This is a genomic window from Mycobacterium sp. NPDC048908, from assembly GCF_043197955.1.
Lineage (GTDB): Bacteria > Actinomycetota > Actinomycetes > Mycobacteriales > Mycobacteriaceae > Mycobacterium.
The window spans coordinates 308,469-365,152 of the sequence record NZ_JBICUE010000001.1 but is presented as its reverse complement, the minus strand read 5'-3'; the positions used below and the strand labels follow the sequence as shown (position 1 = coordinate 365,152).

General features: G+C 65.4%; 53 protein-coding genes and 2 pseudogenes (2 of these 55 cut by a window edge). 15 read left to right on the top strand and 40 right to left on the bottom strand.

The genetic code is table 11. From position 1 onward, the window contains the following. Positions 1-585 carry the 3' portion of a FadR/GntR family transcriptional regulator gene (locus tag ACGFK1_RS01775; RefSeq protein ID WP_393424688.1) on the top strand. It extends 156 nt beyond the left edge of the window, so the window shows 585 of its 741 coding nt (coding positions 157-741); its start codon lies beyond the left edge, outside the window; the stop codon is at positions 583-585. On the opposite strand, the gene ACGFK1_RS01770 is transcribed toward ACGFK1_RS01775, so the two are convergent. Genes ACGFK1_RS01770 through ACGFK1_RS01755 form a run of 4 tightly spaced genes read right to left on the bottom strand, consistent with a single transcriptional unit; the run spans position 571 to position 4,055 of the window. Then, positions 571-1,431: an alpha/beta fold hydrolase gene (locus tag ACGFK1_RS01770; RefSeq protein ID WP_393424685.1), complete on the bottom strand. Its 861-nt coding sequence runs from the start codon at positions 1,429-1,431 to the stop codon at positions 571-573. The genes ACGFK1_RS01775 and ACGFK1_RS01770 overlap by 15 nt on opposite strands. Beyond that, a complete protein-coding gene (locus ACGFK1_RS01765) occupies positions 1,428-2,249 on the bottom strand; it encodes a 3-methyl-2-oxobutanoate hydroxymethyltransferase (protein WP_393424682.1) in 822 nt (273 codons plus the stop codon). The genes ACGFK1_RS01770 and ACGFK1_RS01765 overlap by 4 nt, the downstream gene beginning before the upstream one ends. A gap of 10 nt (positions 2,250-2,259) precedes the next feature. Continuing rightward, the gene (locus ACGFK1_RS01760) at positions 2,260-2,772 is read right to left on the bottom strand and encodes a 3-methyl-2-oxobutanoate hydroxymethyltransferase (protein ID WP_393424679.1); all 513 of its coding nucleotides are present in this window, start codon (positions 2,770-2,772) and stop codon (positions 2,260-2,262) included. After that, positions 2,769-4,055, bottom strand: a complete 1,287-nt coding sequence (locus ACGFK1_RS01755) for a Rieske 2Fe-2S domain-containing protein (RefSeq protein ID WP_393424676.1) — start codon at positions 4,053-4,055, stop codon at positions 2,769-2,771. Before ACGFK1_RS01755 ends, ACGFK1_RS01760 begins: the two co-directional genes overlap by 4 nt. Between ACGFK1_RS01755 and ACGFK1_RS01750 the strand changes: the two genes are divergently transcribed. After that, the gene (locus ACGFK1_RS01750; RefSeq protein WP_393424673.1) at positions 4,006-5,001 is read left to right on the top strand and encodes an NAD(P)-dependent oxidoreductase; all 996 of its coding nucleotides are present in this window, start codon (positions 4,006-4,008) and stop codon (positions 4,999-5,001) included. The two genes, ACGFK1_RS01755 and ACGFK1_RS01750, sit on opposite strands and share 50 nt — an antisense overlap. Here the strand turns inward: ACGFK1_RS01750 and ACGFK1_RS01745 are convergent. The 18 genes from ACGFK1_RS01745 to ACGFK1_RS01660 all read right to left on the bottom strand — a co-directional run bounded on the left by ACGFK1_RS01745 (position 4,996) and on the right by ACGFK1_RS01660 (position 24,924). Beyond that, a complete protein-coding gene (locus ACGFK1_RS01745; RefSeq protein ID WP_393424670.1) occupies positions 4,996-5,712 on the bottom strand; it encodes a class II aldolase/adducin family protein in 717 nt (238 codons plus the stop codon). The genes ACGFK1_RS01750 and ACGFK1_RS01745 overlap by 6 nt on opposite strands. Continuing rightward, positions 5,709-7,229 (bottom strand): ethanolamine ammonia-lyase reactivating factor EutA, encoded by a 1,521-nt coding sequence (locus ACGFK1_RS01740; RefSeq protein WP_393424667.1) that lies wholly within the window; start codon positions 7,227-7,229, stop codon positions 5,709-5,711. The genes ACGFK1_RS01745 and ACGFK1_RS01740 overlap by 4 nt, the downstream gene beginning before the upstream one ends. Further along, positions 7,226-8,377 (bottom strand): ethanolamine ammonia lyase-activating protein, encoded by a 1,152-nt coding sequence (locus ACGFK1_RS01735; protein WP_393424664.1) that lies wholly within the window; start codon positions 8,375-8,377, stop codon positions 7,226-7,228. The genes ACGFK1_RS01740 and ACGFK1_RS01735 overlap by 4 nt, the downstream gene beginning before the upstream one ends. 52 nt (positions 8,378-8,429) lie before the next feature. After that, on the bottom strand, positions 8,430-9,671 hold the full coding sequence (locus tag ACGFK1_RS01730; RefSeq protein ID WP_393424661.1) for an MFS transporter: 1,242 nt from the start codon (positions 9,669-9,671) through the stop codon (positions 8,430-8,432). Positions 9,672-9,679: 8 nt separating this feature from the next. Beyond that, positions 9,680-10,837, bottom strand: coding sequence for an ABC transporter ATP-binding protein (locus ACGFK1_RS01725; protein WP_393424658.1), 1,158 nt, complete (start codon positions 10,835-10,837; stop codon positions 9,680-9,682). A gap of 24 nt (positions 10,838-10,861) precedes the next feature. Further along, complete coding sequence (locus tag ACGFK1_RS01720; RefSeq protein ID WP_393424655.1) at positions 10,862-12,613, bottom strand: ABC transporter permease; 1,752 nt, start codon at positions 12,611-12,613, stop codon at positions 10,862-10,864. A gap of 43 nt (positions 12,614-12,656) precedes the next feature. Continuing rightward, positions 12,657-13,763: an ABC transporter substrate-binding protein gene (locus ACGFK1_RS01715; protein WP_393424652.1), complete on the bottom strand. Its 1,107-nt coding sequence runs from the start codon at positions 13,761-13,763 to the stop codon at positions 12,657-12,659. A gap of 321 nt (positions 13,764-14,084) precedes the next feature. Continuing rightward, positions 14,085-15,113, bottom strand: coding sequence for a cupin domain-containing protein (locus ACGFK1_RS01710; protein ID WP_393424649.1), 1,029 nt, complete (start codon positions 15,111-15,113; stop codon positions 14,085-14,087). A gap of 63 nt (positions 15,114-15,176) precedes the next feature. Further along, entirely contained in the window at positions 15,177-15,806 is a 630-nt protein-coding gene (locus ACGFK1_RS01705; protein ID WP_393424646.1) for a cysteine hydrolase family protein, read from the bottom strand. Between the two features lie 34 nt (positions 15,807-15,840). Then, positions 15,841-16,701: a dienelactone hydrolase family protein gene (locus ACGFK1_RS01700; protein WP_393424643.1), complete on the bottom strand. Its 861-nt coding sequence runs from the start codon at positions 16,699-16,701 to the stop codon at positions 15,841-15,843. A gap of 37 nt (positions 16,702-16,738) precedes the next feature. After that, on the bottom strand, positions 16,739-17,845 hold the full coding sequence (locus tag ACGFK1_RS01695; protein ID WP_393424640.1) for an extracellular solute-binding protein: 1,107 nt from the start codon (positions 17,843-17,845) through the stop codon (positions 16,739-16,741). A 17-nt stretch (positions 17,846-17,862) separates the two neighbouring features. Further along, entirely contained in the window at positions 17,863-18,765 is a 903-nt protein-coding gene (locus ACGFK1_RS01690; protein WP_393424637.1) for an AAA family ATPase, read from the bottom strand. Further along, complete coding sequence (locus ACGFK1_RS01685) at positions 18,756-19,823, bottom strand: cupin domain-containing protein (protein ID WP_393424634.1); 1,068 nt, start codon at positions 19,821-19,823, stop codon at positions 18,756-18,758. The genes ACGFK1_RS01690 and ACGFK1_RS01685 overlap by 10 nt, the downstream gene beginning before the upstream one ends. Positions 19,824-19,871: 48 nt before the next feature. Continuing rightward, positions 19,872-20,978: an extracellular solute-binding protein gene (locus tag ACGFK1_RS01680; protein WP_393424631.1), complete on the bottom strand. Its 1,107-nt coding sequence runs from the start codon at positions 20,976-20,978 to the stop codon at positions 19,872-19,874. Positions 20,979-21,096: 118 nt separating this feature from the next. After that, the gene (locus tag ACGFK1_RS01675) at positions 21,097-22,083 is read right to left on the bottom strand and encodes an ABC transporter substrate-binding protein (RefSeq protein ID WP_393424628.1); all 987 of its coding nucleotides are present in this window, start codon (positions 22,081-22,083) and stop codon (positions 21,097-21,099) included. 5 nt (positions 22,084-22,088) lie between these two features. Continuing rightward, on the bottom strand, positions 22,089-23,108 hold the full coding sequence (locus ACGFK1_RS01670; protein ID WP_393424625.1) for an amidohydrolase family protein: 1,020 nt from the start codon (positions 23,106-23,108) through the stop codon (positions 22,089-22,091). Further along, complete coding sequence (locus tag ACGFK1_RS01665) at positions 23,105-23,803, bottom strand: 4-carboxy-4-hydroxy-2-oxoadipate aldolase/oxaloacetate decarboxylase (protein WP_393424622.1); 699 nt, start codon at positions 23,801-23,803, stop codon at positions 23,105-23,107. The genes ACGFK1_RS01670 and ACGFK1_RS01665 overlap by 4 nt, the downstream gene beginning before the upstream one ends. Next, complete coding sequence (locus ACGFK1_RS01660; RefSeq protein ID WP_393424619.1) at positions 23,800-24,924, bottom strand: zinc-binding dehydrogenase; 1,125 nt, start codon at positions 24,922-24,924, stop codon at positions 23,800-23,802. Before ACGFK1_RS01660 ends, ACGFK1_RS01665 begins: the two co-directional genes overlap by 4 nt. Positions 24,925-25,010: 86 nt before the next feature. Between ACGFK1_RS01660 and ACGFK1_RS01655 the strand changes: the two genes are divergently transcribed. Continuing rightward, positions 25,011-25,916, top strand: coding sequence for an ABC transporter substrate-binding protein (locus ACGFK1_RS01655; RefSeq protein WP_393424617.1), 906 nt, complete (start codon positions 25,011-25,013; stop codon positions 25,914-25,916). Between the two features lie 47 nt (positions 25,917-25,963). Here ACGFK1_RS01655 and ACGFK1_RS01650 read toward each other — a convergent pair whose 3' ends face one another. Next, the gene (locus tag ACGFK1_RS01650) at positions 25,964-27,217 is read right to left on the bottom strand and encodes an NAD(P)/FAD-dependent oxidoreductase (protein WP_393424614.1); all 1,254 of its coding nucleotides are present in this window, start codon (positions 27,215-27,217) and stop codon (positions 25,964-25,966) included. A gap of 2 nt (positions 27,218-27,219) precedes the next feature. Further along, on the bottom strand, positions 27,220-27,540 hold the full coding sequence (locus ACGFK1_RS01645; protein WP_393424611.1) for a 2Fe-2S iron-sulfur cluster-binding protein: 321 nt from the start codon (positions 27,538-27,540) through the stop codon (positions 27,220-27,222). Positions 27,541-27,666: 126 nt separating this feature from the next. On the opposite strand from ACGFK1_RS01645, the gene ACGFK1_RS01640 reads away from it, so the two are divergent. Beyond that, positions 27,667-28,122: an RpiB/LacA/LacB family sugar-phosphate isomerase gene (locus tag ACGFK1_RS01640; protein ID WP_393424608.1), complete on the top strand. Its 456-nt coding sequence runs from the start codon at positions 27,667-27,669 to the stop codon at positions 28,120-28,122. After that, a complete protein-coding gene (locus tag ACGFK1_RS01635; RefSeq protein ID WP_393424605.1) occupies positions 28,119-28,865 on the top strand; it encodes a 2,3-diphosphoglycerate-dependent phosphoglycerate mutase in 747 nt (248 codons plus the stop codon). The genes ACGFK1_RS01640 and ACGFK1_RS01635 overlap by 4 nt, the downstream gene beginning before the upstream one ends. Here ACGFK1_RS01635 and ACGFK1_RS01630 read toward each other — a convergent pair. Next, positions 28,776-30,281 (bottom strand): MFS transporter, encoded by a 1,506-nt coding sequence (locus ACGFK1_RS01630; RefSeq protein WP_393424602.1) that lies wholly within the window; start codon positions 30,279-30,281, stop codon positions 28,776-28,778. The two genes, ACGFK1_RS01635 and ACGFK1_RS01630, sit on opposite strands and share 90 nt — an antisense overlap. A gap of 101 nt (positions 30,282-30,382) precedes the next feature. Here ACGFK1_RS01630 and ACGFK1_RS01625 point away from each other — a divergent pair, with 101 nt between their 5' ends. Then, positions 30,383-31,135 (top strand): sulfite exporter TauE/SafE family protein, encoded by a 753-nt coding sequence (locus tag ACGFK1_RS01625; protein ID WP_393424599.1) that lies wholly within the window; start codon positions 30,383-30,385, stop codon positions 31,133-31,135. Positions 31,136-31,141: 6 nt separating this feature from the next. Here the strand turns inward: ACGFK1_RS01625 and ACGFK1_RS01620 are convergent, their stop codons facing one another. From ACGFK1_RS01620 to pcaH, 6 genes are read right to left on the bottom strand one after another with little or no spacing between them, the layout of a single operon-like run. After that, on the bottom strand, positions 31,142-31,783 hold the full coding sequence (locus tag ACGFK1_RS01620; RefSeq protein WP_393424596.1) for a 3-oxoacid CoA-transferase subunit B: 642 nt from the start codon (positions 31,781-31,783) through the stop codon (positions 31,142-31,144). Then, positions 31,780-32,448, bottom strand: a complete 669-nt coding sequence (locus ACGFK1_RS01615; protein WP_393424593.1) for a 3-oxoacid CoA-transferase subunit A — start codon at positions 32,446-32,448, stop codon at positions 31,780-31,782. Before ACGFK1_RS01615 ends, ACGFK1_RS01620 begins: the two co-directional genes overlap by 4 nt. Further along, the gene (gene pcaC, locus ACGFK1_RS01610; RefSeq protein WP_393424590.1) at positions 32,445-33,599 is read right to left on the bottom strand and encodes a 4-carboxymuconolactone decarboxylase; all 1,155 of its coding nucleotides are present in this window, start codon (positions 33,597-33,599) and stop codon (positions 32,445-32,447) included. The genes ACGFK1_RS01615 and pcaC overlap by 4 nt, the downstream gene beginning before the upstream one ends. Next, positions 33,596-34,798: a 3-carboxy-cis,cis-muconate cycloisomerase gene (gene pcaB, locus ACGFK1_RS01605; RefSeq protein ID WP_393424587.1), complete on the bottom strand. Its 1,203-nt coding sequence runs from the start codon at positions 34,796-34,798 to the stop codon at positions 33,596-33,598. The genes pcaC and pcaB overlap by 4 nt, the downstream gene beginning before the upstream one ends. Further along, positions 34,795-35,349, bottom strand: a complete 555-nt coding sequence (gene pcaG, locus ACGFK1_RS01600) for a protocatechuate 3,4-dioxygenase subunit alpha (RefSeq protein ID WP_393424584.1) — start codon at positions 35,347-35,349, stop codon at positions 34,795-34,797. Before pcaG ends, pcaB begins: the two co-directional genes overlap by 4 nt. After that, positions 35,349-36,092, bottom strand: coding sequence for a protocatechuate 3,4-dioxygenase subunit beta (pcaH, locus tag ACGFK1_RS01595; protein WP_393424581.1), 744 nt, complete (start codon positions 36,090-36,092; stop codon positions 35,349-35,351). The genes pcaG and pcaH overlap by 1 nt, the downstream gene beginning before the upstream one ends. A 70-nt stretch (positions 36,093-36,162) precedes the next feature. Here pcaH and ACGFK1_RS01590 point away from each other — a divergent pair, with 70 nt between their 5' ends. Then, the gene (locus ACGFK1_RS01590) at positions 36,163-36,912 is read left to right on the top strand and encodes an IclR family transcriptional regulator (protein WP_393424579.1); all 750 of its coding nucleotides are present in this window, start codon (positions 36,163-36,165) and stop codon (positions 36,910-36,912) included. On the opposite strand, the gene ACGFK1_RS01585 is transcribed toward ACGFK1_RS01590, so the two are convergent. Together ACGFK1_RS01585 and ACGFK1_RS01580 are read right to left on the bottom strand one after the other, a co-directional pair. After that, a complete protein-coding gene (locus ACGFK1_RS01585; protein ID WP_393424576.1) occupies positions 36,909-37,964 on the bottom strand; it encodes a phosphotransferase family protein in 1,056 nt (351 codons plus the stop codon). The genes ACGFK1_RS01590 and ACGFK1_RS01585 overlap by 4 nt on opposite strands. A gap of 12 nt (positions 37,965-37,976) precedes the next feature. After that, complete coding sequence (locus tag ACGFK1_RS01580; RefSeq protein ID WP_393424573.1) at positions 37,977-38,804, bottom strand: class I SAM-dependent methyltransferase; 828 nt, start codon at positions 38,802-38,804, stop codon at positions 37,977-37,979. 100 nt (positions 38,805-38,904) lie between these two features. Here ACGFK1_RS01580 and ACGFK1_RS01575 point away from each other — a divergent pair, with 100 nt between their 5' ends. Beyond that, positions 38,905-39,579, top strand: coding sequence for a winged helix-turn-helix transcriptional regulator (locus ACGFK1_RS01575; protein ID WP_393424570.1), 675 nt, complete (start codon positions 38,905-38,907; stop codon positions 39,577-39,579). Positions 39,580-39,675: 96 nt separating this feature from the next. Here ACGFK1_RS01575 and ACGFK1_RS01570 read toward each other — a convergent pair whose 3' ends face one another. The 3 genes from ACGFK1_RS01570 to ACGFK1_RS01560 form a co-directional block, all read right to left on the bottom strand. Continuing rightward, positions 39,676-41,034, bottom strand: a complete 1,359-nt coding sequence (locus ACGFK1_RS01570; RefSeq protein ID WP_393424567.1) for a neutral zinc metallopeptidase — start codon at positions 41,032-41,034, stop codon at positions 39,676-39,678. Positions 41,035-41,091: 57 nt separating this feature from the next. After that, the gene (poxB, locus tag ACGFK1_RS01565; RefSeq protein ID WP_393424564.1) at positions 41,092-42,828 is read right to left on the bottom strand and encodes a ubiquinone-dependent pyruvate dehydrogenase; all 1,737 of its coding nucleotides are present in this window, start codon (positions 42,826-42,828) and stop codon (positions 41,092-41,094) included. 67 nt (positions 42,829-42,895) lie between these two features. Beyond that, a complete protein-coding gene (locus ACGFK1_RS01560) occupies positions 42,896-43,663 on the bottom strand; it encodes an SDR family NAD(P)-dependent oxidoreductase (RefSeq protein WP_393424562.1) in 768 nt (255 codons plus the stop codon). A gap of 135 nt (positions 43,664-43,798) precedes the next feature. Here ACGFK1_RS01560 and ACGFK1_RS01555 point away from each other — a divergent pair, with 135 nt between their 5' ends. The 4 genes from ACGFK1_RS01555 to ACGFK1_RS01540 all read left to right on the top strand — a co-directional run bounded on the left by ACGFK1_RS01555 (position 43,799) and on the right by ACGFK1_RS01540 (position 49,513). After that, positions 43,799-45,355, top strand: a complete 1,557-nt coding sequence (locus tag ACGFK1_RS01555; RefSeq protein WP_393424559.1) for a molybdopterin-dependent oxidoreductase — start codon at positions 43,799-43,801, stop codon at positions 45,353-45,355. A gap of 91 nt (positions 45,356-45,446) precedes the next feature. Continuing rightward, positions 45,447-46,994 (top strand): ATP-dependent DNA ligase, encoded by a 1,548-nt coding sequence (locus ACGFK1_RS01550; RefSeq protein ID WP_393424556.1) that lies wholly within the window; start codon positions 45,447-45,449, stop codon positions 46,992-46,994. Between the two features lie 90 nt (positions 46,995-47,084). After that, positions 47,085-49,376, top strand: a complete 2,292-nt coding sequence (locus tag ACGFK1_RS01545) for a carbon starvation CstA family protein (RefSeq protein ID WP_393424553.1) — start codon at positions 47,085-47,087, stop codon at positions 49,374-49,376. After that, entirely contained in the window at positions 49,322-49,513 is a 192-nt protein-coding gene (locus ACGFK1_RS01540; protein ID WP_393424550.1) for a YbdD/YjiX family protein, read from the top strand. The genes ACGFK1_RS01545 and ACGFK1_RS01540 overlap by 55 nt, the downstream gene beginning before the upstream one ends. 25 nt (positions 49,514-49,538) lie before the next feature. Here the strand turns inward: ACGFK1_RS01540 and ACGFK1_RS01535 are convergent, their stop codons facing one another. Together ACGFK1_RS01535 and ACGFK1_RS01530 are read right to left on the bottom strand one after the other, a co-directional pair. Further along, on the bottom strand, positions 49,539-49,790 hold the full coding sequence (locus tag ACGFK1_RS01535) for an adenylate/guanylate cyclase domain-containing protein (RefSeq protein ID WP_393424548.1): 252 nt from the start codon (positions 49,788-49,790) through the stop codon (positions 49,539-49,541). Between the two features lie 109 nt (positions 49,791-49,899). Beyond that, positions 49,900-50,451, bottom strand: a pseudogene (locus tag ACGFK1_RS01530) (adenylate/guanylate cyclase domain-containing protein); the annotation flags it as partial. A gap of 861 nt (positions 50,452-51,312) precedes the next feature. Here ACGFK1_RS01530 and ACGFK1_RS01525 point away from each other — a divergent pair. Both ACGFK1_RS01525 and ACGFK1_RS01520 read left to right on the top strand, forming a co-directional pair. Beyond that, entirely contained in the window at positions 51,313-51,972 is a 660-nt protein-coding gene (locus ACGFK1_RS01525) for a chitin-binding protein (RefSeq protein ID WP_393424545.1), read from the top strand. A 320-nt stretch (positions 51,973-52,292) separates the two neighbouring features. After that, positions 52,293-53,162 carry a hypothetical protein gene (locus ACGFK1_RS01520; protein WP_393424542.1) on the top strand — a complete coding sequence of 290 codons (870 nt, stop codon included), beginning with the start codon at positions 52,293-52,295 and terminating at the stop codon, positions 53,160-53,162. Between the two features lie 14 nt (positions 53,163-53,176). Here ACGFK1_RS01520 and ACGFK1_RS01515 read toward each other — a convergent pair. Then, positions 53,177-54,396 (bottom strand): annotated as a pseudogene (locus ACGFK1_RS01515) (cytochrome P450). A gap of 11 nt (positions 54,397-54,407) precedes the next feature. Then, positions 54,408-55,454, bottom strand: coding sequence for an LLM class F420-dependent oxidoreductase (locus ACGFK1_RS01510; protein ID WP_393424539.1), 1,047 nt, complete (start codon positions 55,452-55,454; stop codon positions 54,408-54,410). Between the two features lie 86 nt (positions 55,455-55,540). Here ACGFK1_RS01510 and ACGFK1_RS01505 point away from each other — a divergent pair, with 86 nt between their 5' ends. Beyond that, positions 55,541-56,684 carry the 5' portion of an acyl-CoA carboxylase subunit beta gene (locus tag ACGFK1_RS01505; RefSeq protein ID WP_393424536.1) on the top strand. Its footprint extends 365 nt past the window's final position, so only the first 1,144 of its 1,509 coding nucleotides appear in the window; its start codon is at positions 55,541-55,543; its stop codon lies beyond the right edge, outside the window.

Genomic DNA, 56,684 nt, shown 5'->3' with positions numbered 1-56,684 from the left:
CTGGGCGAGAAGTTCGGCGTCAGCCGGGTGACGGTTCGCGAGGCGCTGCGCGGACTCGAGGCCAACGGGATGGTCACCATCAAGGTCGGCGCCCGTGGCGGCGCATTCGTCACCGCGCCCACCAGTGCCCGCCTCAGCGAAGGCATCATCGACCTGCTCGCTCTCTCGGAACTGACCGATAAGGAGGTCACCGAGGCACGCCAGATCCTCGAACTCGGGATCATCCCGTTGGTGTGCGAGCGGGCCACCGACGAGGACATTGCCGATCTGCTCGAGATCTGCGACCGCGGCGACGCCGCCCTGGAGCACGGCTCGTACCCGATGTCGCTGTCGGCGGAGTTTCACACCCGTGTCGCCCGCGCCAGTCACAACGCCGCGATCGTCATGCTGGCTGAGTCGTTCCACGGCCCGACGCTGCGATCTCTGCAGAATGTCAAGGACGATCACCCCGAGATGGGTATTCGCGGCAATCGGGAGCATCGTCAGTTCGTCGCTGCGATCAAGAAACGCGACGTCGACAAGGCCATCGCCGTGATGCGGACCCATATCGGGCGGACCGCGCGGCACGTCTCAAAAGGCAAGTGAGGCAAGGAAGTCGATGACGCGCTTCGGCGCGGTCTCCACGGTCTGCTCGGCTACCGGCACGTCCCAGTACTGCGCGGCGGGCAGGCACTCCTTTAGGTAGTGCGCGGCCGACGGTGCGTGCGAGCTGTCCTCCCCCGGCACGATCAGTGCCGGAACATCCAGCGCCAGAAGGTCTTCCGGCTCGGCACCCGGCACGGTGTCGCGGTCGAACAGCAGCCTGCTCATTCCCGCGACGATCGTCTGGTAGCGGACCGCGTCGAATTCCACATAGCGTGCTGCGAAGTCCGGATCGCTGCGCAACACCGACACCCACGGACCCACCCGGCCGTCGTCGGAGAAGCCTGCCTCGGTCGCCGCCGCCAACGCGGCCACGCCTGCCAACCCGTGCTCAGCGACGTAGGCCAAATGAGCGGTGAATCGGGCGTGCTGTTTGCGTCGGTATTGCGGACCACCGGCGGGCGAGTACAACACCATGCCTGCCACCCGATCGGGGTGGGTGGCCGCGAAAAGCGTTGCGATGGAACAACCGACACACGCACCCATGATGTGGACGCGGCGGTGTCCAAGGTGGTCGAGCAGGCCGATCCCCTGACTCACGTAGTGAGCCCAACGCACCCGTTCCAGCCGGCCACCGGAGCCGCCGGCCTCCCGCTTGTCAAATGTGATGCAGGTGAACCGTTCACGCAACTGCGCCAGCATGCGTGTGCGTTGATACAGGCCGTGGGCCTCCCAGCTGTCCAGGCTGGCGTTGAATCCGCCAGGCGAGAACATCAGCAGCGGCGGGCCGGTACCCGACACCTGGTAGCGGGTCAGGATCCCGTCGGCGACCGTCGTTGCCACGGTCACCGCTTGAGTCCACCCGCGACCTGGCGTGAGGACCGCACGTCGTCGGAGTACGCGACGATCGCGTCGTGCACGACCTGCGCGACATTGGCATATGTGTCCGGCGGCGCATCCAGCGCATCGGCGCTGTAGCCGATCGCCGCGGTCGCCATCCGCATCCGGCCGTCCAGCCACGGCCCACCGCCGAACCCGCCGAGGACGGGTATCGACACCGCCTCCGCGACGGCCGCGCCGACGGTCGGCCCCGAGTTGGTGAAGTTCAGCAGCGCGGCGCCCGCGTCCTCCAGACGCTTTGCTTCGCCGACGATTTCGTCGAGCATCTCATCGGGCACCACATCTGCAGGCTTCGGTATTGCGCTGTAGGTGACGCCATACTTCAGCGACGTCTGCGGGGTGATGCCGAATTGCGCGAACACCGGGATACCCGCGCGTGTCACCGCGGTCACGGCTTCCAGATGTTCGGACGCACCGTCGATCTTGACCATGTCGACACCGGCTTCTTTGACGAACCGGATCGCGGCTCGCACAGCGCTTTTGATGCCTTCCTGCACGGGTCCGAACGGGAAATCACAGCTGACCAACGCACGGGTGACGCCGCGGCGTACCGCCTGACAGACCACCATCATCTGCTCCATGGTGATCTCGAGCGGATTGGCCTGACCCCACAGGTTCACACCGACCGTATCGCCCACCGACACCAGATCGACGCCCGCACGGTCCACGATGCGCGCCATCTGGTAATCCCACGCGACCACGCCGACGATCTTGCGGCCGTCGTGTTTCATCGCCTGCAGGTCGCTCAGTTGAACCTTGTCTCCCATGCCGCCTCCTTCAAGCCCGCAGCGCGGTCAGCACATCGATCACGTCGCGCTCGTCGGTGCTGACCATCAGCACACGGGCATGCGGACGGATCGCGGCCACCGTCGCACCGACGAGCGCCTGCTCGCCAATCACCAAACCGGCCGTCATGATTCCGCGCACGGTACACGCGGCGCCGATGATGGTGGCCGCGGCTGCGTCACTTTCGGTGGTGGCCACCATGATCACCACATCGGCGTCCTCGAGTTCGGCGAGCAGGCTCGACGCGGCGCCGTCGGCATTCCGCAACACCACCGATTCCGAGCCGCCGTCGCCGACCACCCGCACCGGTTCGGCCAGCGAGAAGAACCGCGCATGACCCCACTGCTCGTGTGAGATGCGCGCGACGATCGCGTCCGCGCCCGCATCAAGACCGACGATGCGGGCACCGCGGCGCCCACGAATCGGCCGATCGATGCGATAGCGCATCTCGGTGGCCGTCGTGGCCCGCGCGCAACTGCTGCCGAGGATCGGCCGCGCGGTCATACCGAGGACTGCCGAACGCCCTCGCGTACCGACAATTCGTCGCGACAGGCCTCGATGAACGACGCGTCCCGCGGCAGCACCACCGCGGCGGAACGCACCCTGTGATGCGCAGGGTCGACGCCGGGAGGAGTGATTCCGTTGTCGCGCAACGCCTCGACGGCCTTCTTCAGCTTTTGCCTGGCCTTGATGATGCCGGTGTCGGCGGACACCAGCATCTCCTTGGTGCGGTCGACGATCGGTCCCATGCTCTCCTGCAGCGACGCGTCCTGCATCGCGATGCCCTTCACGCCCGAATACGTGTCGCCCCGCTTCTGCGCTTCGCGGTCGATCAAGTAGTCGTTGTCCTTGTTGGCTTTCGGGCGGTATGTGCCCGGGATGTTCTCGCTGTGCACGCCGTGGCCGTCGCGCATCGCTTGCACCTCTGACGCGGTCAGGGCGCGCACCGGGTGGTAGTCGAATGAGTACGCCCAGCAGTTCTCGTCGTCGATGGGAATCCAGAAGTGGCCGTGCACCGGGTGATCCCCGCGGGGCGGCACCATCGTGAAGCACGGCATCACCCACGGAGTGATTCGCCAGTAGTAGGTGTCGTCTTCGGCGTTGCGCCTCGCGCCGACGAACAGCCCGCCGTCGAAGTCGGCCACCTCGAAGTACGGCTTGAGGTCGGCCATGTTGTAGTCATTGCCCTTGGTGCCCTTGAACAATGGGTCGCTTTTCAGCCCGCCGGCGTGCAGGAACGACACGTGGCTGGAGTCGATGCCGCCCTCGAACGCCTGCAGCCAGTTGCATTCCTGCCAGCGCTTGGAGGTGTACGTCTGCTCGGGCGGGACGAGTGCGAACTCGAATTCCGGTAGCGGGGGCTGCTTTTCCGGATCACCCATGTACGTCCACAACACGTCGCCGATCTTGACCAGCGGATAGGAAGTCAGCTTCACATGCGCACAGAAATTGCTGTTCTCGGGTTCCGAGGGCACTTCGATTGCCTGGCCGGTGACGTCGTATTTCCAGCCGTGGTACGGGCAGCGCAGCCCCGATCCCTCGTTGCGTCCGAACCACAGCGACGCGCCGCGGTGCGCGCAGAATTCGTCGATCAAGCCGTAGCGGCCGTCGCTGTCGCGGAACGCGACCATCCGCTCGCTGAGCAACTTGACCCGAACCGGCGGGCAGTCGTTTTCGGGGAGCTCCTCGGCGAGCATCGCCGGGATCCAGTACTGCCGGAACATTTCGCCCATCGGCGTGCCCGGACCAGTACGGGTCAAAAGCTCATTGATCTCTGCCCTAAGCACCGTCCACCCTCTCAGCAGTCCTCACCACAATGCACCAATTGTAATACCATTAGTACTATCGGCCAACCCCGGATCCAAAGAGAGGCAGCACATGATCGGAATCATCGGCGTCGGCGATATGGGGCAGCCGATGGCCGGCCACATGGTCGCCAACGGCTTCGACGTGCTCGCCTACGACATCGACGCCGACCGACTCGCGGCGGCTGCCGCCGCGGGGGCTACCGCGGCATCGGATCTCGCGGAACTGGCGACGAGCACCGACATGGTCGTCGTCTGTCTGCGCACTGACGACCAGATGGAAGCCGTCGCCGACGAACTGGTGCTCCGTGGCAGGGCCGGTCAACTCATTGTCGTCGCGGGCACGCACAGTCTGCACTTCATGCAGCGGCTGGCGTCGATCTTCGAACCGAAGGAGATGCGGTTGATCGACGCACCTGTGGTGTTCGGTGCGCAGGGCGCCAAGGACGGAAATCTGCTGTCGCTGTGCGGCGGTGACGCCGTGGATGTCGAACGAGCGCGACCGGTGATGATGAGCTACAGCCGCGGGGTGGAACATGTCGGACCGCTCGGTGCCGGCCAGCTGGCCAAGGCCTGCAACAATCTGCTGCACTGGGTGCATTGCGTCGCGAACTTCGAAACACTCGCTATCGCAAAGCGTTACGGGGTCGATGCCCAGCGCATGCGCGAGGTCCTGTTCAAGTGCCCTGGCGACAACGGCACACTGCGCCGCTGGGACAGCACGCGGTTCACCTGGCAGGAGAAGGACATGGACTTCGTCCTCGAACTCGCTCAGAACGGTGGCATGGTGTTGCCGTTGACCGGGCAGATCGACCAACTCATCAAGACGCTGACCGCCGCAGACGTTGCCGACTTGCTGTACGGCACGGAGTGCACCTACCTGGGCCGCCGCGTCGCGCCGTTGGCCAAGGCCGACGGAGGGTTATAACGACAGCCCTGCGACTTCGAGCCGACCGACGTAGTGCCGCCACCGCGACAAGTCGTTGAACGACGAACCCAGATCCGGCAGTTCGCGTCGGTCGTCTTCGGGCAGCACCTGCGGGCGACCACCCAGCAGCGCCACCTCGGTCGCGATACTGGCAAGTTCGACAAGATCGAGGGCGCGCAACGTCGCCTGCTCCACCGACTCTCCTGCCGTCACGATGCCATGTCCGCGCAGTATGCACACCCCGGAGTCGCCGACGGCGTGTGCCACGGCCCGACCCAGTTCTGGCGTCCGAACCAGTACCGAGCGCGGATACACCGGCACGCCGTCGTGCGCCAGCCGGGACGCGGGAATGTTGTAGGCCCCGAACACCTGTCGCAGCCCGACCCCCGCCAGATCGGCGATCATCACCTGCCGGGGATGCGCATGCACCACGGCCTGCACGTCGGGGCGCGCACGGAAAAGTTCGGTGTGAATGTGGAATTCGTTGGGCACCGCGTAGCCGCCGTCGAGTTCGCCTCGACCGTTCAGGTCGACGATGCGAATGTCATCGGTGTCGGTGAACAACAGTCCGCGATCTTCAGGCCCACGGCAGCGCAACAGGATTCGGTCGGCATCCAACCGGACGCTGACGTGTCCGAGGACGTCGGCCGCCAGACCCTGCTGGGCCAGGATGCGGCAGGCTGTGGCGACAGTGGTGGACAGATCGCTCATGCCAGCGCCACCGCCGGGTCGACTGTATCCTCACTGGCCGAGAACACCAGCGACTTTATGGTCACCGGCACGGTATTCGACGGATACCGGACTCGTCCCAAGTCGACGAAGTCGAAATCTCGCAGATCGATTCCATCGAGGATGAGCAGGTCGTTGGTCACCGCGAGTTCGTTACGCAGGATGGTGCCGAGCGTCAGTGCGATGTCACCGTCGACCATCAGATAGACGGGGCACCCGTCGGCCATGCGGCGCCGCAGTCCCGCCACCACGCCCTCGGCGAACGCGCGCACCCGCCGGTAACTCGGCGTTCCGGTCCAACGCAGCGCCAGCGCGACGTCGCTGGCCGTATCGTGCAGCCCGAACAGCGAAAGGTGGTGTTCGATCGTCGCCGCGATCGCATCACTGGCCACCACCTCGCCGAGCGTGTAATCGGGCCGCGCAACTTGCAGATTGCGGCGCGGCAACGTGCGGTCCGGCGTCGGAATGAAGCTGGTGATCCCGCTCAGTTGCACACTGTATCCGGATGCGCCGAGCACCGTCGCGCGAATCCGCTGCGCCGCAACCAGCACGGGGGCAGGCAATTCCTCGGTACGCTCGGCGAGCGCCAGTCCCAGTCGGCGGCCCAGATCACCGAAATCCCTTGTCTCGGTGCGATACACGTATTCTGCGACTCCTCCGGAGAAGATGATGCCGTCCACTCCCTGCGGGGCGACCAGTTCGGTCAGGAACAGGGGGGCTGCCTCGGGCTCGCCGCGCACCGCGGCGATGACCAGATCGGCCATCTCAGACGCGATGGCATCGAGGTCGGCCGACGACACCCGGCTACCCAGTTCGAGGTCCAGGCCGACCGCGGCGGCGTGCCTGCGGCCGCCGGGTTCGATGCGCGTGACGGTGTCACCGTCTACCGCGATCAACCGTCCACCGACGTGGAATGCTGCGGTCGCCAACACCCGGCCACGATCGACGATTGCCAGCTTTGTTGTGCCACCACCGATGTCGATGTTCAGGATGCGCTCACAGGCGTCGTGCGAGGCTTGCACGGCGCCCGATCCGTAGGCTGCGAGCATGGCCTCCATATGGTGGCCCGCCGTCGCGCACACCAGATCACCCGCCCGCTCGGCGACCACTGCGGCGATCCGTTCGGCATTGCGACGGCGCAGCGCCTCCCCGGTCAGGATCACCACGCCGGTGTCCACGTCCGCTGGTTGCCGCCGCGCACTGTCGTAGGCCGCGTCGAGCATGCGTCCCAGCGCCGCCGCGTCGATCTGCAGATCGTCGGTGTACGGCGTCAGCTCCAAGTCCGACGCGAAAAGGGTGTCCCGCGACACCACGACGTACCGGCTGGTGAGGTCCTCACCGCGCCTGCGCAGCGCCAGCCTCGAGAACACCACTTGAGTGCCCGAACTTCCGATGTCGATACCGACACTGTGCAGTGTGACATTGTCCTGCTGCCAGATCGGGTTTTCCGCGAGGGGCAGATCGGGTTCGTCGTGTTCGTGGTCGGGATCGCCGGTCATGCCGGTGACGCCACCGGCACCTGCTCGCCGGGTTTCGGCGGCAGGTCGGCCAGTTCAGCGGCGTAGGCCTCATCCATCTGTGGGACCAACCCGTTCTCCGCGAGCGCCTTGGCGAACGTGTCACGCACGACGGGGGACTCGTCGGCGTAGTCGATCTGATCGCCGCCGATGCGCTGGCTGATCCACGCCTTCGGCACCCCCTGCGCGTTGCGTACCGACACCACCTCGTGCTTGAAAGCAAGGTAGCGCGCAGCCGTCGCGCCCGTGTTGAAGTGCTGATGGAACCACATGTTCGGGGGCACGATCAGCGTGCCTGGTTGCCAGTCGTACCGACGGGGCTCTTCGCCCTCCGGCCACATCAATGAGAAGCCCTGCCCGGTCAGGATGATGACGTGCGCGCCAGGCCCGTGCCGGTGACCCTTTTTGTACGTGGCGGTGCCGAACTGCGAGATGTGGCTGTTCATGGAACCCTTCGCCATCGAGAAGCGGATGTGTCCGCCGCCCGCGCCGCGTTCCTTGGCCGAAATCAGAGGCAGGTCAATGGTGTTGGCCACGAAGTTGGTCTTCAGCAGCAGGCCGTCCTGCTCGTCCTTCGGGGCGAAGTAGTCGGGCTCGCCCGCGAACCGCCCCACGAAATCGTGCGCGGTGTTGAACACGAAGTCGGCCTCGTCGTAGAGATTGATCACCGGAGGCAGGTTGGTCGACGACACGAAGCGCGCTGCGGCCGTGCCGGACCCGTTGAAGTGCTGGTGCCACGTGTTCAGCGGGATGGCGAACATTGCGCCTGGGCCCCACTCGAAGGTGACCTTCGCACCGGCGTCGTTCCACACCGAGGTGGACCCGTGCCCGGACAGCACGAGGATCATCTCCTCGAACAGTTGACGCTGCGGCGCCAACTCGCCGCCCGCAGGTATCTCGCACACGTAGCAGTCGTTGGAGGTGCGGGAGGCTTCATGGTTGATGAAGACGCCACGGCCGCCGCGACGAGCCCACGGCTTCAGCTCGACGGTGTTGAGGTCGGGCACGTAGTGGGCGCTGATGATGTCGAGGCCCTCACCGCGCACCCACCGCACATACGGCGAATCCTTTTCGGTGGCGAACTTCTTCGCCAGAGCATCGGAAACGATTGCGTCTTTGGCCACGTGCATCCTCCATCAGCAGTTTGACCTAATGGTATTACCAATAATGTGCATGTCAAGGTCAGGTCGGCACGGCCGTGTCCTCCTGTTCCCCCACTCCCTGATACGCGCGGACCGGGTTCGGCCGCGCCACGAAGAACCCTGCGTAACCGGCCGCGAGCACGCCACCGAGGGTCAGCGCCAGCACGGGCCCAAGCGCACCCGCCACCGCACCGACCAATGTGTCGCCCAATGCTGGACCACCGCGCGAGGACATCTGGTAAATCGCAGACACCCTGCCGCGCAACTCATCCGGCGTCTCCAGCTGAACGGCGGCGTGCCGAATCGTCGTGGCCATCGCGTCGAACGCTCCGATCAGCAATCCCGCCGCCACGGCGAGTACGAAGATGTGCGCCTGCGCCAGCGCGACGTTCGAGATGCCGTAGAGCACCGTCGACACCAGGAGCACCCTGCCCAGACGCCTCGTCCTGTCGACCACGCGGAACACCGTGTATGTGGCCAGCAGGGCGCCGGCCGACGGCGCAGCCGACAGCAACCCATAGCCCTGCGGCCCCACATGGAACACCGTCGCGCACAGCGCGGGCAGCACCACGCGATAGGCGCCGAACAACGTCGCCGACAGGTCCAGCGACATCAGCATCCAGATGATCTGGCGACCCTTGACAAATCGCGCACCCTCCGCGAGCTGCTCCCACACCGATGTATGCGATCCGGCCCCTTCGAGTTTCGCAACCCGCAGCACCTGCAGGATCACGACCAGCACCGCATAGGTGCCCGCATCGACCGCGTACATCAGACCCGGCCCCGCCATGCCGATGAAGACCCCGGCCAGCGCCGGACCCAGCAGCACCGCGATCTCGCGCGACGGATTGAGCAAGGCGAAGGCCTGCGGCAACTGCGTTCGGGGCACCAGTGCCGGAATCAGCGCTTGCCTGGCCGGCTGGTCGAAAGTCGCTGCGGCAGTGGTCAACACGACCGAGACCAACACCTGCCAGGCCACGATGTGACCGGTGAGCGTCAGCGCAGCAAGGCCGCCCGCTACCACCATCGCCACCGCCTGCGACCATTGCAACAGCCTGCGCCGGTCCCACCGGTCGGCGAACACACCGCCCAACGGACTCAACACCAGAAGGGCAACGGCCTGACCCGCGCCGACCAAACCGGTCTGCGTGACTGAGCCGGTCAATTGGTAGACGTGGTAGAGATTCGCCGCGACGGTCCCGCGGGTGCCGATCTGCGAGAAGACGACGCCCGCCCAATACAGGTTGAAATCGCGGTTTCTCAGTACTTCCGCAACACGCATGCTCGCGGTCAGTCGACGGGGACGAGCGACAGCTTGCCAGGCTGCATGTCCAGATACACCGTGGTGCCCGGCGCATGGGAGATGTGCGGAAGACAGCGGGCCCGGATCTCATGTTTACCGACAGCCACCACGTGGTCGACCGCATCGCCGAGGAACGCGCGGGTGGTGACATTGCCTTCCCACACGTTCTCCGCACCGGCGGGATGGTCGGTGGTCAGCATGACCGCCTCGGGTCGAATGGACACCACGACTTCGGTACCGGGTTCGACGTGCGCACCCGATTCGAGTGTCAGGCGGCCGTCGCGCGTCTCGACGACATGCCGGTCGCCGCTACGCGATGCGACGGTGCCGTCGATGAAGTTCGACGTTCCGATGAACTCGGCGACGAATTTGCTCTGCGGATTCTCGTATATCGCCCGCGGCTTGCCCAGCTGAACCACTTCGCCGGCCTTCATCACCGCGATGCTCGACGACAGCGACAACGCCTCGATCTGGTCGTGCGTCACGTAGATCGACGTGATGCCGAGGTCCCGCTGCAGCCGTTTGAGCTCGAAACGAAGCGACTCACGGAGTTTCGCGTCCAGATTGGACAACGGCTCGTCCAGGAGCAGCAGGGACGGCTCGATGACAATCGCGCGCGCCAACGCCAACCGCTGCTGTTGGCCGCCGGATAACTTGGTGGCATGGCGGTCGGCGTACTGCAGCAGTTCCATGGTCTCGAGGACCCGTTCGACGCGTTCGGTGATCTCGCGCTTGCTGGGCCGCTGGCGACGCGGGCGCACCCGTAGGGGGAACGCGACATTCTCGAACACGCTCATATGCGGCCAGATCGCGTACGACTGGAAGACCATTCCGAGTCCGCGCTTGTTCGCAGGCACGTTGACCCGCTTCTGGGCCTCTGCGCCTGCCGCGAACAGCACGTTGCCGCCCACCGAGACGACGCCCGCGTCTGGCTGCTCCAGGCCCGCTATGGAGCGCAGCGTTGTCGACTTGCCACACCCCGAGGGTCCCAGCAGGGTGAACAACTCCCCCGGCTCGACCTTGAAGCTGACGTCGTTGACGGCGAAAACGCGTGGCGGCTCACCGTTTTTGACGGCCTGCCCGCGTGATCGGCGCTTCTGCCGTTCACCGTCGAACGTCTTGACCAAGTTCTTGACTTCAAGCACGGGAGCAGTTCCTTTCCAACCAGATCAATCCTGCTTGAGGCCGACCTTGGCCCCGAGTTTGTATGCGACGGTGACCAGCACGACGAGCGTCAGCACCATGACGACACCGAGCGCCGACAAGACGGTGAACTGACCATTCTCGAACTGCTCGAAGATCAGGATGGACAGCACTTCGTTTCCCGGGCTGTACAACAGGATCGAACTCGACAGTTCGCGGAACGACACGACGAGGATGTAGATCCAGCCGGCGATCAGCCCCGGCATCAGCAGCGGCAGCAGCACGCGACGGAACGTCTGCCACCAACTGGCGCCGTTCACCATCGCCGACTCCTCCAGTTCATTGGAGATCTGCTGCATCGAGGTGACGGAATACCGCATGCCGTACGGCAGGTACCGGGTGCAGTAGGAGATGAGCAGGATGAACAGCGTGCCGTAAATCGGGATGGGGCTACGAAGGTAGACAAAGCTGAGTGCAAGACCCATCACCAATCCCGGGACCACAAGCGGGAGGAAGGCCAACCCGTCCAGGATCTTTCGGCCGCGGATCTTGGAGCGCACGACGATCCAGGCGGCGACCGCCATCACCCCCATCACCAGCGTCGCCGAGGACAACCCGAGGATGAGCGAGTTCCTCAACGCCGTGATGGCATCCTCGGTGTGCGCGAGAGCCCGGTAGTTCTCCAGCGTCATGGACTTGAAGGTGTCCTTCGAGGGTGGCGCGTAGAACTTGAGCAATGAGGTGTACAAGAGCACCAGCAGCGGGGCGATGACCGTCAAAAGGAAGTACCCGACGATCAGCACGCCTGCCACCGGTCGCCACTTGCCCAGTTCCATTGGCCGAGGCCGGAATCCTTTGCCCGTTACCGTCTGATAGTTCTTGCTGGCGCGACCGGCGAAGTTGGAGATCGCAACGCCGAGCACGGCGATGATGAGCAAGCCGATCGCCAACGCGCCCGCCGCCGACAGGTCGGGCGGATAGTCGCGCAACACGAAGTAGATCCGGCTGGTGAACACGTAGGTGCCGTTCTGCAATCCCAGCAGTGCCGGCACCTCGAAGCTCTCCAGGCTGCGCACCACCATGATCAGGATCGCGGCCACGATCGCGGGACGAGCCAACGGCACGGTGACCTTGCGGAAGACGGTCCACCGGCCTGCCCCGGACATCAGCGCCGACTCTTCCAGTGACGGGTCCATCGACCGAAACGACGCAACCATGAGCAGAAAGACGATCGGCGACAGTTGCAGCCCCTCGACCCAGATCATTCCCCAGATGCTGAACACGTCGATCACCGCGCGCCCGAACACTGGCTCGAGGTAGTGGTTGATCAATCCAATGTCAGGGCTTCCCAACAAGATCCACGCGATCGTATAGAGAATGCCGGGTATCACGAGAGGAATGATCGATGCGGCGAAGAACAAAGCCTTGAACGGTACGTCGGTGCGCACGTTCAGGTACGCCAGGCCGGTGCCGAGCACCAGCGACACGGCGGCCGCACCCACCGCGAACAACAACGAGTTGCCGACCAGGCTGAAGATCTGGTGGTTGCCATATGCCCGCTCGAAACCCGAGAAGGTGAACCCCGTTGCGTCGAAAAAGGTTCCCCAGAACAGGTAGTACAACGGCACCAACGCCAAGTAGGCGATGACAAGGGTCACCACGGATAGCGTCAGGAACTTCGTGTTGGGCAGATAGCGTCGCCAACGACTGGGCTCGGTCGGCGTGGACCTGACCGGTGGTGGCGGAGCGGTCGGCCGAGTCGGTGTGGCGGTCGTCATGTATTCACCTCAATGGTTCTGGCTGGCCTGGGCAGTCGGCGGTTCAGCCGCCGATCTTGTCGCTTCGCGAGAGCAGGGCCTCGTATCGGTCGCTCCACTCCTTTTGCTTGTCCAGGAGTTGCTTGACGTCGACCGGGATGACCTCGATGCCTTCCAGCGGATCCTTCAAATTCGCGGGCTCGATCGACGGCGTCAGACCTTGATCCACGAACACCTGCTGCCCTTCGGTGAACAACCAGTCCTGGAACAGCAACGCCGCGGCGGGGTGCGGGGCGGATTTCAACGGGGCGGCGCCTTGCGGACGCGCGATCACGGGCTGCACGAACGGCTGGTAGGCCACCGGGGCGCCCTTGTTCACCGCCTTCTGGACGATGTAGCTGTAGTTCGACGCGGCCACCGAATACTGGCCGGCGGAGAGCATTTCGCCCATCACGGTGTGGCCCTTGACGACCTTGGCGCCGTTTGCCATGTCGGCGAAGATCTTGTCGATGTCTGCGTCGCTCTTACCGTGCTGCTGCCAGTATTCGTAAAGCGTCAGATACCAGTCGTAGTCGTTGAGTTCCATCGCGAGCGCACCGTCCCATTTCGGGCTGGCAAGGTCTTCCCACGACTTCGGCTGATCTCCCGCCGGCACCTTTGTGGTGTTCCAGCTGGGCGCGAACAGGTTGTAGCGGTCCGCTGTCCAGGTGTCGAACTTGCCTTCGGCGCCCACCAAGTCGCGACGTTCGCCGGTGTACGGCTCGACCAGTTGCTCCTTGCCGAGCGAGGCCATCTCCAGCGCGTCGGTCTCGACCACGTCGGCACCGGCGTGGTTGGCCCTGGCCTCTTGGAGAATGCGTTGCAGCACGGTCTCGGAGTCGGCCCGATACAGGTTGACTTTGATGCCGGTCTGTTGGGTGAACGCTTTGGTCACCGCGTTTGCAACGTCACTCGTCATCGACGTGTATACGGACACTTCGCCTTCGGCCTTCGCGTCCTTGAGCAGCGTGTCACGCCGCTGCTGTCCCTTGAGGCTCTCGTACTGCTGGAATTTCGAGGCACCGTTGCTCTGCCCCGACCCGGTCGGCGGCGCGGTCGGCGGCGCCCCGCATGAGACGAGGGCCAGCGTCAGGCCGACGGCCGCGACCAGATGGCCGTGTCGAAATGTCATGTGCCTCGAGTCCTCACTGTTTCAGTTTCCGCCGACGCGGACTGCGCCGGACTCTGCCTTCAGATCGCCGACCACGGGCCGAGAGTCCTGTGGCGACCTCTGGACTTATTGTATGACCATTGGTGTGATTCCTATCATGTTTGAGGCGCGATGTGAAGCCCCTCCACGACATATTGTCTGCTCTAAGAACACTAAATGCCACAGAATTCTGGAAAGCAGAAAACGCACTGTGCCGCCCATTGGGCGACCAGCGCGTTGGAGTTCGGTCCGGCGGCCGGTGAGGGCAAGCCGCCGGACCGAAGGCTCGGATCTGGCCTCGAATCAGGCGGTGGCGTCGGCCAATTCGCCTGCCGCCGTGTCCGCGGCCGAAGCGGGCACGAAGAAGTGCGTGTTGTCGTAGCCGAGATGCTTGAACACCCGGTTCTGTGCGTTGAACAGCCGTAGCGGCGTACCGTCAGCCGCGAAGAGCTGGCATACGTGGTTCTGCGGCACATACAACGTGTCGCCCTGCTTGATGTCGTATCGCTTCGGCTCCAATGCGATACGCGCGTAGTACTTCTCGGCGATCTCGGCCTCAACCTCCCACTGCAGCGCGTAGCCGCCGCCGGACAGCACGTAGTACACCTCGTCGGCCATCTTCCAGTACTTGCCCGAGTGCCCGCCCGCCTCGATGTCGAGTTCGAACGCGTCGACGCTGAAGATCCTGCCGTCGGTGCGCTCGGCAGAGGCGATGGTCCGTACGCGCCCCAGCGGCGTCTGCTCCCACACGGTGTCGGCCGGGCTGATCACCTTCTTGCGCTCCAGCACGCCCGGGGTCCAGATTTTCGACCAGTCCTCGCGCGGTCCGAACGCGGCCTCGTTCTCGACCGGCCCGCTGCGACCCTGCTGAATCAGGCCCATGAACATCCAGGTGCACTTCGCCTTGACGACCAGAGCCAGCGCCTTCTCGTCGTATGGGTTGAAATGCCGGTGCACCGAATCGGTGTGCACGTACACCAGATCGTCCTTGGCCCAGTCATAGCGTTGGTCGTCGTGGATCTCGTAGCCGTGGCCTTCGAGGATGTAGAACGCCGCTTCGTTCTGGTGGCCATGACCGTGGTTGGACGACCGAGGCGGAAGCTCGACGAAGTGAACCTGGATTGTCTGGGTGAGGAAGTCCTCGTCGCCGGGGCCGATCCGCCACCAGGTCCGCGATTGTTCGCTGTCGCCGGAGTGGGCAACCTTGGCGTCGTCCACGACGAACGCATCGTCACGAACCCGTTCGACCTCCAACTGCTGGCGACGAAACTCGCCGAGCCCATAAGTCTCCGAGGTCAGCCCGCGGACGAATACGCGGCCCTTTTTCCCCATGCTGTTCTCCTTCAACGGACCTTCAACTGTAGAATGGTTTGACCATTAGCATGGTAAGCCGGGTCACACGTGATGTCCAGCCACGGTGGGCACCGCCGGCGTGAGCCCAGCGAGCACGTTGTCGAGCGGGCGCACGTTGCACATTCTGGGAAAGACCTTCTCCATGAAGAACGCCCGCTGTTCCGCGAACCCGTGGCAGCACTCCGGCACGATGGTGATCTGGAAATCCATATCGCGGGCGTCATAGGCGGTGGATGCGATGCCGACGTGAACGGAGCCGCCGACGAGCAATATCGTGTCGATGTCGCGACTACGCAGCGAGAGTTCCAGATGCGTCCCGTGGAAGGCCGACCATCGGTGCTTGGGCACGTCGTAGTCGCCGGGCTGCGGAGCAATCTCGGCCAGTACCGACAGCGCCGGTGAACCCGACGCGTGTGGCGGCAGTGTTCGGTACGGATTGTCCGGCCCCCATGGCCGGAACTGGCTGTCGGTGTCGGCGATGGTTCTCGCGAAATCGGCACCGTCGGCGCGATGGTCGGCGCGGGCGTAGAAAATCGGCACGCCCACCCTGCGGCACGCCTCGATCAACCGTTTCGTCGGTTCGATCGATCCGGCGGCCTCAATCGGCTCTCGATAGGCCTCCAACATGTCGAACACGACAAGGCCGGTGGCGCGGTAATCGTAGTGAATCACTGGTTTTCGACTCCAAAGGTGATCGGCAATTGCTTCAGTGCTGACGTTTGTTGCTGGCGAAGTCGTAATCGCCTGCGATGGTCGAGGTGAAGCGCCAAGAAACCTGCGGCGCCTGGGGCTTCGAGGTGACCGTTCGCAGCCATGACACGATCAGCTCGAAGGTCTCGCGAGCCTGCTCGGCGCGGAACCGGCCGGGCATCGTGTCGTTGAGCCAGCCGTGCGGCAGGTCAGGGTACAGCACGAAATCATAACTGCGCCGGGCATCTTCGAGATGATCGCGGAGCCCTCTGACGTGCTCCACCGACATCGTGTGGTCCTTCTCCCCCCAGATTCCCAGCACCGGCGCTGCGCCGGCCTTGATCAAGTCCACATAGGGCGTCGAGCGAAGTTCGCCGACGACGTACTCGCGTGGTTGCGCGCCGCCGTAGAGCAGGACCGCGGCGGCGACGTCATCGCGTTCCGCGTCGGCGAGAATTCCGTAGCTTCCGGTCCGGCAGATTCCGATGACGGCGATCGACGTTCCGGTCAGCCGGGCATCCATAGCTCTTACATACGACGCGGCCGCGTCGAGGTGTCGCAGCGCGCTGGCGTCACCGATGTCGGGCAATCGCTCGTGCTCACCGGACAGGTCCATGTCGGCGTAGAAGTCCGGGGCGACTGCGACAAACCCTGCGCCTGCGAATTTCTCGGTCAATTCGACAGTGTGCCGCACGACGCCGTAACGCTCGTGACAGACGATCACGATCGGCGCGGCGCCATCGATGGCGTCCGGCTTGGCCACCCAACCGAAGGAGTCGGGACCCAACCGGGTCAGTTCGCCAGGCGGGATCCGATCACCGGGTCCACGCGCCTCCCGGCTGCGCAGGGGCGGAACACCGTGCGGCTCTACACACATCTACTGCGTTCCTCTTTCACCGTTAGCCCTGTGATGCTCATGATCCCGTAATCAGTTGGTTGTATTCGTCGGCAATCTTCGCGCGGTTGGCCACCAAGTCATCGACGTCCAGATCGATCACCTGCGCATTCGCCAACGGGTCGTGTTGGGTGGGTAGTGGCGGCAGCGCGCGCAACTGCTCATCGACCGCGGCACCGTCGGGGCCGAGTTCGAAATCCAGGTACAGCGCGGAACCTGCCGGGTTGTCGGTTCCGCGCATCACGCCGCCTGCGTCATATCTGACGACCACCGGGCTGACGATGTGACCAGTGCCTTCTCCGAACGAGACCTGCGCGCCCTTGTCAATGAGCCTGTTGACCGACTGCGTATAGACCGACAGTGCCACGTCGAACTGTCCGGCCGCGAGCAGTTCCGCTTGCACCGTATGTCCCTTGACCGTCTTCGAGTTCGCCGCGATCTTCCGGAACATCGCCGAGACGTCCTCGGCCGGCATTCCTTTCTCCCGGTAATAGCGCCGCAGGGTGGCGTACCAGTCGATGTCGCTGTACTCCATGCTGATTCGGCCGCCCCACTTCGGGTCTGCGAATCCGGCGTAATCGGCAGGCAGGTCGGCCGGCGCCAGTTTCCCGGTGTTAAAGCCTGCCACGAAGGCAAGCCTGCGCACCCCGGTCCAGCCCGTTGACTTGCCGGCCTCGGGCATCACATCGCGGTACGAAGAACGGTAATCGCCAAGCAGTCCTTTGGATTCCATCGCGGTCATATCGGTGGCGGGAGCCACCAGCACGTCGTTGGCGAGCTTGTGTGCGGTGGCTTCCTGTACGACGCGCTGAAGCACGGTCTCGGAGTTGGCGTTGTAGACGTTGACCTTGATGCCGTACTTCTTGCTGAACGCGTCGGCCATCGCTTGCTCGTCGTTGAACGCCGAGTACACCGTCAGTTCGCCCTCGGCCTTCGCGGCCGCAACGAGCGCGGCTTCGCGCTGCGCTCCGGTCAGCCCGTTCCATGATTGTGCCTGCGAGGACCCAACCGCCTGCCCACCGTCGGGTCCGGAGTGGGGTGGCGCGCCACATCCGGCGACCAGTGCCGCCGCAAGACCGATGGCGACCATCACCACTGCCCGTGCCGGTCGATGTTGTAGGCGCATCGGTCGTTCCTTCCTGGTCAGGCGTCGACAGGCTCCGGCGTGATGTGCTCGACCGCGGCGACCAGGTCGTCTGCGGTGAGTTCGTTCGGGTCGCGAGTGACCTCTTGGCGCATCGCCAGCGCCGACAACACGAGCTTGCGTACCCGACGCCCGTCGAGGCCTGCACAGGCATCGGCGAGTTTCGCGTGCAGTCCGTCATCGTGGGCCAGCGACCTGGCTCCCGGCCACAGCGCCGCCAACTCCTGCAAGCTGTGCCGGATGATCTGCGCGATCGTCGTGGTGTCCGGCAGCGACAGTTGCACCACCAAATCCGCCCGCGACAGAAACGCTTCGTCTACGGCCTCGGTGAAGTTGGTCGTCGCGACGAACAAGACGCGCGGTAGATCCTTGGCAACCGCGTCGATCCCGGCCAGTAGTGCGTCGGTGGCACGGTGCACGTCGACGGGGTTGGCGCCGAACGACGCGGCCGACCGTCGCACTGCGAAGCTCTCCACCTCGTCGACGAGCACGATCGTGTGGGGCCGCCGCGCTGCCAGTTCCGGAATCGTGTCTGTCATCAATTGGGTGATGTTGCGCTGACTTTCGCCCAACAGCTCGCTGGGAAAGGCATGCGGGTCGATCTCGACGTACGTCGTCGCGCCGCGTGAAGCCACCGTGCGTGCGGCCATCTGCGCGAGGCCCCGCGCCAACGTCGTCTTGCCGGTGCCAGGGGGACCCGACAGGATGATCAGTCCGTGCGGCAGACCGGCCATGGTGGCCAGCGCGGGACCGTGCAACAGCGTCAGCAGTGCGTGGTTGAGCAGACGCTCCTTCACACCGGGCGGCGTGAGGATGTGATCCCACGGCCCGTCGTGGTGGTCGGCCGGCAGCACGTGGACGGACAGCACCCCTGGCGGCAGGGCCGTCGGCGTCACGGCCATGTCGGCCTTGTCACCTCCGGCCAGTCGATGGTGCTGATGTCGCCCGCCTGCGCATCCCTGATGCGCACTGGGGGCTCCTCGAAGAGCACCATCGGGTCCATCAGCACCCGCATCGTGTCGAGCAGGCTGTCGAACATGTGGATCCGCACGACTTTTGCCGTTTTCTCGGGATCGTCGTTGAAGTGCTGATGCCACAAGAAGTGGTCGACCACGATCAGGTCGCCCTTTTTCCACGGGTAGTCCGTGCCGCCCTCGGGTTCAGTGCCGAGATAGCTGTGGCCACTGCCTTCGAGGACGTACAGCCACGCCTCGCCGGCGTGCCGGTGCATCGATTGACCACGTCCGGGTCCGATCTCGAACATCGCCATCGAGATGCCGGACGCCTGATAGCCGTTCGCGCGGTCCAGCAGGAAGGTGGTGCGGGTGCCGCGCGGGGTCGGCAGCAGTTCGAGTTCATCCCAGTCGGTGTGCAGCCGTCCCGAGCGCCGCGCCCGCTGATCACGGGCCAGTCTGCGGATCCGCCGCGCATACGGGTCGTCGCCCGTGACCTCACCGGTATAGGCGGGCCGTCCGGGCAACTCGCTGACAGGGGTGTGCCCGGCGTCCTCGATGATCGACATTCCCATGGTCTCCAGCAGCGGCTCGCTGGAGAACGTCAGGTACCGAGCGGTGATGTCGCCGTCATTTCCGGACCTATGCCATGACCAGGCCGGCAGGTGCAGCGAATCTCCTGGGCCCCAGTCGATTCGCTGCCCATCGATCTCGGTCCACCCGTGACCCGCCACCACTAGGACCATGGCGTCCCACGAATGCCGGTGGATGGTGGACACCACGCCAGGATCGATCTCGTGGGCGAGGGCGTCCATCGACCGGGTCGGGCGATCGCCGTCGGCGCCGACGTACACACCGACGCGTGTCCCGCGCTCGGTCTCGACCATGTTCACGTCCTCGAGGGCGACGACGGTCTTCTGGTAGCCGCGCCACTCCTCGATGAAGTCGGCCCTGCGCTTCTTCTGCACGTGATAGTGCGAGACCTTGGTGGTGGTGTGCGTGGTCACGTCTGCCTTTCTTTTGTTCTGGCGCCCTTGCCTTTTCGGCCAGCGCCGCTACGTCTGACCGCCCGCGTCGGTCACACTCTTGTACCTGTCACTCCACTTCTGGGCGTTGTTGAGCAGCTCCTCTTCTGGCGTGGTGATTGTCTGGACACCGGCCAGGGGGTCCTCGGCCGTCGGGATCGCACCGATTCGATTGGCTCCCGCAATGGCCTTCTGGCCGTCGGTCAACAGGAAGTCGAAGAACAGCATCGCGGCGGCTGGGTGCTTGGCCGATTTCATCAGCCCCGCGCCGTTGGGCCGCAGCACCACCGGCTGCACCGGCTTGCCGTCCTTCCGCCACGTCACCGGAGCACCCTTCTCAGCCGCGTTGTCCACGGTGTGCGAGTAGATCGACACCGCGACGTCGAACTGACCCGCGGCCAGCAGTTCACCCATCACGGTATGTCCCTTGGCGATCTTGGAATTCGCGGCGAGTTGGTGAAAGAAGCCCATGACCTGGTCGTCGGACTGGCCCTGCGACTTGTAGAACTCGTACATCGCGGCGAACCAGTCCACATCGCCGAGTTCCAGCCCGACGCGGCCCTTCCATTGCGGCGCCGTCAGGTCGCTCAGTGACTTGGGTTCGGTGCCCGCCGGCACCTTGCTGGTGTTCCAGCCGACCACGAATGCATTGAAGCGGTCCGCCGTCCAGCCGTCCTTGCGGCCCTCGGGACGGACCTTGTCCCGCAGTTCGCCCTTGTACGGGTAGAGAAACTGCCGTTGCTGCATGGCGTTGAGTTCGCCCGCGTTGGTCTCGACCAGGTCGGCGCCCTGATAGTTGGCGCTGGCCTCCTGCAGCACGCGTTGCAGCACGGTCTCCGAGTTCGCCCGGTAAGTCTCGACTTTCAGCTTGTACTTGTCCTCGAACGCCTTGACGACGTCATCCATATCGGTGTTCGACGTGTACAGCGACAGCGTGCCGTCCTTCTTGGCGAGGTCGAGCAGCGTCTTGCTGCGTTCGTCTCCTGTCACACCGTTGATCTGGTCGTAGACCTGTTGCGCCGCGGTCGCGCCCGCCGGTGTCGAAGCGGAGTTGCTCGCCGTCGGGCTGCCGCCGCACGCCGCGGTCAGCAGCAACATCAGGGCGACCATCGCATGACTAGCCGAACGGATTCTCACGGCTCACTCCTCACGATCGACACGATCAATGGACTGACATTCAGACCATCAGTGTGATTTCTATCATGTCTGCGAGATCCTGTGAAGCCCCTGTCTTGCGCGCAACGGCAACATGGGGTCAGATGACGAACGCTTCGGCGGTTTCCGGTGCGAACAGGTCAGCGGGCTGATAACGGTTGCGGGAGAGCCCCTGTGCATGGTGGTAGTCCAGGAACGCGTCGAGCACGTGTTCGTTCTCGGTCAGGCCGTAGGACCAATAGTCGCGGCCCAGGAGTTGCCTGGACTCCTCGAGATGCTGGATGAGCCACGGCTCCATGAACCGAAGCGCCGATGAATCGTAGATGCGTTCGTACGCCAGGTCTCGCGCGCGCAGGCACGCCTTGTACAGCGATTGCGCGATCCACCGGTGCCGTTCATAGAGTTCGGCGCGGATCACCACGACATGCATGATCGGGAAGATGCGTGTCGCCGCGAAATAGTCCCTCTCGACGGCAACCACATCTTCGAACAAGCGCTTGACCCGTTTGTCGCCGTCCCGGAACGGAGTGGGCACCCGCGGCGTGTACAGCGCATCGATCTCCCCGTCCGCGAGCATCCGCGCCAGCGTGGCGCCGATCGGTATCGGGCGGATGTCGAGTCCGGTGTTCACCTTGCCCTTCTCGATCCGGCCCGGCGTTTCCTGTCCACCGGTGAAGTAGGTCACCGAATCGATTGGCACGCCGTGGTGTTCGGCGAGAATGCCTCTGATCCAGACGCCGGCTGTCAGCTGGAATTCGGGTGACGCGACGCGCTTGCCCCGTAGGTCGGAGGGGGCCGAAATGCCCGCGTCCGCGTTGATGTAGACGCCGCCGTGCCGGAACATCCGCGAGGTGAACACCGGCAACGCGACGAACGGGCGCGCGTCGCGGTCGAGCGTCGCCACGTAGGTGGACAACGACATCTCCGCGACGTCGAACTCGCGGTGGCGCAGCATGCGGAAGAAGGTTTCCTCCACCGGCAGTCGAAGGTAGGTGAGGTCGATGCCGTCGGCACGCACACTTCCGTCCTCGAGCGCACGCGTGCGGTCGTAGTCCCCGCAGGCGAACGTCAGATGCAGATTGGACACACCACTCACCTTCCTGCGGCGGCAAGTCGCCGGTGCAGACGCGGGTACGCGCGTCTGGCATTCAATTCGACGATCGCCTGCCGGTTGACCGCGGTCAGCCCGAGGTTCTCCACGTAGACCAGGGTGTCGTCCCATGCCACACCGGTCTCCGGGTCGGCACCTCTCACCGCGCCGAGCATCTCGGAGGCGAACAGAATGTTCTCAGCCGGAATCACCTTCGCCAACAAGTCGATTCCGGGTTGGTGGTAGACGCAGGTATCGAAGAAGACATTGCGCAGCAACTCGGCGGGATCGGGTCTGCCCATTCGTTCCGCCAGCCCGCGATACCTCCCCCAGTGGTAGGGCACTGCCCCGCCACCATGCGGGATGACGAAGGTCAAGGTCGGGAACTTCACGAACAGGTCCGCCAACACGAACTGCATGAAGACACTGGTGTCGGCGTTGAGATAGTGAGCGCCAAGCGTATGGAAATTCGGGTTGCACGAAGTCGAGACGTGGATCATGGCGGGCACTTCGAGCTCCACCATGGCTTCGTAGAGCGGATACCAGTACTCGTCGGTCATCGGCGGCGTCGTCCAGTACCCGGCAGCGGGATCGGGATTGACGTTGCAGCCCACGAAGCCGAGTTCCAGGACGCAGCGCCGCAATTCGTCGACCACCGGGCCGAGTTCTTTGGCCGGTGTCTGCGGTAGCTGCGCCACCGGCGCAAAGGAGTCAGGAAACAGCTCGGCGACCCGGTGCACGAGGTCGTTGGATGCCCTGGCCCACTCGATGGCGGTGTCCTGGTCGCTGACGTGGTGCTCCATGCCGGAGGCCTTCGGCGAGAACAACATGAGATCCCCGCCACGCTCCCGCAGGAGCCGCAGCTGGTTGCCCTCGATGCTTTCGCGGATCTCGTCGTCGGTGATCCGTGGCCGGGCCGGCGACGAAGGCGACGGGTCCTCCAATGCGGCGAGCTGATCGTTGCGGAAACGCTGCTGTTCGGCGGGCGCGGTCGTGTAGTGGCCGTGGACGTCGATGATCACTGCGGTGCCTCCCCGTAATCGACGTAGCGTAGGCCCAGCTGCTCCAGGTCTTTTCGCATGTCGTTCATGTCGAGGAACAGTTCGCCGCGTTGATAGCGCTCACGCGAACGCGCTTCCTTTTCCTCTCGGGCCCTGGCCGCGGCGAGCACCTCGGCAGCCTTCGCACGCGGCACGATCACCACGCCGTCATCGTCGCCAACCACGACGTCTCCGGGTTCGACGCCGGCACCCGCGCACGTCACCGGAATGTTCACCGAGCCGAGCCGCTTCTTCACGGTGCCCTGCGCCGATACGCACTTCGACCACACCGGAAATTTCATCTCGGTCAGCTCCGCGATATCGCGGCAGCCGGCGTCGATCACCAGTCCGCGCACTCCGCGCGTTGCCAACGTCGTCGCCAATAGCTCACCGAAATAGCCGTATTCGGAGGGCGATTCGGGCGCCACCACCAGCACGTCGCCCGGCCGGCACTGTTCGACCGCGACATGGATCATCCAGTTGTCGTCGGGCGGCAGGCTGACGGTGACGGCCGTACCGCACACCCGGGCGCCGGTGTAGATGGGCGTCATATACGGCGCGACCAGGCCGGTGCGACCCTGAGCTTCGTGGATCGTCGCCACCCCGTACTGCCCCAGGGCGTCACAGACACCGGAATCGGCACGGGGGGGATTACGAACGACAGTCGGGGTGCTCATTTGTCCTTCCCCAGCCATGGCATCAGCGAGATGTGGATGACGTCTTCGTCCGCGGTATCGCCGGCGAGCGCGCGGATCGCCCGGTCGACCTGATCGAGGCCGAACTGATGTGTTGCCAGCCGCTCCAGCGGGAACCGACCCGAACTCAGCTGATGCAACGCCAATTCACACGCGCGGTAGCTGTGCCCCCGGGCGCTCTTGACGGTGATCGCCTTCTCGGTCAGCAGCTTGATCGGAAAATCCGGGAAGGCCGCCAACTCCCCCTGGATCAGCAGCGTGCCCTCGCGGCGCTTGAGCACATCGATGCCGAGCAGGACCGGGCCGACGCCGGCCCGCGACGTGCAATCCAGGACGAAGTCGACGCCGCGGCCGCCGGTGAGGTCCATGACGGCCTCACACGGGTTGACCTGATCGATGTCGACCACCGCATCGGCACCCAGTTCGACTGCGAGATCCAGTCGCGCCTTGTCGCGCGTCGTGCCGCTGACGATGATCGTCGACGCACCCGCTTGCTTGCATGCCACCACCTGCGAGAGGCCCTGTTGGCCCGGTCCCTGGATGAGCACCGTGTCGGAGTACCCGACGCCCGCGGCGAGCAGCGCCCATTCGATGCCGTTCGAAAGCGGGGTGACAAGGCCGGCCAGTTCGGCGCTCACCCCGACCGGAACCTTGTGCAGCACGGCATTCCACGGCAGATACATGTATTCGGAGAAACCGCCCCACAGCGTGCCGGGATTTTCCGCCGAGGTGTAGCCGTACCGGCGGGCGTCGGAGTTCGTGCGCCAATCTGTGGCCTCGCAGTGCCGGTATTCACCGATGCGGCACCATTCACAGTTGTAGCAGCCGACGTAGTGCTCGACGAAGACGCGGTCGCCCTCGGTGACGCCGTGCAATTGCTTGAACTTCTCGCCTGCGACCGCGATGGTGCCGACGTTCTCGTGGCCCATGATCACCGGATCGTCGAAAGGGGGTTTGGCATACATCTTCACGTCAGTGCCGCAGATGCCGGCGACCTCGACCTTGAGCAGGGCGGAATCATCCGACAACTCGGGCTTCGGAAGCTCTCTGAGCTCGGTGGTGCTGGGTGCCACTCGCACTGCGGCCAGAACGCTGTCGGCCATCGGTCTCCTTCGTTCACCCATATGGCATTATGGTCATGCCAATGTACCAAACGGTGGTCGCAGCGACCAGGGACGGAGAACGTTGAATGTCTGAGCCCGTGTTGACCACGCTGACCCGAACCCAAGGCGCCAACCAGGCCCTCAAGGACGGTATGGTCGCCCCGGCGGGCTTCTCATTGCGCTTCGAAGAAATCCCGGTGTTGGTCAAGGGATTTCGCCGAATGGTGCGATCGTTGGAGTTCGACGTCAGCGAGATGGCGCTGACCACTTACCTGACGGCCCGCGAACACGGCGTCGCGTTCACCGCGCTGCCGATCTTCCTGGTCCGCGGCTTCCACCACGGCGCGATCCGGTACAACGTCCGATCGGGCATCCGCACGCCGAAGGACCTCGAAGGCCGTCGCGTGGGCGTCAATCGGGGCTACACGGTCACCACCGGTGTCTGGGCCCGCGGCATCCTCGCCAGCGAGTACGGCGTCGACCTGCAGCGTGTGCAGTGGATACCGTCCGGCGATGAACATGTGGCGTCGTACGTCCCGCCTGCCAACGTCGAACCGGGCAGCGGGGACCTCGCCGAGATGCTGATCAACCGCGAGATAGACGCCGTCATCGGTGTCGACGTGGAGCATCCCGATGTTGCACCGCTGATCGACGACCCGCAAGACGCCGCGATCCGCGCCCTTCGCGACCGCTCGTTCTACCCGATCAATCACCTGGTCGTGGTAAAAGATTCTGTGCTGCAGCGCTATCCAGAGGTAGCGCGCGCGGTGTTCGACGCTTTCACCGAGGCCAAGAATCGCTACGTTGCCCAACTGCGCTCCGGCGCTGCCACCGACCGTGTGTTGTCGCGAGTACTGGAGATCACCGGAGCCGATCCGCTGCCCTACGGCGTGGACGAGAACCGCCCGATGCTCGAGCAGCTGATGGAATACGCGCTCGACCAACGGATCTTGACCCGTTCCGTCGATATCGACGAGATGTTCGCCGCCTGACACCAGTCTCCTGCCTCCGCGAGACGGCAGTGAGGCGCTTGTGCCGCCTAGGCGCCGATCGCCTGCGGAACAATCAGCTCGCGCAGCGCGACGCTGCTGTCGGCTGCGGCCGCGGCATGGATCGTCGAGCCCAGGCCTAGCGCCTTACGGACCGCCATGTAGTCACCCGGCATGTTGACGGCGTCCACCGCCAACAACGCGCCGTCGCGGTAGTAGAGCACCGAGAACGACTCCCCGGCAATGTCGCCGCGGACCACGTATTCGTCGTGTCCGGCTGACAGACCGGCGATTTGGAGCTTGAGATCGTACTGATCCGACCAGAACCACGGCACGGCGTCGTTCGGTACACGCAGACCCGCGAGTGTCGCCGCCGCGCTCTTTGCCTGACTGATCGCGTTCTGCACCGATTCCAACCGGACCCGGCCCTCGCCGGTTAGCGGGTGAGGCTGCACCGTGCAGTCACCGGCGGCGACCACGACGGGATTGCTCGTTCTGGCGAACTTGTCCACGACGATGCCGCCTGCCGACTCGAGGCCGAGTTGGCGGGCCAACTCGGTGCATGGTTCGACTCCGATACCGACGATCACCAGGTCGGCCGGTATCCGACTGCCGTCGGAGAGTTGCACCGCCTGCACCCTGTTGTGCTTGCCGCCGAGCGAAATCACCTTCGTACCAAGGCGGACGTCGACACCGCGGCCGATGTGGGCGTCGCGGTAGAACTCCGAAACCACCGGTGCAACCGCGCGACCGATCAGGCGGTCGGCCGCCTCGACGACGGTCACCGACTTTCCCTGCGTGCGTGCGACCGCCGCCGCCTCCAGCCCGATGAATCCGCCGCCGATCACCACCACCGACTCGGCGTCCGACTGCAACGCGCGCAGCACGGTGGCATCGTCGGCGGTGCGAAGATAGGTGACGCCGTCGAGGTTGGCACCGGGCACGCTCAGCCGCCGGGGCCGCGCACCGACGGTCAGCGCCAACCGGTCGAAGTCGAGCACTCGCCCACTGGCCGTCCTAGCCGTTCCCGGCGGCCCCCCGGAATACAGGTCGACGGTCTCAACCCGTTCGCCCGTGATCAATGTGATCCCCTGACCAACAAGAAAATCCGGTGCACGCAGCCACAACTGCTCGAGTTCGGTGTTGCCGTGCAGATAGGCCTTCGACAGCGGCGGGCGCTGGTACGGCAGATGCGGTTCTGCGCCGACCAGGGTGATCGGCTCGGTGTTCCCCGCGTCCCGCAACGACACCGCCAACTGCAAACCCGCCTGGCTGGCCCCGATGATCAACGTGCCCGCAGGCATCATCACTGCTCCGCGGGCACGTGCACGGTCAGGCCGTCGAGCGCATCGGTGACTTCGATCTGACACGACAGCCTGCTGGTGTCGCGGCGGTCAGCCACTCCGAGGTCGAGAAGGTCGTCCTCCATGTCCTTCGGCCCGCCGACGCTGGCGGTGAACTCGTCGTTCACGTAGACATGGCATGTCGCGCAACTGCAATTGCCACCGCATTCGCCGATGATGCCGGGAATACCGTTGCGCACGGCCACGGCCATGACCGACTCACCGGCGTTGGCGTCGACGACTCGCTGAGCACCGTCGACGGTGATGAAGACGACCTTCGGCATGCAAACTCCAGTGCTAAGTGATGGTCTTACCATTCTACCTTAGCTGACGAGCCTCGCATAGCTCAAGACTTATGGTGTTACCATAAGGCCGCTTGCTTGGATGCCGCGACTTCGAGGACACGACACATGCGCATCGCGATCGCCGCCGACCACAACGCCGTTGCGATGAAATCGCGCCTCGCGGCATGGCTGCGCGAACGCGGCCACCTCATCGACGATCGCGGGGTCCACGACGCCGGTGAAGTCGCGGACTATCCTCCGCTGTGCGCTGACGTGGGTTTGCGAGTGGTCGAGGGCAGCGACGACTTCGGCGTCATCCTCGGCGGCAGCGGATGCGGTGAACAGATTGCGGCGAACAAGATCACCGGCGTGCGGGCGGCTTTGTGCCACTGCGTCTTCACCGCCGAGATCGCGCGCGCCCACAACGATGCAAACGTTCTGGTGATGGGCGCCAAGGTGGTCGCCCCCGACCTGGCCGAGCGCATCATGCAGGTGTGGCTCAGCACCGCGTTCAAAGGCGGCCGGCATCAGTTGCGCGTGGATCAGATCAGCGCACTCGAACGTGGGGAGTCGCTACCATGAGCCGCGTTCTGGTGCTGCTGCGGCACGGCGAGAGCACCGCCAACGCCGCCGACGTGTTCGGCGGTTGGCTCGACTTCCCACTGACCAACCGTGGTCGCGACCAGGCCGCGATGGCGGGCGCGTTGATCCGCGATGCGGGCATCTCCCCCGGCGCCGTGCATACCTCACTGCTGACCCGCGCGATCGACACCGCCGATACCGTTGTCGCTGAATTGGGTTCGGCGCTGCCGGTCCGACGCAGCTGGCGGCTGAACGAACGCCACTACGGCGCGTTACAGGGCCGGCGCCGCAGCGACGTCCGCAAGGAGTTCGGCGTCCAGATCTACGCCGACTGGCGTCGGTCATATCACCTCGCCCCTCCTGCGCTACCACCTGACCATCCGCAGCATCCGCGCCGTGACGCCCGCTATGCCGCGCTGCCCGCACGCGAATTGCCAACCACGGAGTCTCTTGCCGCGGTGCGCCGCAGGCTGGTGCCGTACTGGCAGGACGCGATTGCCGCGGATCTTTCCGCCGGACACACCACACTCGTAGTGGCGCATGGCAATTCGCTTCGCGCGTTGTGCATGCATCTGGACGGCTTGACACCGCAGCAGGTCAGTTCGCTGCACATCCCCACCGGTGTCCCGCTGCGCTACGACCTCGACGATTCGCTAATGCCGTTGGTGGCCTACGGCGTTTACCTCGATCCGGTGCGTGCCGCGGCGGGTATCGCCGAGGTCGCCGCGCAAGGCACCCGCTGACTCGCCCTCGGGGAACAGATGGGCGATTCGGTGCGTGGTGCGGCGCGCCTTCGCACTGGTGCTGGCAGCGCCGATGACGAGGACCATCGACCCGAAGCCGACGATGACCCACAGTGCCGGGCGGGTGGCGGTGATGAATTCTGGCGCACTCATGAACGAGATATGCGAACTCAGAATCGATCCGACAACTGCAACCCCGAGGCTGGTCCCGATGTTGCGACTGGTCGTCGCGACCGCAGCGGCCACTCCTGCGTGACTGCGCGGCATCCCCGATACTGCGGTGTTGGTGATCGGAGCGTTCACCACGCCCTGCCCGACACCGAACGCGAGATAACTGGTGAGCACGAAGCCCAGTGGCGTGTGCGCGGTGACGAACAACAGCATGCTCGCACCGACGCAGATCATGGTTCCGGCGAGCAGCAACGACGGCCGCGGCCCGAATCTGGCGACGACTCGGCCGGAGATCGGGGAACACAGCAGCACGGTCAGGCCGAGCGGCACCGTGCACAGGCCGGCCTGTATCGGCGAAAGGCCGCGAATCATCTGCAGATACAGCGTGTTCATGAACAGGAAGCCGCCGAACGCACCGAATGCGCAGATCGCGATCAGTGTCGCGGCGGAAAACGGCACACTGCGAAAGAACCGGAGTTCGATCAGCGGGTCAATGCGCCGCGGCTCGTGAATCAGTAGAACGGTCAGTGCAACCGCGGCGAGCGCGAACAGCCAAAGCGTCTGCGCCGACGCCCAACCCGCATGCGGCGCCTCGATGATGGCGTAGACGCAGCTGGCCAGTGTTGTCACCGTCGCCAGTTGACCGAGCGGGTCGAACCGGCGCGGTCGCGGTGACCGGGACTCCGGCACGAACAGTGCCGTGGCGATCAATGCCACTGCACCGATCGGCAGGTTGATCCAGAAGATCGCCCGCCAGTCGACGAGTTCGACGAGCACGCCGCCAACCAGCGGCCCCACACCGATGCCGAGGCCCGATACGCCACCCCAGATGCCGATGGCCCGGGCACGGTCGCGTGGTTCGGTGAAGACGGTGGTGATGATCGACATCGCCACCGGGTTGAGCATCGATCCGCCGAGCGCCTGCACCATTCGGGCGGCGACGAGCCAGCCGACCGACGGCGCCAGGCTGCACAGCAGTGATCCCCCGACGAAGACCGTCAGCCCGATCTGGAAAGTGCGGCGCCGACCGACACGATCCGCCGTCGACCCGGAAAGCAACAGGAAACTGGCCAGCACCACGAGGTACGCGTCGATCGTCCACTGCAACGCGGAGATCGGGGCATCGAATTGTGCACTGATCGACGGCAACGCGACGTTGATGGTCGTGATGTCCATGCTGACGATCAGCAGGCTCATACAGCAGATGCCGAGCACCAGAAACTTGCGCCGGCGGCTCAGGCCCATGACGCCGATGGTATCGCTTAGGGACTGATGGACCAATTGTCGGTCCATATTCGGACCTGCCGAATTGACAGACGACTCGCGCACATAGTCAGGTATCTGCCGTGGATTGGCTTCTCCTCGTCGGTGCTGGCGTGCTGGGCGGACTCACCGGCAGCATCGCCGGACTCGCCTCGGTAGCCACCTACCCGGCACTTTTGCTTGTCGGACTGCCTCCGGTGACCGCCAACGTCACCAACACTGTCGCATTGGTGTTCAACGGTGTCGGATCGGTTCTCGGCTCACGGCCAGAACTCGCGGGACAGGGCAGGTGGATCATCCGCATCGCGCCAGTGGCCGTCCTCGGCGGCGCAGCGGGTGCCACGCTGCTGTTGTCCACTCCCGCAGAGGGGTTCGAGAAGGTGGTGCCGATCCTGCTCGGACTGGCATCGCTGGCGATCCTGATTCCGCGCCGCGGCACGCAGAATGCACGCGTCGCAGATCCCCGCCGCCACCTGGTCGCCGTCCTGTTCGAGCCCACCGCGATCTTCCTGATCTGCATCTACGGCGGCTATTTCGGCGCTGCCGCGGGCGTGCTTCTGCTCGCGCTGCTTTTGCGCGCAGGCCACGCCACGCTCGCGCATGCCAACGCGGGCAAGAACGTGATCCTCGGCATCGCGAATGCAGTGGCGGCGGTCATGTTCGCGATTCTCGCTCCGGTGCACTGGCCCGCGGTGCTTGCCCTCGGTGCCGGATGCCTGATCGGTTCGCGTCTTGGTCCGATCGTGGTGCGCCACGCCCCCGCCACGCCACTGCGGGCAGTGATCGGCACCGCGGGCATCGCGCTGGCCGTGAAACTCGGCATCGACGCCTATTGATGAGGACTATCGCAGTTCGACGCTCATTCGGTGCGCCAACTCGTCGACGCCGATCCCGAACGTCTCGCGTACCCGCACCCCGTCCTGATCGATCTCGAAAGTCGCGTAGTCGGTGTACACCCTGCTCACACACGCAAGCCCGGTCAACGGGTACGTGCAGTGCCGCACCAGTTTCGCCGCGCCGTCCTTCGCGAACAGAGTCATCATCACGTAGACGTTCTTCGCCCCGATGGCCAGATCCATCGCGCCGCCGACCGCGGGGATGTCGCCGGGCGCACCGGTGTGCCAGTTGGCGAGGTCGCCGCGCGTGCTGACCTGGAAAGCGCCGAGCACACAGACGTCGATGTGGCCGCCGCGCATCATCGCGAAGGAGTCAGCGTGGTGGAAGTACGACGCGCCGGGCGTCTCGGTCACCGCGATCTTGCCCGCATTGATCAAGTCGGGGTCGACCTCGTCACCGGTTGCGGCGCGGCCCATTCCAAGCATCCCGTTCTCGGTGTGTAGGACGATGCCTGCCTCGACAGGCAGGTAGTCCGCGACCAGCGTGGGTTGGCCGATGCCGAGGTTGACGTACGATCCCGCCGGAATGTCGCGGGCGATGACAGCGGCGAGTTCTTCGCGGCCGAGTGGTCCGGCGCTCGACCTCATCGGTGGACCTCGAGGATCCGGTCGACGAAGATGCCGGGGGTAACCACGGTCTCGGGGTCGATCGCGCCGTTATCGACGACGCGTGACACCTCCGCAATGGTCACCGCGGCCGCGGTGGCCATCACCGGTCCGAAGTTGCGGGCGGTCTTGCGGTACACCAGATTCCCCGCCCGATCCCCGATGTGGGCGCCGATCAGGGCGACATCACCGCGAATCGGATACTCCAGCACGTAATCCCTGCCATCGATGGTACGGACCTCCTTACCGTCGGCCAGTAGCGTGCCCACACCCGTCGGGCAGTAGAACGCGCCGATACCGGCGCCCGCGGCGCGCATGCGCTCTGCGAGATTGCCTTGGGGCACCACTTCGAGCGCCACTTCACCCCTTCGATACAGGGCATCGAACACGTGCGAATCCGACTGGCGGGGAAACGAGCAGATCACCTTGCGCACCCGGCCCGCCGCCAGCAGCGCGGCTAGGCCGGTGTCGCCGTTGCCCGCGTTGTTGCTGACGATCGTCAGATCGCAGGCGCCCTGTTCGATCAACGCGTCGATCAGCGTCGTCGGCATACCCGCCATCCCGAATCCGCCGACCAAAACCGTTGACCCGTCAGGGATTCCGGCGACCGCCTGAGCTGCTGTCTCACAGATGATCGTGCGACTCACTGGTCAGCCGCCGTGTCGTACTCGGCGAGTACGTCGTTCGCGATCCGAAACGCCGTGTTGGCGTCCGGCACGCCGCAATAGATGGCCGTCTGCAACAGCACTTCCTTGATTTCGTCGTTGGAGAGGCCGTTGCGGCGCGCGGCGCGCACATGCATTGCGAACTCTTCATGATGACCGCGGGCCACCATGGCGGTCAGCGTGATCATCGACCGGCTGCGACGGTCGAGGCCGGGCCGAGTCCAGATCGACCCCCACGCGTACCGGGTGATCAGTTCCTGGAACTCGGCGGTGAATTCGGTGACGCCTGCGATCGCACGGTCGACGTGGGCGTCGCCAAGCACGTCGCGTCGTACCGCCATCCCCGCGTCGTACACCGGATCCTTCGGCGCGAGGTGGCCGAGGATCAGCCGTGCTATCCGGTCGGGTGCCTCCGCGGGCGCCAGGTGGCCGATACCGTTGAGGACGATCACCCGGCCGTCTTTGACGCTTGACGCGATGTGTTCCAACGAATCAGGCGGCGTTGCGATGTCCTCGGTGCCGCCGACCGCCAGTACGGGCGTGCTGATCTCACCGAGGCGTTCGTTGATGTCGAACTCCGCAAGAGCCTCGCATGCCTGCGCATACGATTCGTCGTCGGTCGCCAGCAACGCGTTGACCAACGACGCGACGACGTCTGGCCGTTGGTCGGCGAAGCCGGCGCCGAACCACCGCTGCGTCGCAAGCTCGACGACGGCGCCCGTGCCCGACGCGCGCACGGTAGCTGCCCGCGCCGCCCAGTCTTCCGGACGGCCGATGGCGGCGCCGGTGCACAGCAGCGCGGCGGTCGTCACCCGGTCGCCAGCGTCGAGCAGAAGCTGCAAGCCGACGGCGCCGCCGATCGAGTTTCCCGCGTAGTGAAAGGCGGTTCCTGGCGCGATCTCATCGGCCAGCGCCAGCACGCCAGCTGCCAGGTCGGGAATGCGGAACCCGCTTGCTGGGCTGCGACCGTGTCCTGGTAGGTCCCAACCGACGACGTGCACGTGTTCGGCAAGGAGTTCTGCGCACGCGCCCCACAGCGCGGACGTAGACGTCCCCACCGAAGGCCCGAGCAGCAGAAGGCCCGCGCCCCGTGGTCCGCCGAAGTCGGTGCCGACGAGCGATGGGACGGTCATATCGCCTCCTTCAGATGGTGGCGCGCGCGTTGCAGCGTTGTGTCGATCACAAGATCAATCGCGCCGAGATAGCTCGAAACAGCTGTGCGGCCGGTTAATTCGGCCATGGCGCGCTGCTCGGCCCGTAGGTCACCCACCGCCGCGAGATTGTCCGCCGCACGATCGGTGTCGACTGTCAGTCCCTGGAGCAACTCTGTGGTCTGCGTGGCGGCCACGACGGTGCGTCGGGCAAGCGTGCGCATGGTGGCCCACTCTGCGTGCCACCCACCGTCGGCACGTTCGTCCACACTGGCCGCCGAGGAGGCGTGCAGGGTGGCCGCGAGTGCGGGCCCGGTCATCGCCGCCCGCCGAATGAGTATCGACAGCACCGGGTTGTTCTTGTGGGGCATGGTCGACGAACCGCCCGCCCTTCCCTCAGCCAGTTCGCCGATCTCGGCTCTGCTGCCGGTGGCGACATCCGCCGCGATGTGTCCCCATGCGTCACAACATGTCACCAGCGCATCGCCGACACGGGTGAGCACCGCGCGGGTGGTGTGCCACGGCGCGGTGTGCGTCAGTCCCAGCGTCCCGGCGAGCCGAGACGACAACGCGACAGCGTCCGCCGCCGATCCGGTCAGCTCCGTCGTCGCAGCGAGAGTACCTGCGGCGCCGCCTGTCTGCGCCGGCAGCGGAGGCAGCGCCGCTAGGGTGTCCGCGGCGTCCAACACCGCCGACAACCAATGCGCGGTCTTCATGCCGACTGTGCTTGGCAGCGCCGGCTGAGTCAGTGTGCGCGCCAACATCGGCGCGCGCTGGTGGCGTTCGGTCAGTGCGATCAAAGTGGTGACCTGCGAGACGATCTCATTGCGAACCGTCGACAGCGCGTCTCGAACACAGAGCATGAGCGCGGTGTCGATGACGTCTTGGCTGGTCAATCCGCGGTGCACCCAGCAGGCGGTTTCACCGCCGGTTCGCTCGCGCAACACCGCGAGCAACCCGGTCACCGGGTTGCCGTCGGCCTCGGCACCGATGGCGATCACCTCCGCGTCGGCGTCGGAGACGATTGCGGTCAGGTCGGCGCGCGCCGCGGCGGGTGCTACCCCGGCGTCCACAAGCACCCCGAGCCAAGCATTTTCGACCAACACCAGCGCCGCCAGCAGTGCCTTGTCGGTGAAGGTCGAGCCGGCGCGGTGGTCGCCCGGCCAGTACAGGTCCGTCATCGGTGGCCCCGGTAGCGCAGGAACACCGTCTCGTCGTCACCCTGCAGCCTGATGTCGAACCGAAGGCCACGATCGTCGGGCAGCGCGATCAAAGTGTGGCGCCGATCCTGCGGCACCGAGTTCAGCAGGCCGTCGTCGGCCAGCCGATCGTCCGGTATGTACGCGCGGGTGAACAGCCGGTTCAGCAGGCCGCGCGCGAACACCGTCAGGGCGAAGAACGGAGCCGTATCGGGTTGCACTGGACCGGGTTTGACCGTGCTGAAGCTGTAGCGTCCGGCGGCGTCGGTGCTCGCGCGGCCCCAGCCGGTGAAGGTCCAACCGTCACGTCGCAACGAACCTGTCGCCGTCGGCACCACACCGCCGGAGTCTGCCTGCCAGATCTCCAGCAGCGCATCGGGCACGCCGACACCCGCTCCATCGGTGACCACACCGTGCAGTCGGATGGCGCCCGGCGACCCAGGCGGGACGAGTTCGTTACCGCGCTCGAACGGCAACGCATAGCCGAAGAACGGCCCGATCGTCTGGCCCGGCGTGGCGGTCAGGGTGCTCATCAGGCTTCCTCGAACGGTGTGCGGCCCACACCGGTCAACACGATGTCCCATCGATAGCCGGTGGCCCATTCGTGGCTGGTGACGTCGTGGTCATAGGCGGCGACCAGCCGGTCACGCGCCTTCTGGTCGGTGACGGACTGGTAGATGGGGTCAAGCGCGAACAGCGGGTCGCCGGGAAAATACATCTGCGTGATCATCCGTTGGGTGAAGTCCGTTCCGAACAACGAGAAATGGATGTGCGCGGGCCGCCACGCGTTGTGGTGATTGCGCCATGGATACGGCCCGGGCTTGATCGTGGTGAAGCGGTAGGTGCCGCCGTCGTCGGTGAGGCACCGGCCCACCCCGGTGAAATTGGGGTCGAGCGGCGCGGGATGCTGATCGCGCTGGTGGATGTAGCGTCCCGCGGCGTTGGCCTGCCAGATCTCGACGAGCTGGCCGCGCACCGGCCTGCCGTCGCCGTCGACGACCCGCCCGGTGATCACGGTCCGCTCCCCGATCGGCTGGCCGGCGTGCTGGATCGTCAGATCGGCGTCCAGCGGGTCGACGTCGGTCTCACCGAAGCACGGCGCCCACAGTTCGACCGCTTCCGGGTCGGCGTGAAGCAGGTCGTTGAGGGGATGGCGAAGCGCACTGCTCCGATACGGCGGATAGTGCAGTCGCGGTTGGGTTTCCTCGACGCCAGAGCGGTGATAGTCGGTGTGGATCGCCGTGATCTCGGCGGTGATCTCCGCCTGCCCTGTCATAGCGCGCACGGTACCGACCACAGCTTGCGGTATGAAGGTTAGGCTTCCACTCAGCGAAAGGGTGCACGAAATGGCCGGGAACACGTCGGTGCCGGGGGCGACCGTCACCTCCCGCCTGCTTGCGGTACTCGGCGCGTTCGGCGAACACCATCGCAGCCTCACGCTGTCGGAAATCGCCCGGCGCGCCGATCTTCCGCTGCCCACCACTCATCGGTTGGCGCGCGAACTCGCCGCGGGCGGCGCACTGGATCGCCTCGAGGACGGCCGGTACGTGATCGGCCGACTGGTGTGGGCGGCCGGCTTGCTTGCACCGGTTCAGGGCAGGCTTCGGCAGGTGGCCGAACCCTATCTGCACGACGTGTTCGCGACGACCATGGCCACCGTTCATCTGGCGGTGCGCGACGGTGACGAGGTGCTGTACGTGGACCGGATGCAGGGCCGCGCGTCGGTGCCGATCGTCAGCACCGTCGGCACGCGGTTGCCCATGCACGCCACCGGCGTCGGGAAAGTTCTGCTCGCACACTCCCCCGCCGATGTCCACGATCGGGTGATGGCCAACCTGGCGCGGATCACCCCCTACACGATCACCCGGCCGGAACTACTCGAGGCGCAACTGGAACGGGTCCGCCGCGACGGCCTCGCGACCACGTCCGAGGAGATGTCGCTGGGCGCCTGCTCGTTGGCGGTCCCGGTGGTGCAGTCCTCCGACGGCGTAGTGGTGGCGGCGATCGGCGTCGTCGTCGCGACCCTCAAACGCGACCGTCAGCGGCTGCTCGGCGCGCTGCAGGTGGCGGCACGCGGGATCAGCAGGCTGCTCTAGTCAATGCCAAAAGGACTGTCTCCCTTGGCAACTCGCGTGCCGATGTCAATCAGGTTCTGCGCGTTCGAGTGAAGCCGTTCGCCCGCATCTCGGCTTGCTTGGCCGACCAGGTACCGCGACCACGTGCCCTCGATGACGATGCCGAGCTTGAAGCATGCCATCGCGACATACCAATTCAGACTTGATGTTTCACGGCCGCCAGCCGCCAAGTAAGCGTCGAGCAGTTCCCGCCTGCTGGCCAGCCCGCCGAGAGCGGCCAGCTGGGCGCCCGCGGTGATCGTGTTGGTCTCCAGCGGCCAGCAGATCAGCATCCAGCCGAGGTCCAGCAGCGGGTCACCGACAGTACACATCTCCCAGTCCACGAACGCCGCCAACTCCGGCTCGTCGCGGCGCAGCAGCACATTGCTCAAGTGCGGATCGCCGTGCATGATGCCGGGTTTCCCGTCCGCCGGGCGATTGGTCTCCAGCCAGTCCGCCAAGTCCGTGACGGCCAGCGATTCTGGCGAATAGCGGTCGTGGCGATAGCTTTCCAGCAACCGGAGGAACTGCGGAACCTGCCGTTGCAGAAACGAACCCGGCCGCTTCAACTCGGCAAGCGGACTGCCCTCCCACTCGACGTTGCCGAGCTGGGCGAGGCTGGCCGCATACGACAGACCGACCCGGTGTCGCCAGTCGGCGTTGTCGACGTACGCCTGATCCATGCTGTCGCCGGGGTTGAAGCCGTCGACCTCTTCCATCAGGTAGAACACCACCCCGAGCACGTCGAGGTCATCGCAGCCCGCGATGAAACCCGGATGCGGCACCGGCGTGCCTGCCAACGTTCGCAGCGCCGCGATCTCCCGCAGCATGGTGTTGTTGCTCGTCGATCGCGGATGCAGCGGCGGCCGCCGCAACACCACCGGCCTGCCGTCGATGTGCACGCGCACCACGATGTTCTGCGTGCCGCCGGTCAACGGCGCGACATCGGAGACCTCTGACCCGAGGCCCTGGTTTCGCACCCAGCGCTGCAGCGCGGCCAGCGCGTCGTCGGTCAGAGTCGGAAGCTGTTGCACACCGACATGTTCTCAGGCCTTGCGCGCCGTCACGAGCAGGTACTCCAATTGCATGCGGCCGCCGCCTTTCAAGACTGCATCGCCGACCTCCGCGATGGCGCCGTCAAGCGCGGCCACGCGGTCCGGTTGCGCCGCGTTGTTTCGGTACGCCGTGATCGTCGGCCCATAGGTGGCCTTGAAGTAGTCACGGAAGGCGGCGCCGTCGGCGAAGTGGTGTACCGGCAGCGTGCGTCGCTGCATGACCAGGTCGCCCACGCGCTCACCGAACAGGCCGCGGACATGGTCCTCCTGCCCCCACAGCGGCGGCGGTTGCGCGCCCGGCGGCGGTGCGGGCATGTACGGCTTCATCGCCGCGAACAGCCTGCCTATGTGCCCTTCGGGCGTCCAGTTGATCAGCCCGATCCTGCCGCCCGGTTTGGTCACCCGGACCAGCTCGTCGGCCGAAAGCTGGTGGAACGGGGCGAACATCACGCCGATGCACGACATCACCACGTCGAACTCGTTGTCGCCGAATGGCAAGGCGTGGGCGTTGGCCTCACGCCACTCGAGCTCGACACCCTGTTCGGCGGCGAGCGCGCGACCGCTGTCCAACAGCTCGGGACACAAGTCGCTGGCTATCACGCTGGCCCCGGTCCGTGCCGCGGGGATGGCGGCGTTCCCGGTTCCTGCGGCCACGTCGAGCACGCGGTCGCCGGGACCGATACCGGTGGCTTCGACGAGCACGGGCCCCAAGGGGGTGACGAGGTCGGCGGCGAGTTTCGGATAGTCACCCGACGCCCACATGGCTCGGTGTTTGGCGGCGATCTGGCTGTGGTCAGCGGCCGCGGTCATGTTGCTCATGGTTGACATCGTCGGTCGTCCCGGTGCGGCCAAACTAGTAACAGATCTGTACTGCGGCTGGTTCGATATCTGTACTGGGGTGCGGACCGGGAGGTGTGCGATGTCCGGATACGGCCAGTTCTGTCCGGTGGCCAAGGCCATGGAGCTGCTCGACGAGCGCTGGACGATGCTCGTCGTTCGCGAGCTGCTGCTGGGCAGCAGACACTTCAACGAACTTCGCCGCGGGGTGCCGAAGATGTCGCCCGCGTTGCTGTCGAAGCGCCTGAAGTCGCTGACACGTGCGGGCGTCGTCAGTCGCGACGAGGTCGACGGCCGCACGGTGTATGCCCTGACCGAGTGCGGGAAGGAACTCGCCGACGTGGTCGAGGCGCTCGGCGCATGGGGGGTGCGCTGGATCGGCGAACTCGGCGAGGAGGACCTCGATCCGCACCTGTTGTTGTGGGACATCCGTCGCACCGTGCCGATCGAGGCATGGCCACGGACCAGGACCACGCTCGCGTTCCGCCTCGACGGGGTGGCGCCGAAGGCCTCCCGTTGGTGGCTGGTGGTCGCCGACGGCGAGGCCGACGTGTGCGATTTCGACCCCGGCCACGAGGTCACGGGGACGGTGGAAACCAGCCTTCGCACGCTCACCCGGATCTGGCGCGGAGACACCAGTTGGCAGCACGCACTGCTCGACGGCAGCGTCGCGGTGTCGGGTCCGGCCGACGTGCGCCGTGCCATTCCCGCTTGGATCGGTCAGAGCTCGCTGGCCAGCGTGCCGCGGCCGGCCTGACCTCCACGCCGAAATCAAGTTCCGGTACGAGAACCCGCCGTTTCGCGTGCCACAAGTCTGATCTCGAGGCCCTTCCCGCCGCCGGGCCGGCCTGAGCTACGCGTCCTCGTACTGCAGACACGACTCTGCGCCGTCGATGACACCGGATCGGAACGCCTTGACCCTGGCCCAGCCCGCGCCCTGCCGCTCGACGTCGCCCTCACCGCGGAACACCAACAGCGCCTTGATGCCTTCGTCGAGGTCGCCGGGCGAGATGTGGTACGTGCTGGTATCCGGTCGGTTGTAGAGAATGACGCTCGCGGTGTAGCCGCCTGCCATGCAGTCGGCCCGAAGCGTCGACGTCTTCTCGTCGGACTCGTCGCCGAGTCGGGTCAGCGCCGCGAGCCCATATTGGGTGGCAAGCAGCGCGGCGACGGCGTAGTCGCCGCCCTGCCGGTACACCTCGGGCATCGCCTCGACGTTGTCCCACCCGACGTAATCGTCTGGGACGCAATAGAACAGCGCGTAACCTTCGGCCGACTGGCCACCGCAGGTGGGCGGAGAGTCCGGGCTGTAGGGTTCGAGCCCCCTCACCGGCTGCCACTGCTGTCCTTGGGTCAACTCGGGGTACACGTGTGTCCAGTAGTCCTCGAGGTCATAGGGCACACCGTTGACGATCGAGTCGTAGGGAGAGTCGCCGCCGCGGGCCGCATCCTCCTCGTCGTTGAACGGCAGTTCGAGCACCATCGGTTCGTCGTCGCGGTAGTCCTTGCACTTCGTCGAACCGTTGTCGAACCCGTCCTGGAACGCGCTGACCCGGTCGAAGCCACTACCGTGTGCGCTCGGGTCGATGTTCGACGTGCCCGGGGTGTCGCGCAGATCGAGGATGCCTGCAAGCGCGGTATCCAAGTCGGCGGCGGTCACCTTCAACGCGCCGTCGTCCTTGGCGTGTTTCGACCATGCCCCAGCGAAACAGTCCGCCTGCAGTTCCTTGGTCACCGTGCGTGCGGTGAAGTGGGACCGGCCTTGGATGGCATGGCCCCATTCGTGGGCGAGCACCACGGGGATGACGAAGTCGCCGTACTTGTCCTTCAAATCGGGCAGCAGGCCTTCGGCATCCCAGGCGACGACGTCCTTGGTCGCGCAGTAGAACGCGTTGCCCGACACTTCACTGGCGTCCTGGGCGCACGGGGGCACCTCGCCCGCGGACGGTACGACGGCGTAGAAGCCGCCCTTCACCGGCTGGTAATCCTCGCCGTAGAGCTTGGGAAACTCGGCGCCCCAGTACTGCTGCAGGTCGGCGATGGCCTGTATCGCGAGCTTGTTCACGTCCGAGGAGGCGTCGCCGTGGATGTCGACGCTGCCGGTGTCGGGAGGGCCGCCTTGCATCTTGGTGGTCGGTATCTGCGGCTTCGGGCCGCCGCAGGCCGCCAGGAGCAAAACGATGGCCACCGCTGACCACGCCTGGATTCGCATGGGCAAACATTAGCGGTCAAGATCAGGGTTAGCTGAGGAAGTGCTGAACGGGTTCGATCAGTCGAGAATCCGGCGTGCCACGTTGGTGGTGATCAGGTCGAGCAGTTCGTCGCCGCGGCCGGCCAGGATGGTCCGGATTGCGTACAGCGAGAATCCCTTGGCTTGCTCGACGGTGATCGCGGGCGGTATCGACAACTCCTGACGGGCGGTCACCACGTCGACGATCGCCGGACCGTCATGGGCGAAGGCGTCGCTCAAGGCCTGCTCCAATTCGGCCGGTTTCTCGACGCGACGGCCGAAGATGCCCATCGCCGCGGCGACGTCGGCGAAATTCGGATTCACCAGATCCGTGCCGTAGTTGACGATGCCGGCGGCCTTCATCTCCAGTTCGACGAAGTTCAGCGACGAGTTGTTGAACACGATCACCTTGATCGGCAACCGATTCTGGATCAGCGTCACGAGTTCGCCGAACATCATCGTCAGCCCGCCGTCGCCTGCCAGCGCGACCACCTGACGATCGCGGTAGGCGGTCTGCGCGCCTATCGCGTGTGGCAGCGCGCACGCCATCGTGCCGTGGTTGAACGATCCCACCAGACGTCGGCGTCCGTTCATCTTGACGTAGCGCGCCGCCCATACCACGGGCGATCCGACGTCGACGGTGAACACCGCGTCCTCGGTGGCGAGCTGATTGGCCAGCGATGCAACGAATTCCGGCCGTATCGGGGTGCGGTCTCGGTCGTTGACGGCCAGCTCGTCGAGCGTCTTTCTGGTCTTGCCGTAGTGCCGCAGCGAACGGTCGAGATGCTCGCGTTGATTCTTCTGCTGCAGCAGTGGCTGCAGGGCGGCCAACGTGTCCTTGACGGTGCCGACGAGGCCGAGTTCCAGCGGCGTCCGACGGCCGAGGTTGCGGCCGCGGGTGTCGACCTGGATCACCTTCGCGTTGTCGGGATAGAACTGCTGATACGGGAAGTCGGTGCCCAGCATCAGCAGCGCGTCGGCCTCCTTGATCGCCTTGTATCCGGAGGCGAATCCGAGCAGGCCTGTCATCCCGACGTCAAACGGGTTGTCGTATTCGATGAACTCCTTGCCGCGCAACGCATGTACCACAGGCGCGTTCAGCGTCGCGGCCGCCCGCATCAATTCGTCATGGGCTCCTTCGACGCCCGCGCCGCCGAGAATCGTGACAGCGTGCGCGGCGTTGAGGATGTCGGCCGCCCGACGCAGCGACTCGTCGTCGGGACGCAGAACCGAGCGCGTCGGGGTGATCGGTCGGATCAGGTACCCCGACTGCTCGGCGCGCTGCAGGAAGATCTCGCCGGGGATGACGACGACGGCGACACCACGCTCCTCGACCGCGGCGCGCATCGCCATCTCGAGAATGCGCGGCGCCATCTCCGGCGTGCTGACGAGTTCGCGGTAAACGCTGCACTCGCGGAACAGTTCCTGCGGATGCGTCTCCTGGAAGTACTCCGACCCGATTTCGGTGCGCGGGATGTGGGCCGCGATGGCCAGCACAGGCACCCGGCTGCGGTGCGCGTCGAACAGCCCGTTGATCAGATGCAGGTTGCCCGGGCCGCAGCTGCCCGCGCAGACCGCGAGCTGTCCGGTCAGCGCCGCGTCGGCGGCGGCTGCGAACCCCGCGGTCTCCTCGTGACGTACATGCTCCCAGCTGATCTCACCGGACCGCCGGATCGCGTCGGTGAATCCGTTGAGGCTGTCCCCCGGCAGCCCGTACACGCGGCGAACGCCGCTGATCCGCAATGCTGAGATGACATGATCGGCAACGGTCGCCACCTGGCCAGGTTAGCGATTCGTGCGCGTTTCGGAGAGGTGAGCGCTCCCGAACGCACACAAACCACAACTATTTCGGGGCGAAACGCTGCCCGGCGTCAAGCCGGAGGCACTGGCCGTTGAGCATCGGGTTCTCGACGATCGCCGCCACCAGCTTGGCGTACTCCTCGGGCTTACCGAGCCGCTTCGGGAACGCGGCGTCTTTGGTGAGCGCCGTGGCGAACTCGTCAGGTATGCCCTCGGTGAGCCCGGTCGCGAACAAGCTGGGCGCAATGGCCAGCGCCCGGATGCCGAGACTGCCGAGATCACGCGCCATGGTCAGGCACATACCCGCGATCGCGGCCTTGGAGGCGGTGTAGGCGACCTGCCCGATCTGGCCCTCGAAAGCGGCGATCGAAGCGGTGTTGATGATGACGCCGCGCTCCTCCTGCTCGTCGTCGACGAGGTCCTGCTTGCTCATCTGCCACGCGGCCAGTCGGCTGATGTTGAAGGTGCCGATGAGGTTGAGGTCGACGGTCTTGCGGAAGGACTCCAAGCTGTGCGGCCCGTCCTTCTTGACAGTGCGCTCGCCGATGCCGCCGCCCGCGGTCGTCACGATGATGTGCAGCCCGCCGAGCGAGTCGACGGCCTGCTGCAGCACCGTTTCCGTACCGTCGAAGTCGGTGACGTCCACTTCATGGAACGAGCCGCCGATCGAGTCAGCGACTTCCTTGCCCTTCGACTGCGGACGATCCAGCACCGCCACGTTCGCGCCGCGCTTGGCCAGCAACTCGGCGGTCGCCTTACCGAAGCCGGACGCCCCACCGACGATGACGGCCTTCTTGCCCTCGATCTCCATTCAGCTGCCTTTCCAAAAAGTCGTCGAACCGTAAAGCAACTTAGCTCATCGCGCATGCGGTAAGGCTTTCGGGCGCACCGTCGCCGTCACGACTTCGTAAGGTCTGCCAGCGCGACTCGCAGGTAGGTTTTGGTTATGCCCGAACCAGCTCCCGACAAGCGGATGCTGGCTGGCATCGCCGCTGCCGCCGTCGCGCTCGGTGTCACCCAACTGGTCGCGGTGGCGTTCGGTCCGCAGGCGGACGCTCGCACCGCGATCGGTTCCGCGATCATCGATCTGACGCCCGGACCGGTCAAAGAGTGGACGATTCAGACGTTCGGCACCGCCGACAAGCTCTTCTTGAGCATTCTCATCATCGGCGTCATCGCGCTCATCGCCGCAGTGACCGCGCGCTGGGAGACGAGGCGTGTCCCGGTGGGCAGCATTGCGATCGTCCTCGCGGGCATTCTCGGCTGCGCGGCGGTGCTCTCACGCCCGGGGGCGACAGTGGCAGACATCGTGCCCACTGTCATCGGCACGGTGTGCGGCGTCGCAGTGCTGCGATTGCTCACCTCAGGGCGGGTCAGCGACGAGTCGGAGCAGCGGGATGCCCGCGACCTGACCGCCCCCGACCCCGGCCGTCGATTGTCGTTGTTGACACTGGGATTTCTTGGCGCCGGAGCGCTCACCGGTGTCGCCGGCGTGGTGCTGACGAGGATGCTGTCGTCGGTGTCGGGTGATCGCGACTCGTTCGCATTACCTCGCGTGAATGCAGGCGCGCCGCTTGTACCGCCGACGGTGCAGCCCAAAGGCGTTGCGCTGCCGTCATTTGTCACCAGTAACGCCGATTTCTACCGGATCGACACGGCGCTGACTGTGCCGCAGCTGAGTCGCGCGGACTGGCAACTGAAAATCCACGGCATGGTGGACCGCGAAATCACCTTGCGCTTCCAGGATCTCGACCGGTTCGACGTCATCGAGAAACTGGTGACACTGACCTGTGTATCGAATCCCGTTGGCGGCGACCTGATCTCGAACGCCGCATGGACCGGCTACCGGGTGCGCGACTTGCTGGCCGAAGCCGGCGTGCACCCCGACGCCGACATGGTGTTGTCGATGTCGATCGACGGGTTCACCGCAGGCACCCCCATCGAGGCGCTCACCGACAACCGTGACGCGTTGCTTGCGGTCGGAATGAACGGGCAGCCGCTGCCGACCGAGCACGGCTACCCCGCCCGACTCGTCGTTCCCGGCCTGTACGGCTACGTCTCCGCCACCAAGTGGGTCGTCGACTTGGAGCTGACCCGATTCGACGAGGCCGAAGCGTTCTGGACGCAGCACGGCTGGTCGGCGAAGGGACCGATCAAGACCGAGTCACGTATCGATGTGCCACGCAGCGGGCAGGAGGTCGCCAAGGGGCCCGTGACGTTCGGCGGCATCGCATGGGCGCAGACCCGTGGGGTGCGCGAGGTGGAGGTTCGCATCGACAGTCCGAACGCGCAAGGCGACTGGCGACCCGCCGAACTCGGCGCCTCCTACTCCAACGACACCTGGCGGCTGTGGAGTTTCAACTGGCAAGCCACCCAGTCCGGTTCGCACACCATTACCGTGCGCGCCACCGACAACACCGGCGCGGTGCAGACGCCCGACGAGGCGTCGCCGGTGCCCGACGGCGCCACCGGTTGGCACACCGTCCAGTTCTCGGTCACCTGACGAACTCCTCCGTCGAACGTGAAGTCGTGCTCGAATTTCCTGTCGGAACTCGCGCATAAGCTCACGTTCGACCCGGCATGAGAGGAGGGCCGTGCAGCTGATCGAGGTGGCCGCCGCGTCGGCCGAGGTGGGTGCGACGTCGGCGCGCCTGGCGAAGATCGCCCGAATCGCCGACCTGCTGCGCGTAGCAGGCGTCGAGGGTGACCCGAAGCTGGTCGCGGTCGTGGTGTCCTGGCTGTCCGGCGAACTCCCGCAACGCCAGATCGGCGTCGGCTGGGCGGCATTGCGCTCGCTTCCGAAAGCTGCCGACCAGCCATCGTTGACCGTGCTGAAGGTCGACGCCACGTTCACCGACATCGGCAACGTCGCGGGCAAGGGCTCGCAGGCCCGCCGCGCCGAACTGATCGCCGGGCTGTTCGGCGCCGCCACGGAGTCGGAACAGATCTTCCTACGCAGGCTGCTCAGCGGCGAACTGCGTCAGGGCGCACTGGTGGGCGTGATGGCCGACGCCGTGGCCAAGGCCGCCGGCATCGCCGCGCCCGTCATCCGCCGCGCGGCCATGCTGGGCGGTGACCTGCCTGCGGTCGCGGCCGCCGCACTGACCGGCGACGAAACCGCACTCGAACAATTCACCCTCATGGTCGGCCGGCCCGTCGGCCCGATGCTCGCCCAGACCGCAACCGGGGTCGGTGAGGCGCTCGAACGTCTCGGCGGCACAGCTGTTTTCGAGGCCAAGCTGGACGGCGCGCGGGTGCAGGTTCACCGCGCGGGCGACGCGGTGTCGATCTATACCCGCAGCCTCGACGACGTCACCGAACGGCTGCCCGAGGTCGTCGACGCGGCATTGGCGCTGCCCGTCACCGACCTGATCGCCGACGCCGAGGCCATCGCGTTACGACCTGACGGCCGTCCGCACCGATTCCAAGTGACCGCGTCGCGATTCGGCCGCTCGGTGGACATCGCGGCGGCCAGGGAGTCGCAGCCGTTGTCGGTGTTCGTGTTCGACCTGCTGCATCTGGACGGCGCGGACCTGCTGGACCTACCAACTGGCGAACGGATCGCCGCGTTGGATGCCATCGTTCCTGCGGCCCACCGGGTCGACCGGCTGATCACCGACGACGCCGAGGCCGCGCAACGGTTTCTCGACGTCACGCTTGACGCGGGTCACGAGGGCGTGATGGCGAAGTCGCTGACCGCGCCGTACGAAGCCGGCCGTCGCGGTGCGGGGTGGCTGAAGGTCAAGCCGGTGCACACCCTCGATCTGGTCGTCCTCGCAGTCGAATGGGGATCCGGCCGTCGCACGGGCAAACTCTCCAACATCCATCTCGGCGCGCGCGACCCCTCGGCGGGCGGATTCGTCATGTTGGGAAAGACTTTCAAGGGCATGACCGACGCGATGCTCGAATGGCAGACCACCCGCTTCGTGGAATTGGCGGACGGCCCCACCGACGGCTACGTCGTCAAGGTGCGACCAGAGCAGGTCGTCGAGATCGCGTTCGACGGAGTTCAGGGGTCATCGCGTTATCCCGGTGGGATGGCCCTGCGATTCGCCCGCGTTTTGCGCTACAGGGACGACAAGAGTCCGGCCGAGGCCGACACCATCGATTCTGTGCGCACCCTGTATGAACGTGGTTCATAACCGAAGTGAAACCTGGGAATCGACCCAACGCCGTTTCATGCGGTGAAAGGATCACAGGACCGGGTAAGACACCGATGTCGAGGAGAGACCGTGGCTACACCCACCGCCGCACCATCGGAGCGCATCGAGGAGCAAGTAGGCGATGTCACCTATATCCGCACCGAGAAGGATCTGCCGCCGGTAGCGATCATCGACCGGTCGCCGATCACCACCAGACACAAGCTCGTCTTCGGGCTCATCGCGCTGCTCGGCGCCATCGCGTGGGCCATCATCGCGTTCTTCCGTGGTGAGACAGTGAACGCGGTGTGGTTCGTCATCGCGGCGATCTGCACTTACGTGATCGGCTTCCGGTTCTATGCCCGCTTGATCGAGATGAAGATCGTGCGTCCGCGCGACGACACCGCCACCCCCGCTGAGCTTTTCGAGAACGGCACCGACTACATGCCGACCGACCGGCGGGTGCTGTACGGCCATCACTTTGCTGCGATCGCGGGTGCGGGGCCGCTTGTCGGCCCGGTGCTGGCGATGCAGATGGGCTATTTGCCCGGCACCATCTGGATCATCATCGGCGCGGTGCTTGCCGGTTGTGTCCAGGACTATCTGGTGTTGTCGATTTCGGTGCGCCGACGCGGGCGCTCGCTCGGCCAGATGGCGCGCGACGAACTCGGCGCCGTCGGCGGCGCCGCAGCCATCATCGGTGTGCTGGTGATCATGGTGATCCTGCTCGCCGTGCTGGCATTGGTGGTTGTCGGGGCGCTGGCCGAAAGCCCATGGGGGGTCTTCTCCATCGCGATGACGATCCCGATCGCCATCTTCATGGGCATCTACTTGCGGTTCCTGCGTCCCGGTCGGGTGTCGGAAGTATCGCTGATCGGCGTCGCCCTGCTGCTGCTCGCGGTCATCTCCGGCGGGTGGGTCGCTGAAACGTCTTGGGGTGCAGACTGGTTCACCCTGTCGAAGGTGACGTTGTCGTGGTGCATCATCATCTACGGATTCTGCGCGTCGGTGCTGCCGGTGTGGTTGCTGCTGGCTCCCCGCGACTACCTGTCGACGTTCATGAAAGTGGGCACCATAGCGTTGCTGGCGATCGGCATCCTGTTGGCCCGTCCGATCATGGAAGCGCCCGCGATCTCACAGTTCGCCACGAAGGGCACCGGCCCGGTGTTCGCCGGTTCGCTGTTCCCGTTCCTGTTCATCACCATCGCGTGCGGAGCGCTGTCGGGCTTCCACGCGCTCATCTCGTCTGGCACCACGCCGAAGCTTCTCGAAAAGGAAAGCCAGATGCGGCTGATCGGCTACGGCGGCATGCTGACCGAGTCGTTTGTCGCGATCATGGCGCTGATCACCGCGGCCATCATCAATCAACACCTGTATTTCGTGATGAATGCGCCCGGCGCCCAGACCGGGACCACTGCGCAGACGGCCGCCGACTACGCGAACGGTCTTGGCCTGGCTGGCAATCCGATCACCGCGGCCGAGATCACGCAGGCGGCAGAAGACGTCGGCGAGAAGTCGATCGTGTCGCGCACCGGCGGCGCGCCGACGCTCGCGTTCGGAATGTCTGAGGTACTGCACCAGGTGTTTGGGGGCCAAGCGCTCAAGGCATTCTGGTACCACTTTGCGATCATGTTCGAGGCGCTGTTCATTCTCACCACCGTTGATGCCGGCACGCGCGTCGCGCGGTTCATGCTGTCCGACGGACTCGGCAATTTCGGCGGACCGATGAAGAAGCTGCAGAATCCGAGTTGGCGGGTCGGCGCCTGGATCTGCAGCGTGATCGTGGTCGCCGCGTGGGGCGGCATCCTGCTGATGGGTGTCACCGATCCGCTGGGCGGCATCAACACGCTGTTCCCGCTGTTCGGTATCGCCAACCAGCTATTGGCCGCAATAGCGCTGACCGTGGTCACCGTCGTGGTGGTCAAACGCGGCCTACTGAAATGGGCTTGGATACCGGCACTTCCGCTGTTCTGGGATCTCATCGTCACCCTCACCGCGTCATGGCAGAAGATCTTCTCCGCGGATCCGAAGGTGGGCTACTGGAAGCAACACAGCATCTGCCAGGCTGCTCAGGCCGCAGGGAAGACATGTCTGACTGCGAAGACGCCCGACGACGTCGACAAGATCGTCCGCAACACATTCATTCAGGGCACGTTGTCGATCGTGTTCGCTTCGGTCGTCGTCATCGTGTTCATCGCAGGAGTCATCGTCGTGCTCAGGTCGATCAGAGGCACGGCCCGCCCTCTGACCGAAGACGAGCCGGTGCCGTCACGCATCTTCGCGCCGTCGGGCCTCATCCCCACCAAGCCGGAACGGGAGGTGCAAAAGCAATGGGACGCGCTACCGAAATCGCACGCCAGATCGGTTGGTACTGGAGCACATTGATGGGCGATAACCACTACCGTCGCTACGTGGAGCATCGCGGGCGCACGCACCCCGGTGAGCCAGTCATGTCGGAGCGGGAGTATTGGCGCATGCGCCACGACGCGACCGAGTCGAATCCGAATCCGCGCTGCTGCTGATCCAAGTCGACGGTCTGGCCGCGGCTCACTCGATGGGCGCGTGCACCCGCACGTTGTAGTGCACGCCCTTGCAGTTGACGTCACCGCGTGGCTCGCAGCAGATCCTCTCTTTGACGAGGTGCCAGGTCGTATCGCTCAGCAGAATCCCGCCGGGTTCGCACTTGGCTTGGAGCCTCGCCGCGATGTTGGCCTGCAGACCGATGGCCGTGTAGATCATGCGACCGTGCGAGCCGAAGCTCCCCACGCTGAGCACGCCGCTGTTGATGCCCACGCGCATCGTCAGCGGCTCCGTCGCGCCGAGCTTGCGGCCAGGCCTCCGCCAAGGGCGGCAGCCGTGCCTGCATCACCTGGGCGGCACGGACGGCGCAGACGGCCTGCTCCTCCGGATCCATCTCGTCGGGCGCGCCGAACAGCGCCATGAACCCATCGCCGCCGAACTCACTCACCGTCCCGCCGAAGTCGTCGACGATCTCGCTCATCGCCGACATGTAATCGTTGACGATGAGCGTCAGCACCTCCGCCTCGACACGGTCGGCCAATATCGTGAACCCGACGAGGTCGATGAACAACACGGTGATACGCCGCCTCGACGGCTCCCCAATTCTCGCGGTGTCCCCAGCCACGATGTGCTTGGCAACTGCGGGCGGGACGTAGCGCCGGATCGCCTCGGCGCTGCGCTTCAAATCGCGCTGCTGCGCGCCGATGATCTGGTCCTTGCAAAACGAGCGGCGCGACACGATCTCGATGACAATGCACACGAGCAGGCAGCCCAGGTAGGCGATCCACTGGATCGCGCCCAGTCCGCCCGCCTCGACGGCGCTGAGCCGCCCAGCGTCGTAGCTGTCATAGAGACGGTAGGAGGCGAACGCGACGTACGGCGTCACCGCCGCAATCGCAAACACGGGTGGCACCCGGAAGATGGCGAAGCCGAAGAACATCACGATCAGCATCCCGCCGGTCATGGCGCCGGCTCGCCACGCCGTCGCCTCCGAGGTCACCAGCACGTCGGACAAGAGCCAGACGATCAAGAACCCTGCCAGGCAGTTGGCGAGGGCCGCGAGCGGCATCACCGACAGTCGCAGTGCCTCCGGGAGCGTCAACGCGGTGAGCGCGATGAGCAGCACAATCCAGCCGACGATCGGCGGGACCGCCTGACCCACAGAGCCCATGTCGAGCATGACGACGGCGACGAGCAACAGGCACCAACTCGGAATCGACCCGATGTAGCCAACACGCGCGAACGACGTCGCCGTCGCGATGCGCCACCCGCGGTACTGGCGCTCGGTGTCATTGTTGGCGAAGCGCAACCCGAACCAGCGAAACCCATGGTCGGGCCGGACGGCTACTGACACCGTCCCACCGTCCGCTAGCGCTGCATGCGTACGTATCAGCGCGCGGAGTTGCTCGAGTCCCCCCAGGCCACGAGCGAAAGCTTACCCGTGCCGCGGGCCGGGTTTGCCATCCCGCGTAAAAACGGCAAGTTCTGGCGCGCCAACGGGATTCGGATAAAGAATTGACGCCATAGACGATTCACATACGACGCCGCAGCCGAGCGACATCGTACAGGCCGTGGCGGATCCGTTGTGCGCCAAGCCGATCAAGAGATGTTGCGTCTGAATCCAGTCACAGTCCCATAGCAAAGGACTTCGGCCACGCGGCAGGCGCAGTTGGTTGGCACGAATGCACCGCGTTGAGTTGCCGCCCAGCAGATTGCCACTGACCGCATAGCTGACTCATAGGCTGGCTACCTAACCTCGCGTTCGGGTTGGGGCGTCTATCGACGCGCGAAAGGCCAGGTTATGAACCTCAAACAAGCGATCGCTGGCGCAGCGATCGGCTGCACCCTCGGCATCACCGGGATCGGTCTAGGCTCCGGCGTTGCGAACGCCGCACCGTGCAGCCCAGTGCCAGGGGTGCAATGTGGCGGCGGCCCAGGAGGCGGTCCGGGCGGCCCTCCGCCACAGCGTGGACCGGGTGGGCCGCCCCAGGATCGCGGGCCCGGTGGGCCAGGCGGTCCAGACTTCCACGGACCCGGCGGAGGACCCGGCGGTCCGGACGGACGTGGCGGTCCAGGTGGTCCAGACTTCCATGGACCCGGCGGAGGCCCCGGTGGACCCGGCGGTCCGGACGGACACGGCGGCCCGGGCGGACCCGACTTCCGCGGACCCGGTGGTCCAGACTTCCGCGGACCGGACAACCACGACTGGCGGCCGCCGTGGAATCCGGGAGACAACGACTGGCGTGGTCGATTCCACAACGCGCCGTGGGGCAATGACCTGCCGCCGTGGGGTTTTGGCGCGCCGCCGCCGCCACCCTGGGATGGACCCTTACCGGATCCGTGGGGGCCGCCGCCACCACCGATCAATTACTGGGGATTCCAGGAACAGCCAATTTGGGACCCGGGCTACAACCAATGGGGGTTCTGGTTCTTCGGGATCTGGATTCCACTCCCGATCTGACCCGAAGGGAGGACGGCCGCCCCACGTGCCCGGGGCGGCCGCTCCTTCGGAGCTCTTCTTCGCGGGACCTGCGCTACACCTATTGGCGCCCTTCGGATTTCCTGGCAAGTTCGGGATTGTGAACACCGACCTGGCAGCACACTGAGATTGAGCACATAGCTGGCGCTTAACGCGCTTTCTTAACGTCGCCTGTGAAGCGAACACGACGATGCACGCGGGAAAGGCCAGCTATGAAGTTCATGAACACGGTTGCGGGAGCAGCGATCACCTGCACTCTGACCGCTAGCGGAATTGGCCTTGGGGCCAGCGTGGCGAGCGCCATGCCTGGTCCCGCCGACTTCCGAGTGCCTGGCGGTCCGACCCTTGCCGGCGGTGCGAGCGGTGCGAGCGGTGGTAGTAGCTCCGGTGGCGGCGGAGGTGGCGGATTCAGCGCGGGCGGAAGCTCTTTGGGCGGCGGCGGGGGCGGAAGCTCGTTCGGCGGCGGCGGGGGCGGAAGCTCGTTCGGCGGCGGCTTCTTCGGTGATGGCGGTGGCGGCGGAGGACTCGGCGGTGGCCCCGGTCCCGCGCTTCCCAGCGACTCCGGCAGCGGGAGTGCCCCCGCCGCACCGGCGGCACCGGCGGCACCAAGCGCTCCCGACGCACCGGCGCCCGCCTTACCAGCCGGACCCGACGCGACCGCCGGACCCGGCGCACCACCGGCCGCACCAAGCGCACCCGACGAACCGGCGCCCGCCACACCGGCCGGACCCGACGCGCCCGCCGCACCGAGCGGCCCAACGGGACCCAACGCACCGAATGGGGCCAACGGGCCCGGGCCGAGCAGACCGGACGCACCAAGCGCCCCAAGCGAACCGGCGACTCCAGGGGCGCCACGCAATCCCGGCGCACCAACACGACCGGACGACCACGGGCAGAGCCCCTCCGACGGCCACAACTGGCAACCACCATGGAACCCGGATGACACCAACTGGCACGGTCATTTCCACGGCGCACCGTGGGGTGATGGTCTGCCTCCCTGGGGTCATGGCCCGCCTCCGAGGCCGCCGTACCTCGGACCATTGCCACCGTTTGACGCGCCGCCGCCGCCAGACTTCGACTACTGCGGCTTCAATGTGCAACCAGTCTGGGATCCGGTGCGCAAGCAATGGGGCTTCTGGTTCTTCGGGATATGGATTCCACTCCCGACCTGACCCAGAAGGTCAATTCACCTGAGCGAGTAGCGGATCGGCAGATGCTTGAGCCCGCCGACGAAGATCGTCGCGATGTGTTGCGGGTCGCCGGTGAGTTCGACCGACTTCAGCCGCGGTATGAGCTCGCAGAAGAAGCTGTTGACCTCGATGCGCGCGAGCGCAGCGCCGAGACAGAAGTGCACCCCGTAACCGAACGCATTGTGTTTGTTGGGATCACGACCAACATCGAACTGGAACGGATGGTCGAAGACCTCTTCGTCCCGGTTCGCCGACGCATACGACAGCAGCACCGAGTCGCCCGCGGCGATCGGCACACCGCGGACGGTGGTGTCTTGCTGCGCCGTGCGCATGAACTCCTTGACCGGCGTGACCCAACGGATCATCTCCTCGGCGGCCAACGGCATCAGGCCCATGTTGTCCTGGAGGCGGGCAAGTTGGTCCGGATGCTGAATGAGCGCGTGCAGGCCGCCGGCAATCACCGCGCTGGTGGTGTCGTGGCCCGCGGCGGCAATGATTGCGTAATAGGACACCGTCTCGATGTCGTTCAGCGGCTCGCCGTCGACCGTGGCATCGGCGATGGCCGAAGCCAAGTCTTCGGTCGGAGATTCGCGACGGGATGCCGTCACCGCGTGAAGTACGCGAACATGTCGAGCAGTGAAGCCATCTGCTCTTCTTTGGTCGTGCCACGCTGCAGCTCGGGATCGTCGTTGCCGAAGATCTCCTGGGTGTACTTGAGCATCCGCGGGGAGTCTTCTTCGGGAAGTCCGAGCATCGACATGATCACGTACAACGGGTAGTTCACCGCGACCTCCTGGACGAAGTCGCATTCACGGCCGGCCCGCATCATGTTGTCGACGAAGCGCTTGGCGAGCTGGTCGACGCGAACCGTCAACGCTCGCATAGCCTTCGCCCGAAACCAGTCAGCGCCTATCGCCCGTACCACCCGATGTTTCGGGTCATCCATGTGAATCAGCGTGTTGATGCCGACCGCCGCCTGTTGCTCGTCGGCCTCCTCCGTCATCAACACGGGCCGTGGTGAATTGGTGAACAGGGTGTTGTTGCGCTCGATCGCCATGATGTCGGCGTGCTTGGTGATGGCCCAGAACGGCCGGTATGACGGCACCTCAACCCAAGCCACCGGTGCATTCGCGCGCAAATGCGACAGTGCGGCATGCAGTTTCGCTTCGTCGGCGTACGCCGACGGGTCGGCGAACACCTTGGCGGCTTCGTCCACCGTCGGCGCGGTCACGGCCGCCTGCTCACCGGTCGGCCGCGCAACTCGTCGAGCATGGTGATGACGGTGTGCTCGGGAACCGATGACGGGAATCCGACCAGGACACGGTCGATCACCCCGTCGCATCGCTCGCGGATCTTGCTCGCCACCGCGTCGATCGGCGCGACGACCGCGAATGCTTCGAGGATCTCGTCGTCGACGAGCGAACCCATGGCGTCCCACTCGCCCTGCAGACTCAGCCTGTGCAACTCGGTGTGCAAGTCGCCCCACCCGTGCAACTCGAGCACCTTGCGGTACGCCGGAGTCGAGCCGTAGAACGCGATCTGTCTGCGCGCGCCTGCGGAGGCCGCGGTCAACTGCTCGTCGCTATCCCCCGTCACCACAAATATAGGGGCCGAAAGCTGAAACTCACTGCGCTGCCGTCCGGAGCGCTGCAGACCGCGCGTCAATGCGGGGATGGTCACCTCTTCGAAGTACCGCTTGGTGGTGAATGCGTGCGCGAGCAGACCGTCGGCGACCTCACCGCACATCTCGGTCATCGCCTCACCGACGGCCGCGATGAACACCTTGGGGTCGGCGTGCGGTTGGGGCTCTGGCGTGAACATCGGGGTCATGATCTTGTGGGTGTAGAAGTCCCCGTCGAAACGCAGCGTCGTGCCGTCGCGCCAGCACGACCAGATCTCATGCACCGCATCCACGAACTCACGCATCCGTTTCACCGGCTGGCTCCACGGCATGCTGAAGCGCTTCTCGATGTGGGCCCGCACCTGTGGGCCGAGCCCGAGAATGAACCGGCCACCCGAATAGCCCTGCAGATCCCAGCCGACGTTGGCGACCGTCATCGGATTGCGTGCAAACGCCACGGCGATGCTGGTGCCCAACTCGATTCGCGTTGTGTGCTCGGCGGCGAGCACCAACGGCAGGAACGGGTCGTGGTTGATCTCGGCGGTCCAACAGCAGTCGTAGCCTCGTCGCTCCAGCGTGCTCGCCGCCTCGGCGACGCTGATGAGTCCGCCGGCAACGGCCGCGTCGACCATGAGGGCGCCGTCGCTACCCATAGCCGCAGACGCTACAGTAAGGAATTCAGTATGGTCAACGCGAACATGCCGGTGCGACCATCGCCTTCTGACGACAGGAGTGGCGCATGACGAAGGCCAATGAACACGCCGGCGACTGGGGGAACACACTCGGCGAATTGACCCGCCGCCGTCAACACGCCCACGCGATGGGGGGAACCGAGCGACTCGCCAAGCACCACAGCAAGGGCAAGCTCGACGCGCGCGCACGCCTCGAGCACCTCATCGACAAAGGCACGTTCCGCGAGTTCGGCGCCCTGGTCGGCGGCGATATCGCCGCAGACGGGATCGTCGCCGGTTCAGGGTTGATCAACGGTTCGCCGGTGATGGTCGGCGCCGAGGACTTCACCACGTTGGCAGGAAGCATCGGTCCAGGCGGAAACGCCAAGCGCTACCGGCTGGCAGAGTTGGCGCTACGCGACCGGATTCCGCTGGTGATGCTGCTCGAAGGTGCCGGCTTCCGGCCCAGCGGCGAACAGTACGGCCGCACCCCTACCGACTTACTCGCACAGGCACGGTGCTCGGGCAAGGTACCGATGGTCGGTGGCCTACTCGGTCCGTCGGCCGGACACGGCGCATTGGTGGCACCGGTGTGCGACTTCACCATCATGAGCCGACAGGGCGCGATCTTCACTGCCGGCCCTCCAGTGGTGAAAGAGTCGACGGGCGAGGACATTTCGAAGGAAGATCTGGGCGGCCCCAGCGTTGCGCTGGCCAGCGGCGTGATCCACAACCTCGCCGAGGACGATGAAGCGGTGCTCGACGATATCCGAAGATACCTGTCGTACTTCCCGCCCAGCGCATGGTCATATCCGACGTCGCTGCCGGAAGACGAAGCGGCCGAACCTCGCTCGACACCAGAACTGGTCGACATCGTGCCCCGCGGCAACCGGCGCATCTACGACATGCGCGCGGTCCTTGATGTGGTGTTCGACGCGCGGGGCTGGTTCGAGGTACAACCGAAGTTCGGATCCGCCATCATCTGCGCGCTCGCACATCTCGGCGGACACCCCGTCGCGGTCGTCGCCAACCAGCCGCAGGTGATCGCCGGCTCCATCGACGCCGACGCCGCCGACAAGGCCGCGCATTTCATCATGGTCGCCGATTCGTTCCACCTGCCGATCGTGTTTCTCGCCGACAATCCCGGCATGCTGCCCGGCAGTCGGTCTGAGAAGAGCGGAGTGCTGCGCAGTGGCGCCAGGATGTTCGCCG

Coding starts and splice junctions, on each gene's coding strand:
- ACGFK1_RS01765 (WP_393424682.1), bottom strand. CDS start 2,249: ATGGGAGACAAGGTTCAACTGAGCGACCTGCAGGCGATGAAACACGAC.
- ACGFK1_RS01590 (WP_393424579.1), top strand. CDS start 36,163: ATGGCCGGGAACACGTCGGTGCCGGGGGCGACCGTCACCTCCCGCCTG.
- ACGFK1_RS01655 (WP_393424617.1), top strand. CDS start 25,011: ATGTCTGAGCCCGTGTTGACCACGCTGACCCGAACCCAAGGCGCCAAC.
- ACGFK1_RS01525 (WP_393424545.1), top strand. CDS start 51,313: ATGAACCTCAAACAAGCGATCGCTGGCGCAGCGATCGGCTGCACCCTC.
- ACGFK1_RS01620 (WP_393424596.1), bottom strand. CDS start 31,783: ATGAGGTCGAGCGCCGGACCACTCGGCCGCGAAGAACTCGCCGCTGTC.
- pcaH (WP_393424581.1), bottom strand. CDS start 36,092: ATGACAGGGCAGGCGGAGATCACCGCCGAGATCACGGCGATCCACACC.
- ACGFK1_RS01640 (WP_393424608.1), top strand. CDS start 27,667: ATGCGCATCGCGATCGCCGCCGACCACAACGCCGTTGCGATGAAATCG.
- pcaG (WP_393424584.1), bottom strand. CDS start 35,349: ATGAGCACCCTGACCGCCACGCCGGGCCAGACGATCGGGCCGTTCTTC.
- ACGFK1_RS01510 (WP_393424539.1), bottom strand. CDS start 55,454: ATGGGTAGCGACGGCGCCCTCATGGTCGACGCGGCCGTTGCCGGCGGA.
- ACGFK1_RS01635 (WP_393424605.1), top strand. CDS start 28,119: ATGAGCCGCGTTCTGGTGCTGCTGCGGCACGGCGAGAGCACCGCCAAC.
- ACGFK1_RS01695 (WP_393424640.1), bottom strand. CDS start 17,845: ATGCGCCTACAACATCGACCGGCACGGGCAGTGGTGATGGTCGCCATC.
- ACGFK1_RS01715 (WP_393424652.1), bottom strand. CDS start 13,763: ATGACATTTCGACACGGCCATCTGGTCGCGGCCGTCGGCCTGACGCTG.
- ACGFK1_RS01630 (WP_393424602.1), bottom strand. CDS start 30,281: ATGGGCCTGAGCCGCCGGCGCAAGTTTCTGGTGCTCGGCATCTGCTGT.
- ACGFK1_RS01710 (WP_393424649.1), bottom strand. CDS start 15,113: ATGGGGAAAAAGGGCCGCGTATTCGTCCGCGGGCTGACCTCGGAGACT.
- pcaB (WP_393424587.1), bottom strand. CDS start 34,798: ATGACGGACCTGTACTGGCCGGGCGACCACCGCGCCGGCTCGACCTTC.
- ACGFK1_RS01660 (WP_393424619.1), bottom strand. CDS start 24,924: ATGGCCGACAGCGTTCTGGCCGCAGTGCGAGTGGCACCCAGCACCACC.
- ACGFK1_RS01740 (WP_393424667.1), bottom strand. CDS start 7,229: ATGACCGGCGATCCCGACCACGAACACGACGAACCCGATCTGCCCCTC.
- ACGFK1_RS01730 (WP_393424661.1), bottom strand. CDS start 9,671: ATGCGTGTTGCGGAAGTACTGAGAAACCGCGATTTCAACCTGTATTGG.
- ACGFK1_RS01650 (WP_393424614.1), bottom strand. CDS start 27,217: ATGCCTGCGGGCACGTTGATCATCGGGGCCAGCCAGGCGGGTTTGCAG.
- ACGFK1_RS01540 (WP_393424550.1), top strand. CDS start 49,322: ATGGGACGCGCTACCGAAATCGCACGCCAGATCGGTTGGTACTGGAGC.
- ACGFK1_RS01745 (WP_393424670.1), bottom strand. CDS start 5,712: ATGAGCGATCTGTCCACCACTGTCGCCACAGCCTGCCGCATCCTGGCC.
- ACGFK1_RS01580 (WP_393424573.1), bottom strand. CDS start 38,804: ATGAGCAACATGACCGCGGCCGCTGACCACAGCCAGATCGCCGCCAAA.
- ACGFK1_RS01575 (WP_393424570.1), top strand. CDS start 38,905: ATGTCCGGATACGGCCAGTTCTGTCCGGTGGCCAAGGCCATGGAGCTG.
- ACGFK1_RS01555 (WP_393424559.1), top strand. CDS start 43,799: ATGCCCGAACCAGCTCCCGACAAGCGGATGCTGGCTGGCATCGCCGCT.
- ACGFK1_RS01735 (WP_393424664.1), bottom strand. CDS start 8,377: ATGCACGTGGCCAAAGACGCAATCGTTTCCGATGCTCTGGCGAAGAAG.
- ACGFK1_RS01520 (WP_393424542.1), top strand. CDS start 52,293: ATGCCTGGTCCCGCCGACTTCCGAGTGCCTGGCGGTCCGACCCTTGCC.
- ACGFK1_RS01720 (WP_393424655.1), bottom strand. CDS start 12,613: ATGACGACCGCCACACCGACTCGGCCGACCGCTCCGCCACCACCGGTC.
- ACGFK1_RS01535 (WP_393424548.1), bottom strand. CDS start 49,790: ATGCGCGTGGGCATCAACAGCGGCGTGCTCAGCGTGGGGAGCTTCGGC.
- ACGFK1_RS01570 (WP_393424567.1), bottom strand. CDS start 41,034: ATGCGAATCCAGGCGTGGTCAGCGGTGGCCATCGTTTTGCTCCTGGCG.
- ACGFK1_RS01690 (WP_393424637.1), bottom strand. CDS start 18,765: ATGGCCGTGACGCCGACGGCCCTGCCGCCAGGGGTGCTGTCCGTCCAC.
- pcaC (WP_393424590.1), bottom strand. CDS start 33,599: ATGACCGTCCCATCGCTCGTCGGCACCGACTTCGGCGGACCACGGGGC.
- ACGFK1_RS01760 (WP_393424679.1), bottom strand. CDS start 2,772: ATGACCGCGCGGCCGATCCTCGGCAGCAGTTGCGCGCGGGCCACGACG.
- ACGFK1_RS01665 (WP_393424622.1), bottom strand. CDS start 23,803: ATGAGCACCCCGACTGTCGTTCGTAATCCCCCCCGTGCCGATTCCGGT.
- ACGFK1_RS01645 (WP_393424611.1), bottom strand. CDS start 27,540: ATGCCGAAGGTCGTCTTCATCACCGTCGACGGTGCTCAGCGAGTCGTC.
- ACGFK1_RS01560 (WP_393424562.1), bottom strand. CDS start 43,663: ATGGAGATCGAGGGCAAGAAGGCCGTCATCGTCGGTGGGGCGTCCGGC.
- ACGFK1_RS01700 (WP_393424643.1), bottom strand. CDS start 16,701: ATGTGTGTAGAGCCGCACGGTGTTCCGCCCCTGCGCAGCCGGGAGGCG.